The organism is Shewanella sp. 10N.286.52.C2, from assembly GCF_002874545.1.
Taxonomy (GTDB): Bacteria; Pseudomonadota; Gammaproteobacteria; order Enterobacterales; family Shewanellaceae; genus Shewanella.
The window spans coordinates 1-57671 of sequence record NZ_MCTV01000003.1; the positions used below are offsets into that span (position 1 = coordinate 1).

44 protein-coding genes and 1 pseudogene (1 of these 45 running past the window's edge) are annotated in these 57671 nt (G+C 42.0%); 29 read left to right on the forward strand and 16 right to left on the reverse strand.

What is annotated here, in order from left to right:
• Nucleotides 1-674: 674 nt before the first annotated feature.
• The 7 genes from mutT to pilB all read right to left on the reverse strand — a co-directional run bounded on the left by mutT (nt 675) and on the right by pilB (nt 6745).
• A complete protein-coding gene (gene mutT, locus BCU94_RS01545) occupies nt 675-1061 on the reverse strand; it encodes an 8-oxo-dGTP diphosphatase MutT (protein ID WP_102440042.1) in 387 nt (128 codons plus the stop codon).
• A gap of 29 nt (nt 1062-1090) precedes the next feature.
• Nucleotides 1091-1300, reverse strand: coding sequence for a DNA gyrase inhibitor YacG (gene yacG, locus BCU94_RS01550; RefSeq protein ID WP_102440041.1), 210 nt, complete (start codon nt 1298-1300; stop codon nt 1091-1093).
• A gap of 40 nt (nt 1301-1340) precedes the next feature.
• Nucleotides 1341-2078, reverse strand: coding sequence for a cell division protein ZapD (gene zapD, locus BCU94_RS01555; RefSeq protein WP_102475434.1), 738 nt, complete (start codon nt 2076-2078; stop codon nt 1341-1343).
• Entirely contained in the window at nt 2071-2688 is a 618-nt protein-coding gene (gene coaE, locus BCU94_RS01560) for a dephospho-CoA kinase (protein ID WP_102475435.1), read from the reverse strand. The genes zapD and coaE overlap by 8 nt, the downstream gene beginning before the upstream one ends.
• A gap of 31 nt (nt 2689-2719) precedes the next feature.
• Nucleotides 2720-3646 carry an A24 family peptidase gene (locus BCU94_RS01565; RefSeq protein ID WP_102475436.1) on the reverse strand — a complete coding sequence of 309 codons (927 nt, stop codon included), beginning with the start codon at nt 3644-3646 and terminating at the stop codon, nt 2720-2722.
• Nucleotides 3647-3697: 51 nt separating this feature from the next.
• Nucleotides 3698-4960, reverse strand: coding sequence for a type II secretion system F family protein (locus BCU94_RS01570; RefSeq protein ID WP_102475437.1), 1263 nt, complete (start codon nt 4958-4960; stop codon nt 3698-3700).
• Between the two features lie 72 nt (nt 4961-5032).
• On the reverse strand, nt 5033-6745 hold the full coding sequence (pilB, locus tag BCU94_RS01575; RefSeq protein ID WP_102475438.1) for a type IV-A pilus assembly ATPase PilB: 1713 nt from the start codon (nt 6743-6745) through the stop codon (nt 5033-5035).
• Nucleotides 6746-7148: 403 nt separating this feature from the next.
• On the opposite strand from pilB, the gene BCU94_RS01580 reads away from it, so the two are divergent.
• Both BCU94_RS01580 and BCU94_RS01585 read left to right on the forward strand, forming a co-directional pair.
• A complete protein-coding gene (locus tag BCU94_RS01580; protein ID WP_241904941.1) occupies nt 7149-8513 on the forward strand; it encodes an O-antigen ligase family protein in 1365 nt (454 codons plus the stop codon).
• 74 nt (nt 8514-8587) lie between these two features.
• A pseudogene (locus tag BCU94_RS01585) lies at nt 8588-9769 on the forward strand (IS3 family transposase).
• A gap of 159 nt (nt 9770-9928) precedes the next feature.
• Here the strand turns inward: BCU94_RS01585 and BCU94_RS01590 are convergent.
• Nucleotides 9929-10378: a pilin gene (locus BCU94_RS01590; RefSeq protein WP_102475439.1), complete on the reverse strand. Its 450-nt coding sequence runs from the start codon at nt 10376-10378 to the stop codon at nt 9929-9931.
• Between the two features lie 1057 nt (nt 10379-11435).
• Entirely contained in the window at nt 11436-12314 is an 879-nt protein-coding gene (gene nadC / locus BCU94_RS01595) for a carboxylating nicotinate-nucleotide diphosphorylase (protein WP_102475440.1), read from the reverse strand.
• A gap of 321 nt (nt 12315-12635) precedes the next feature.
• Between nadC and ampD the strand changes: the two genes are divergently transcribed.
• The 8 genes from ampD to BCU94_RS01635 all read left to right on the forward strand — a co-directional run bounded on the left by ampD (nt 12636) and on the right by BCU94_RS01635 (nt 28484).
• Nucleotides 12636-13190, forward strand: a complete 555-nt coding sequence (gene ampD / locus BCU94_RS01600; RefSeq protein WP_102440050.1) for a 1,6-anhydro-N-acetylmuramyl-L-alanine amidase AmpD — start codon at nt 12636-12638, stop codon at nt 13188-13190.
• Between the two features lie 50 nt (nt 13191-13240).
• Entirely contained in the window at nt 13241-14092 is an 852-nt protein-coding gene (gene ampE, locus BCU94_RS01605) for a beta-lactamase regulator AmpE (protein ID WP_102475441.1), read from the forward strand.
• A gap of 360 nt (nt 14093-14452) precedes the next feature.
• On the forward strand, nt 14453-15205 hold the full coding sequence (gene pdhR, locus BCU94_RS01610) for a pyruvate dehydrogenase complex transcriptional repressor PdhR (protein WP_076538482.1): 753 nt from the start codon (nt 14453-14455) through the stop codon (nt 15203-15205).
• Nucleotides 15206-15281: 76 nt separating this feature from the next.
• Nucleotides 15282-17945 carry a pyruvate dehydrogenase (acetyl-transferring), homodimeric type gene (gene aceE, locus BCU94_RS01615; RefSeq protein ID WP_102440031.1) on the forward strand — a complete coding sequence of 888 codons (2664 nt, stop codon included), beginning with the start codon at nt 15282-15284 and terminating at the stop codon, nt 17943-17945.
• An 11-nt stretch (nt 17946-17956) separates the two neighbouring features.
• Nucleotides 17957-19939: a dihydrolipoyllysine-residue acetyltransferase gene (aceF, locus tag BCU94_RS01620; protein ID WP_102475442.1), complete on the forward strand. Its 1983-nt coding sequence runs from the start codon at nt 17957-17959 to the stop codon at nt 19937-19939.
• Nucleotides 19940-20097: 158 nt separating this feature from the next.
• Complete coding sequence (lpdA, locus tag BCU94_RS01625) at nt 20098-21528, forward strand: dihydrolipoyl dehydrogenase (RefSeq protein WP_102475443.1); 1431 nt, start codon at nt 20098-20100, stop codon at nt 21526-21528.
• Nucleotides 21529-21721: 193 nt separating this feature from the next.
• Entirely contained in the window at nt 21722-26164 is a 4443-nt protein-coding gene (locus BCU94_RS01630) for an EAL domain-containing protein (RefSeq protein ID WP_102475444.1), read from the forward strand.
• Nucleotides 26165-26270: 106 nt separating this feature from the next.
• Nucleotides 26271-28484 (forward strand): patatin-like phospholipase family protein, encoded by a 2214-nt coding sequence (locus tag BCU94_RS01635; protein ID WP_102440027.1) that lies wholly within the window; start codon nt 26271-26273, stop codon nt 28482-28484.
• Between the two features lie 82 nt (nt 28485-28566).
• Here the strand turns inward: BCU94_RS01635 and hxpB are convergent, their stop codons facing one another.
• The gene (gene hxpB / locus BCU94_RS01640) at nt 28567-29229 is read right to left on the reverse strand and encodes a hexitol phosphatase HxpB (RefSeq protein ID WP_102440026.1); all 663 of its coding nucleotides are present in this window, start codon (nt 29227-29229) and stop codon (nt 28567-28569) included.
• A gap of 436 nt (nt 29230-29665) precedes the next feature.
• Here hxpB and acnB point away from each other — a divergent pair, with 436 nt between their 5' ends.
• A complete protein-coding gene (gene acnB / locus BCU94_RS01645) occupies nt 29666-32263 on the forward strand; it encodes a bifunctional aconitate hydratase 2/2-methylisocitrate dehydratase (RefSeq protein WP_102475445.1) in 2598 nt (865 codons plus the stop codon).
• Between the two features lie 138 nt (nt 32264-32401).
• Here acnB and BCU94_RS01650 read toward each other — a convergent pair whose 3' ends face one another.
• From BCU94_RS01650 to priA, 6 genes are all read right to left on the reverse strand, one after another.
• Nucleotides 32402-32794, reverse strand: a complete 393-nt coding sequence (locus BCU94_RS01650; RefSeq protein ID WP_076538497.1) for a gamma-butyrobetaine hydroxylase-like domain-containing protein — start codon at nt 32792-32794, stop codon at nt 32402-32404.
• A 174-nt stretch (nt 32795-32968) separates the two neighbouring features.
• Nucleotides 32969-34294 carry an ATP-dependent protease ATPase subunit HslU gene (hslU, locus tag BCU94_RS01655; RefSeq protein ID WP_102440020.1) on the reverse strand — a complete coding sequence of 442 codons (1326 nt, stop codon included), beginning with the start codon at nt 34292-34294 and terminating at the stop codon, nt 32969-32971.
• A gap of 22 nt (nt 34295-34316) precedes the next feature.
• A complete protein-coding gene (hslV, locus tag BCU94_RS01660) occupies nt 34317-34841 on the reverse strand; it encodes an ATP-dependent protease subunit HslV (protein ID WP_076538501.1) in 525 nt (174 codons plus the stop codon).
• Between the two features lie 175 nt (nt 34842-35016).
• Nucleotides 35017-35601: an SPOR domain-containing protein gene (locus BCU94_RS01665; protein WP_102475446.1), complete on the reverse strand. Its 585-nt coding sequence runs from the start codon at nt 35599-35601 to the stop codon at nt 35017-35019.
• Complete coding sequence (argS, locus tag BCU94_RS01670) at nt 35602-37347, reverse strand: arginine--tRNA ligase (RefSeq protein WP_102440018.1); 1746 nt, start codon at nt 37345-37347, stop codon at nt 35602-35604.
• Nucleotides 37348-37501: 154 nt separating this feature from the next.
• A complete protein-coding gene (gene priA, locus BCU94_RS01675; protein ID WP_102475447.1) occupies nt 37502-39697 on the reverse strand; it encodes a primosomal protein N' in 2196 nt (731 codons plus the stop codon).
• A 77-nt stretch (nt 39698-39774) separates the two neighbouring features.
• Between priA and BCU94_RS01680 the strand changes: the two genes are divergently transcribed.
• From BCU94_RS01680 to BCU94_RS01765, 18 genes are all read left to right on the forward strand, one after another.
• Complete coding sequence (locus tag BCU94_RS01680) at nt 39775-40539, forward strand: FimV/HubP family polar landmark protein (RefSeq protein WP_102475448.1); 765 nt, start codon at nt 39775-39777, stop codon at nt 40537-40539.
• A 126-nt stretch (nt 40540-40665) separates the two neighbouring features.
• Entirely contained in the window at nt 40666-40878 is a 213-nt protein-coding gene (rpmE, locus tag BCU94_RS01685) for a 50S ribosomal protein L31 (RefSeq protein WP_076538513.1), read from the forward strand.
• A gap of 438 nt (nt 40879-41316) precedes the next feature.
• Nucleotides 41317-42558: a malic enzyme-like NAD(P)-binding protein gene (locus BCU94_RS01690; RefSeq protein ID WP_102440015.1), complete on the forward strand. Its 1242-nt coding sequence runs from the start codon at nt 41317-41319 to the stop codon at nt 42556-42558.
• Nucleotides 42559-42970: 412 nt separating this feature from the next.
• Nucleotides 42971-44893 carry an RNase E specificity factor CsrD gene (gene csrD / locus BCU94_RS01695; RefSeq protein WP_102440014.1) on the forward strand — a complete coding sequence of 641 codons (1923 nt, stop codon included), beginning with the start codon at nt 42971-42973 and terminating at the stop codon, nt 44891-44893.
• A gap of 454 nt (nt 44894-45347) precedes the next feature.
• Complete coding sequence (locus tag BCU94_RS01700; protein WP_102440013.1) at nt 45348-46277, forward strand: MSHA biogenesis protein MshI; 930 nt, start codon at nt 45348-45350, stop codon at nt 46275-46277.
• Nucleotides 46274-46876 carry a fimbrial assembly protein gene (locus BCU94_RS01705; protein WP_102475449.1) on the forward strand — a complete coding sequence of 201 codons (603 nt, stop codon included), beginning with the start codon at nt 46274-46276 and terminating at the stop codon, nt 46874-46876. Before BCU94_RS01700 ends, BCU94_RS01705 begins: the two co-directional genes overlap by 4 nt.
• The gene (locus tag BCU94_RS01710) at nt 46873-47523 is read left to right on the forward strand and encodes an MSHA biogenesis protein MshJ (protein WP_102440011.1); all 651 of its coding nucleotides are present in this window, start codon (nt 46873-46875) and stop codon (nt 47521-47523) included. Before BCU94_RS01705 ends, BCU94_RS01710 begins: the two co-directional genes overlap by 4 nt.
• A gap of 4 nt (nt 47524-47527) precedes the next feature.
• Nucleotides 47528-47839: an MSHA biogenesis protein MshK gene (locus tag BCU94_RS01715; RefSeq protein ID WP_102440049.1), complete on the forward strand. Its 312-nt coding sequence runs from the start codon at nt 47528-47530 to the stop codon at nt 47837-47839.
• A 13-nt stretch (nt 47840-47852) separates the two neighbouring features.
• A complete protein-coding gene (mshL, locus tag BCU94_RS01720) occupies nt 47853-49529 on the forward strand; it encodes a pilus (MSHA type) biogenesis protein MshL (RefSeq protein ID WP_102440010.1) in 1677 nt (558 codons plus the stop codon).
• 23 nt (nt 49530-49552) lie between these two features.
• Entirely contained in the window at nt 49553-50485 is a 933-nt protein-coding gene (locus BCU94_RS01725; RefSeq protein ID WP_102440009.1) for an AAA family ATPase, read from the forward strand.
• Nucleotides 50482-51777, forward strand: a complete 1296-nt coding sequence (locus BCU94_RS01730; RefSeq protein ID WP_102475450.1) for a tetratricopeptide repeat protein — start codon at nt 50482-50484, stop codon at nt 51775-51777. The genes BCU94_RS01725 and BCU94_RS01730 overlap by 4 nt, the downstream gene beginning before the upstream one ends.
• Nucleotides 51774-53528, forward strand: coding sequence for a GspE/PulE family protein (locus BCU94_RS01735; RefSeq protein ID WP_102440007.1), 1755 nt, complete (start codon nt 51774-51776; stop codon nt 53526-53528). Before BCU94_RS01730 ends, BCU94_RS01735 begins: the two co-directional genes overlap by 4 nt.
• Before the next feature lie 2 nt (nt 53529-53530).
• A complete protein-coding gene (locus BCU94_RS01740) occupies nt 53531-54748 on the forward strand; it encodes a type II secretion system F family protein (protein WP_102475451.1) in 1218 nt (405 codons plus the stop codon).
• Nucleotides 54749-54785: 37 nt separating this feature from the next.
• The gene (locus BCU94_RS01745) at nt 54786-55304 is read left to right on the forward strand and encodes an MSHA biogenesis protein MshF (RefSeq protein ID WP_102475452.1); all 519 of its coding nucleotides are present in this window, start codon (nt 54786-54788) and stop codon (nt 55302-55304) included.
• Nucleotides 55305-55434: 130 nt separating this feature from the next.
• Complete coding sequence (locus BCU94_RS01750; RefSeq protein WP_102475453.1) at nt 55435-56040, forward strand: prepilin-type N-terminal cleavage/methylation domain-containing protein; 606 nt, start codon at nt 55435-55437, stop codon at nt 56038-56040.
• Between the two features lie 121 nt (nt 56041-56161).
• A complete protein-coding gene (locus BCU94_RS01755; protein WP_102475454.1) occupies nt 56162-56689 on the forward strand; it encodes a type II secretion system protein in 528 nt (175 codons plus the stop codon).
• An 11-nt stretch (nt 56690-56700) separates the two neighbouring features.
• On the forward strand, nt 56701-57189 hold the full coding sequence (locus BCU94_RS19860; protein WP_102475455.1) for a type II secretion system protein: 489 nt from the start codon (nt 56701-56703) through the stop codon (nt 57187-57189).
• 186 nt (nt 57190-57375) lie between these two features.
• Nucleotides 57376-57671: the 5' portion of a type II secretion system protein gene (locus BCU94_RS01765; protein ID WP_102475456.1), read on the forward strand. It continues 178 nt past the right edge of the window; the window shows 296 of its 474 coding nt (coding positions 1-296); the start codon lies at nt 57376-57378; its stop codon lies off the right edge, out of view.

Consider the following 57671-nt stretch of genomic DNA (forward strand, 5'->3'; position numbering starts at 1 on the left):
GGCTTTTTTCGTATTGGGGGAAAAGCAACAATACCTAATGCTGATAATTTGAGTTATTAGCTGCAACATATCAGCGTGAGCGATGAGTGTGGACGAATGCCCATATGAAAGTAGATCATCGCCAAGCGCCTAATATCTCTCGTAAGTGAGTCGTTAAAGCCCTGACTTAACAGTCAGGGCTTTTTTCGTATTGGGGCAAAAAGAATAAATCCTAACGCTGATAACTTGAGTTATTAGCTGCTAGATAATATCGTAAGTGGTAAGTGGTAAGTGGTAAGTGGTAAGTGGTGAGTGGTGAGTGGTGAGTGGTAAGTGGTGAGTGGTGAGTGTGGACGAATACCCATGTAAAAGTAGGGGGGTAATGTCTATGGTTATAAAGCAACACTTTATACAAACATGAAACGCGAAATACTTATCCGCAGCTAAATAGCGCCAAGCGCTTAATCTGGATTAAGAAGGCTATTGTTGTTCGCTTTTAGGATAATAGTGAACATGAGTTAGTGGCTGATATCTATTATGATTTTTTTGCTATAAACAATTGTTAGTGGTGTCTGTGAATTACATAGCTAGAGCAGCTAAAGGATTGTGGTTTCACTGTTGTTTAGAATAATTGATTAAAGCACTCATTAACATAGTGCTTTATATACTTTCTAATAGCGATGGAACTGTTGCTGTTACGCGAGTAACCTCTTAAGGATGGGGATATTGGCTTCAGGGAAATCAAAACTAGTTAGATTGGTTTTATTAACCCATTCAATTTTTTGGCCTTCAACACCACTGGCAGTGCCTGTAAAGTCTTTCACTAGGTGGATCTGAAGAAGCACTTGCTTATCTGGGTAATCATGTGAAATGACCATAAAAGGCTCAGTTGTATTAACTGTTAGGTTTACTTCTTCTTTTAGCTCTCTAATTAATGCTTGTGAGACCGTTTCATTTACTTCGACCTTACCACCTGGGAATTCCCACTTATCACCTTGGTGCAGGTGTGCGTGCCTCTTAGCTAATAAAACTTGTTGTTGGTCATTGATGATTATGCCGACGGCAACATTGACTCTTTTCATTAGAATGCTCGCTTGAGTGGAGGAGGTGATTAGTGTTTAAAGAAGTCGCCTTCGTCAAAACCTTCAGAATCTAACATTTCATGGTCAAACTCTGGCTTAACGGGAATAGCATGTTTTTCGCTGGCCCAATCGCCGAGGTCGATTAATTTGCAACGTTCACTGCAAAATGGTTTGAATTTAGATTCTTGACTCCACTCTACTTGAGTCTGGCAGATTGGGCATTTAACTGAAATAGACATAAGATTCCTCGCTGTAAAATTCTTGGTGATATTAAAGAATTTAGTTGCAAGTAGCCAGTTTGAATTTTACTTTTTTGTCAGTATGTTTTTGGTTGTCAAAATTGACAAAATGAATGGCATAGCGATTTTTGTGACCACTAATTGTGGGGTAACAACCTTCTTTGCTTTTGATTTTTACTCGAACAAGTGTCAGAGGGTGTGGACTGTTTCCTTGCAAGAAACCTTGTTCAGCTTCAGCGCTTCTAAATTCTGCAGTACTTCTCGTTAAATCGAGGAGTATTTTAATGGGTTCTAAAATTGGCAGGTAATGGGCTATCCATGTTTTTAAATCTTGCTGTCTTTCATCCCATGGTTTTGATAACCAGAAATGCAGTTGCGGTAAGTCGAAATTACAACAAGCACCTGGCATACCAAATCGTTGTTTTAGTGCGGCAATAAATCTGTCTTGCTTTAAATGGCAACCTATTCTTTCGTTGGTTTGTAGCGGTGCTTTTGCTTGAATCAGCTGATCAATAATACGTTGGATTTGAATTTTATTAACATGAGGTAAAGCATGCCACTTTTCTAACAAGATAAGTTGTTTGTCGATATCTTTTAAGATGTCGGAACGATAGTCACAGCGATCTGTTAGTTCTGATAATGAAAATAATGGGTAAAAACAATGATGTTGATGATCTGATTTTAAGTGCAGCTCGAGTTGATCTGCTAAATACTCAAGGCGTAAGTAGCTTCTAGTTTTTTCGTTTAATGGTTGCTCATAAATCAGGTCATCATTCATTATTATTATCTTGAGATGCTTTATCTAAATATTGCTGATGTAATAACTGAACAGTGTGACGAAGTGCTTCAGGTGTCTGGGTATTATCAATGATAGCGTCAGCTTTTTGTAATCTTTGCTCTCTATCTATCTGACTATTAATTATTTGTTCAACTTGGGTTGAATCAACACCATCTCGCTTAGCTGTTCTTGCTATTTGTTCGTGTGGTGGAATATCCACCACTAAAGTTGTATTGACTAACCTATCTAACCCATTCTCAAATAGCAAGGGTACAACCATAATTACATATATTGATTTAGCATCTGCTACTGCCTGAAGCATTTGCTGGCGTATCATGGGATGTAACAGATTATTGAGCCATAATCTCTGTTCGGGCTGATTGAATACCTTTTCACGCAGCGCAGGGCGATTAAGTTCGCCAGTGTCGAGTAATACACTGGCGCCAAAATGCTGCTGTATTTGTTGTAAGCCTGCTGAGCCTTTGGCGACCACTTGCCGGGCAATGATATCGGCATCAACGAGTTCGATACCTAAATCTGCAAATAAGTTGGCTACGGTAGTTTTACCTGAACCAATACCACCCGTTAGGCCCACAATGAAGTTACTCATAATTTTTTCTCACACAGGATTTTTTGGTGGTCTATAAAGTACTGAGGTACCAATTTATGATGTCTTGTCCCCAGATTAATGCTACCCAGCCAGCAATGGCAATATAAGGCCCAAATGGAATTGGTTTGTCTTTGGCTAACTTTTTAAAAATGATTAGGGTGATACCCACAATAGCACCGACTAATGATGATAGTAAGATGATAAGGGGTAAATACTGCCAGCCAAGCCAAGCGCCAAATACGGCTAATAATTTGAAGTCACCATATCCCATGCCTTCTTTGCCTGTTGCCAGCTTAAATAACCAAAAAACTGACCACAAACTTAAATAACCTGCCGCAGCGCCAATAATGGCATCGGTAGGGCTGGTAAATACGCCATTGAGGTTAATGATTAAGCCTAACCACAAAATAGGTAGTGTGAGTTGATCTGGCAGCAGCATTTCATCTAAGTCGATACCAGTAAGGGCAACTAGCACAAAGGTTAATATGGAGGCGAATAAAAACTGCCATGTTGGGCCAAAATGCCAAGCTAAGGTGGCAATGAGGGCTCCGGTAATAAATTCAACGATGGGATAGCGGGGGCTAATTGCCGTGTTACAACTGGCGCACTTGCCTTTAAGTAGTATCCAACCCAAAACCGGTAAATTATGCCAAGCCTTAATGTTAGTTTTACATTTGGGGCAGGCAGAATTTGGCACCACTAAATTGTATTTTTTAGGGAAGTGGTCAATGGGCTTAGTGAATCTTTTTTCACCTATCTCTTTTACTATGTCAGGGTGATATTCAGATAAGTAATAATTACATTCAGACTGCCATTCGCGCTTCATCATTACCGGAAAACGATGAATGACAACATTTAAAAAGCTGCCAATGGTGGCAGCAAAAATAAAGCTAATCAGCATAAACAGCCAAGGATATTGGCTCATGCTAGCGGTAAAGGTTTCGATAAATTCGGTCATTTTATTCTTATTTTAATTTTAATTTTAATTTTACATTATTACATTGTGGTATTAACCAACAACATTACCCATTTCAAATATTGGCAAGTACATACCGATAATTAAGCCGCCGACGATAGTACCAATAACTACCATCATCATGGGCTCAATCAGGCTTGATAAACCATCAACAGCATCATCAACTTGCATTTCATAGATGTTGGCGACTTTATTGAGCATTTCATCTAGGCCGCCAGACTCTTCACCGATCATCACCATTTGAATGAGCATGTCAGGGAATAAACCTGTGGTGCGCATAGCCACATTCATTTGCATGCCTGCCATCACTTCTTGGCGGACTTTTAATAAGGCTTTTTTATAAACTGCATTGCCGGAGGCGCCTGCAGCAGATTCTAAGCCATCAATAAGCGGTACACCGGCGGCAAACGTGGTGGCTAAGGTGCGGGCAAAACGTGACATGGCCGCTTTATGTAAAATGTCACCAATAACGGGAATTTTTAGCAGCAATTCATCCACTCGGTCACGGAATGCTTGTGAGTTTCGATGGGCTCGTTTAAACAAGTAAATCCCAACGATTATGGCAATGGCAAAATAATACCAAGAACTTTGCAACCACTCTGAGATGTTAATAATCAATTGAGTGAATGCAGGTAATTCAGCGCCAAAACCATTAAAAATCTCTTCGAACTGTGGCACTACAAATAATAATAATAAAACCGTTACTGCAATTGCAACAATGACTACTGCCGCAGGGTAGAACATGGCTTTTTTAATTTTTGATTTTAATTGTTCAGCTTTTTCTCGATAGGTGGCAATCCTGTCAAACACCGCATCTAGTGAACCTGAGTGTTCTCCTGCAGCGACTAAATCCACATAAAGGTCATCAAAATACTGTCGGTGTGGTCTTAATGCATCGGATAATGGTATGCCTGATTGAACGTCAGTAACAATTGTGCCAAGTAGCTCTCGCACTTTGGCCTTTTCATGGCCACGGCCAAGTAGTTCAATGGTAGTCACTAGCGGTACACCTGCTGACAGCATAGTGGCAATCTGGCGGGTGATCATGGCAATATCCATTGCAGTGATCTTTTTCTCAGACTTAAATAAAGAGGCTGACTTTTTTCTGACCCCTTTGGGGGTGACGCCTTGGGCTTTTAAAACACTGCGAATTTCAGCAATACTACTGCCACGTAATTCTCCTGAAGTACGTTGACCATCACGATTGACACCTTTCCATTCAAAAGTGAACACCTTAGGTTGGTGCTTGATATCTTTTTTGCTCTTTTGCTTTCTTCTTAGGGTTGCAGTTGCCATCAAGCAAATCCTTTTTGTTTTTATTTGACAATTCTGTTGTTAAGCAATTTTTTATAAAACTGCTTGGTTGCTTTAGTTAAAACTGGTAACACGATTCACTTCGGCAATGCTAGTAATGCCTTGGGTGACTTTAAGTAAGCCTGAGAGTCTTAAATCACGCATACCATTGGCCTTGGCCTGTTTGGCTATTTGCAGTGAGTTGCCGCCTTCCATAATGGTTCTGGCAATCTCATCGGTCATTTTCATCACTTCATATATACCCACACGGCCTTTATAACCGCCAGAGCAATGCTCACAGCCGACAGGTTTATAAACCGTAAAGTTAGAACTTATATTTTCGTCAGTAAAGCCTAGGCGTTTTAATTCTGCCTCGGGCACATCTTCAGGTGCTTTGCACTCTGGGCATAGGCGTCTGGCAAGGCGCTGAGCAATAATTAGGTTCACCGAACTGGCAATGTTGTAACCGGGCACGCCCATGTTAATCAGACGAGTCAAGGTTTCAGCGGCAGAGTTAGTATGCAAGGTGGATAACACCAAGTGACCGGTTTGGGCGGCTTTAATGGCAATTTCGGCGGTTTCTAAATCACGGATTTCACCCACCATGACCACATCAGGATCTTGACGTAAAAATGAGCGTAATGCAGATGCGAAGGTTAAGCCAGCTTTTAAATTAATATGAACCTGATTAACGCCTTCTAAGTTAATTTCAACAGGATCTTCAGCGGTGGAGATATTACGTTCTTCAGTATTGAGGATATTAAGGCCAGTATATAGGGATACGGTTTTACCAGAACCCGTTGGGCCTGTTACTAATATCATTCCCTGAGGTTTGGCGAGCATTTGCTCATAAAGCTCACGTTGGTCATCGTCATAACCGAGCTTTTCAATGCCTAATTGCGCTGAAGATGAGTCCAAAATACGCATTACAATTTTTTCGCCCCAAATAGTGGGCAGGGTGCTGACACGAAAATCGATTGATTTGGTGCGTGACAGTTTCATTTTTATGCGGCCATCTTGGGGCACGCGGCGCTCGGCAATATCAAGCTTTGACATCACCTTTAAGCGAGCGGATAGCCTGTTAGAAAGATTAACCGGTGGTTCAGATACTTCGTGCAAAATACCGTCGATGCGAAAACGAATGCGATAGCGCTTTTCATAGGGCTCAAAATGTAAATCAGAGGCGCCTTTACGAATAGCATCAGTAAGGATTTTATTAATATAAATGACTATTGGGGCATCATCACTGCTTTCAGCTTCTGGTTCTTCATTGCGTTTATCATTGTCAGAGACTTCAATGCCTGCTAGTGCTTGTTCATCCATACCATCTAGGCTTAAGCCTGATATATCATCTTCAAGGACTTTTTCTAGGGCTATATGTAATTTGTCGTCTTCAACAATAATGGCTTCAGCGTGTAAACCGAGACTGAATTGAAAGTCTTCTAGGGCGGCAATGTTAGTTGGATCAGAAGTGGCGATATATATGCGATTACTGCGCTTAAATAACGGCAGGCAGCGATGATTAGCGATGAGTTTTTTATTGATTATGTCTTCGGGGATATTGGCTAAATCAAACTCAGCTAAATCTAATAGTGGCGAGCCATACTCTTCATAACACAATTCAGCAATTGCTCTGGCGGATATGACTTTTGAATCAACTAAGGTTGTTACCAATGAATGTTTAGATTTACGGGATTGAGTAATAGCAGAAGATACCTGCTCATCAGATAATATCCCTTTACGGATAAACAAGGTTGATAAACCAAGATGTAAGCCGTTAGATGGCATGGAGGCTCCAGTTGAAACTAAGTATTAAATGATAACGTCTTTTTCAGAATTTGTCATAAATTAGAAGATTAAAAATATATCAATTTCAACAATAAATAGATATCTGTAAGAATAATATTTTTATTCCTATTTTAAGTGAATATTTCATTTGTGAATGACTTGCGTTAACAACCTGTTTAAACTGCGTTACCGGTCGATTGGGGCTACCTGTTGTGAAGTGTCTGTATTTTATAGATAATTCAATTTGTATTTACTTATGGGTGTTTATAAATTGAAATTTTTACAATGGATAATGTTGCTCAAGTAATGCTGGGCAGGATATTAATTTTGGCAAAACATGTGAGTCAACAATGGATAATGAATTGAACTTCCAAAGTTTGAATGTTCAAGGGGTGGTTAGCTGATGTACATTCAATTAAAAACTTATTCTAAATTGGTATTCATTAGCTTTGTATGCGTATTACTTCTTGGAACTGTATTTGCGGGTGATTTTACACCTTTTGTTGGTGTCGATAGTCAATACGATATAAAACGCATGCTGGTAGTGTTTTTTATATGTTTGTCCTCTCTTGGTTTGTGTTTCGTTAAAGAAGTCGAATTCATCAGAGTATCTAAAGTAACAGCATCTTTTTTGGGGATATTTCTTTCATTAGCTATTTTATCTGCTTTGTACAGTAAGCATCCATTTTGGGGGATGCTTGAAATTGCCAATATGGGATTATTGTTGTGTGCATTCTTAATTTTTACTACCAGCATTAAAGCCCTTAATAGAGAAAAGTTTTTTTTAGGTCTTTACCTTTGTGCTTTACTATTCTCTATATTTACATTTATTAAATATATTTTATTTTTACTGTTTTCGTATGCTGATGCGCAAAGTTTTGACATTCATGGCCTAATTTCTGGCTATGCTAATGTTCGTTTTTTTAACCAATTACAAGTGATGGTTATACCACTGCTTTTTTTACCGTATTTTTGTCAAAATTTAACTAAGTTCAAGCGGTTTTTATTCATTGTTTTATCGTTACATTGGCTAGTATTGCTACAGACGCAAGCGCGCGGTGGCATGCTATCCCTAATCCTTGCATCTAGTTTGATCGCATTTTTTTTATCGCAACATACTCGTCAACAATTTATCTCAATTGTACTTAAAACAATCATGGCTGGAGTAGTTTTATGGCTAGTATTTATCATTGCTATCCCTCATTGGTTAATGGAGAGTTCAAATTTTCAATTAAGAACGACTAGTTCAGGGCGGGTAGATTTATGGCTTTATATTCTAACTCATATTCCTGAAAGCCTTTGGCTTGGGTTTGGGCCTATGAGCTTTACGTGGGCAGAAGCAAAACCACTACCGCATGCACATCCACATAATCTTATTATGCAAATATTATATGAGTACGGTGCTATATCATGTGTAGCATTTACGGCTTGGTGTGTTAATCGGTTATACAGCAGATTAGATTCTATACAGCAACAGACAATTCCAGGGATTACCCCTATAGTATTTGCCGTATTATCCGGTCTTATATGTTCGTTATTTAGCGGTGTAGCTGTGATGCCATTTGCACAGTTAGCTTTAGTCTTTCTAGTTGCAATACTGGCACAGTTTGATTCATGTCATGTTTATAAGGCTGCATTACATACTAGAGTTGTGTTGTTTGTTTCAGTTGTTCTTATGGGCAGTTTACTTTTTATGACGTATAAAAGTGATGAATTATTGTCAGCGTTATTTCCTAGGATATGGGTCAACGGGTTGATTAGTTACTAACTAAGGTTGTTCTGGTCTAATTCCATCGGACACTTAATTTTGAGACAGTATGGTCAATAAATTAAGAGGTCTATATGAGTCAAAAAAAATCACATAAGAGTTATCCGCAAGCATATAAAGATGAAGCCGTCTTGATGGTGCTAGAGCAAGGTTATAGCGTTGCTGATGCAGCAAAGTCTCTTGGGGTTAGCACCAGTTTGCTTTACAACTGGAAGGAAAAATATCAAGCCCTACAACAAGGTATCGCTTTAGAAGAGTCAGAACGTGATGAGTTGAAGAGATTGCGTAGAGAAAACAAAGAATTACGCATGGAGAAAGAAATCCTAAAAATACCCAAGGGGCACACCGAGGCAAGTGCCTTCTTTGCGAGAGAAATGAAGTAAAATTTCGCTTCATCAAACAGCAATCAAACCTGTTTCCTGTAGCACTGTTATGTCGAGTAATGAGTGTGAGTAAGTCAGTCAGGCTATTACGATTGGCATAAACGCCCTGCACACGTGATAAGCCTTGAAACACTGAAGCTTTATCGCCTTGTTCGACAGCTATTTAAGCAAAGTAGAGGCAGCTTAGGGAATCGTGAAAAGGTGAAGAAATTGCGCAAGGAAGGCTACCAGGTTGGTCGCTATCTCGTTCGTAAAATTATGCATCGCCTTCGACTCAAAGCTACCCAGCGACGAGCTTACAAGGTGACGACACAGCGAAAACACTCTGATGCCGTGGCTGATAATCTGTTAAACATGAACTTTAACCCAGTATCCGCAAATCAGGTTTGGGCAGGTGACGTGACCTATTTAAAGACAGGTGAAGGCTGGATGTATTTGGCAGTTGTAATGGATTTATATTCACGCCGGATCGTTGGATGGCACATAGACAAGCGTATGACCACGGATTTGATATCTAAGGCATTAATGAAAGCTTACAATCTGCGCCAACCGGCCAGAGGGCTGGTATTTCACAGTGACCGAGGATCACAGTATACCAGCAAGCAATTCGGCAAGCTGCTTTCTAGTTATGGTATTCGAGCTAGTATGGGGGATGTCGGTGCGTGTTGGGATAATGCAGTCGTTGAACGTTTCTTTGGTAGTTTGAAACACGATTGGTTTTTTAAAGTTTCTCAACCAACAAGGGAGTTTATGAAGCAAGATGTGACTGCTTACATGAAATATTACAACTTGGAGCGACTTCATTCTGCTAATGGTGATCTGTCACCTGTAGAGTTTGAACATTCTCAACTAAAAGTGTCCAATTTGAGTTGACCAGTACAGTCGCAGTTATTATCTGAATTTAGGGCTTTATAATTGAGAAATAAAAAATCCAATAACCATGGTTATTGGATTTTTTAACATAGATTGGCCCGCTAATTCATTTTTGTAGATGAGAAGTTAAAATGAATTAAAGCTTTCGATGAAAACTTATTAAGAACCAGTACATTTACCTGGAGCATAGCTTGGGTCTAAAGATGTTGCGCAAGACCAAGCGCCTTCAGTCGATCGAGTGAGGGTAATTGTTTTTGAATTAAATTTAGCAGCATTACCCCCTTGAGTGTCACATTTTATAGAACCACCAGCAGTAGTTGTTGGCGCAACAATAGTTACAGCTGAGCAATATGTTGTACTTGTTCCAACACCAATGAAACCTGCAGTGCCAGACGCAGTATTTGGGGTGCGGCCTTCAACAGCAGCTTGCTCAAAACCAACCTTACCTGCAGATATTTCACTTAAAGCTGATGCTGCTTGTGAACGTACTGTGTAATCTTGATAAGCAGGCAATGCGATTGCTGCCAGAATACCGATAATCGCAACGACGATCATTAATTCAATAAGAGTAAAACCCTTAGCGTTTTTGATTTGGTTAATGCTTTTCATTTTTATCTCTCTCTTATGATGCTTAAGTGTTGCGTCGGGTTTGTTGTCATCCTTGAATCCCATAACAGTTAAAGGCCCTTAATTGTTATGAGTGGTGTCCTAGTCACCACAACCTGTCGGCATTAATTTACTAGTGTTGTTTTGCATTACAGTCTACTGGGCAGAACTTACGGTTTAACTAGCTTGGCTCAATTGACTGTGATAACTGTTAAAAACTACAAAGGGTTTTAAATGAATGATTTCATCAAGAACAATCAAGCCGTTCTTGTAAAACGGATCAGTAAAACCAATATGTCCAACTAAATACCTCGAAAGCAGAATAGGCTAGTCATTAACAAATTGCTATCTAATCTGTAACTAGGGTCAACAAAGTGCTGCAAGGTCAGTTTGTTAACAAAATGTTTGATTTATCATTGTTCTTTTAAAAATCATTTTTCGCTCACTCAATGTTACATTTGTAACATGTTGAAAAGCTGATTATTAAAAGTTAAATCTGATACTTCATTCATCCAAGCTAAACGTTAGTATAAAGTTGCTGAAAATGGAATAGCTTGTGGCGAGTTTTTTAACTAAAAAGATAAAAAGGTTGTTTTAAGCTGCTGTTTGTAATGATTTTGCAGCACATTATTGACACTTTTAGTCGGTTATTTAGTCAATTTGACTTTAGTTGTTGTTTGTCAAAAAAATGACACCATAGAGAATGTAAGGTTATAGCGCTTGGTTTATGTAGGTATTTAAGCCCTGGTGGTAAGGTTATTTGAGCTTTTAAGGGAGGTTATTTAAGCCCTTAGGGGGAGATAGTTGTCAAAGGTCAAAAGGTCAAAAGTGGGTATCAGTTTAATCTTTGTGGCTATTGATTCAAGCTACAGGGCTTATAGTAAGGCTACAATTGTTGTAAGGCTGCCATTGCGCTATCTATTTAGTCAGCCTTATTTAGCTAAGCTTTTAGTGCGAGCAAAAAAACCAGCTATAAATAGCTGGTTTTGATTGTTATTAGCGATTACTGACTTATCTTGCTATTTAACCGGGCTAATGATTTATCAAGCTCAGCTTAACATTAGTTTTTAAAGCGTAAGGATAAATCCAAGGCTTTAACGTGCTTAGTGAGTGCGCCAACTGAGATGTAGTCAACACCGGTTCTGGCAAAGTCTGCAATGGTGTCGATGGTGACATTACCGGATACTTCCAGCTTTGCGCCTTTACCTTGATCTAAATAGCTGGAATTAAGCGCTACTGCTTCTACCATCATGGTGACATCAAAATTATCGAGCATGATGATGTCAGAACCTGCTTCTAACGCTTGGGTTAGCTCGGCGATTGATTCTACTTCCACTTCAACTGGTTTGTCAGCGGCTACTTGTCGGGCTGTTTGTACTGCTAATTCAATATTGCCGCAGGCCATAATGTGGTTTTCTTTGATTAAGAAGGCATCAAACAAACCAATACGATGGTTTTTACCGCCACCACAAGCGACGGCATATTTTTGCGCGGTGCGCAGGCCGGGAATGGTTTTGCGGGTATCGAGCAGTTTAGTGTGGGTATCAGCTAACTTGTTAACATAAAGCTTAGTGAGACTGGCAACACCAGATAGGGTTTGGATGAAGTTCATCGCGGTGCGTTCACCGGTTAAGATGGCTCTTGCTGGGCCTGATAATTCACATAACACCTGGTTGGGAACCAATAAGTCGCCATCATCCACATGCCAATGCAAGGCTACATCACCGCCGAGCTGATTAAATACTTGTTCTGCCCATGCTTTTCCGCAAAAAACGCCTTCTTCACGGGTGATTAACACCGCTTCAGCATGTTTATCTGCTGGAATAAGTTGCGCGGTAATATCGGCATTAAGCATATCTTGCGGGGTTTGGGCTGGCGTATGGCCTAGGTCTTCATCAAGTGCAGCTTTAACGGCATGACGGATGTCATTTTCAATCATGTGAATGTCCTTGAAATTACAACTAAATTGAGTTGCTTGGGCCAACTCAATGTTTAAAAAATGAGAAACAATATGCCTATTACTTTATCACAGTTGTTAATTTAAAATATAGCAGTCAAACTGTTACTGTGTTGGCTGCTAGGGCAATATTATTTTAAGGTTTTACAGCGACGAACCTTGGTGCTTTTTTATCTTGTATCGCAGGTATTTGTTGCTTGCTTTTTGGGCACTGATAATGGTGACTTACTGATGGTTCGTTGAGATGCAAACTGCAGCCACGCTGGCATGGTTAATTCATTACTTGAGATTTTATTATTAATTATGGATACACAATTGAAATCAGGCTGGCATCAAGGTGCACGGCTATGCCCATCACCGCATTTTAACCCGCGCCCTAATAATGAGGTTAGCGGCTTAGTTATTCATAATATTAGTTTGCCTGCAGGTTGTTATGGCTTGCCGCACATTGATGGTTTATTTCAGGGCTGTTTAGCGGTGGATGCAGATCCAAGTTTTGCTGATATTGCCGGGCTTGAAGTGTCGGCACACTTTTTAATTCGCCGCGATGGTGAATTAGTGCAGTATGTTAGCTGTGATGACCGAGCGTGGCATGCTGGGGTTTCGTGTTTTAATGGCCGAGAAGGTTGTAATGATTTTACCATTGGCATTGAAATGGAAGGCACAGATAGCGACCCTTATACCGATGCGCAATATCGCGAATTAGTGCAATTAACCTTGGTGTTGTTTGCGCAATATCCTATGCTTAATCAAGCAAATATCGTCGGACATTGTGATATTGCTCCTGGACGCAAAACCGATCCTGGTGATAGTTTTGATTGGCAAAGATATTTAACTGCATTAACGGCTAAGTCATGATGTTAGTGTTACTTTAATCCAATATTTTTTAGATTGTTTGCAGAGGTCCCATGGCACTATTTTCATTGTTAATTGCAATTATGGTTGAGCGCTTAAAGCTGTTACCCGCACATTGGCAATTTGATGATTTACTTTCTAAATACCAGCAGCTATTTTGGAAAGATAAAGCATTAGATTCTGCTGGCTGGGTTGCCTTTGTGGTGCTGCTGCCGGCAATAACGCTGTTTTTGGTACTGCTGTTATTAGAAGGTGTTTTTTTCGATGTGATCACCTTATTAATCTGGATGCTGGTTTCGATAGTGTGCTTCAGTCATCAAAGCTTACGGGCGGCATTTAAAAAATATATGCTGGCGGCTTGTCGCGGCGATGTTCAAGCCTGTTACCACCATGCTGAAAAGCTCGATTGCAGTGAATGTTTAGATGCGGTTGATGAAAAAGATTTAGGTCAGCAGATTGGTAAAACCGTGGCTTGGGTTAATTATCGCTATTATGGCGCGGTGGCATTATATCTGATTTGTTTTGGCCCTGTTGGCGCAGTGCTTTATTGTTCGGTGCGTTTTTATCAGCAATACAATCAGCAGCAGCAATTGGATATGCCATTTATTGATCAATTATTATTTTTATTCGATTGGTTACCGAGCCGAGTATTTAGCTTTGGGTTTGTATTAAGTGGTCACTTTGCTGCAGGTATTTCACAGTGGCGGAAGCAGGTTTTTAACCCTAATAATAGCGCCAAAAATATTGTTACCTATACCGCTTTAGCCGCTGAAGTGATGCCTGAGCAAAGCGATGCCCCTGTTTGCGCACAGCCCACATTGGCACTGCTTGCATTGAGCAAAAGAAACTTTATTTTACTGGTTACGGTATTATCGGTGCTGACTATATTTGGTTTGGTTAGCTAATAAGTTTTAATTGCGGTGATGGGCGGCCTGAGCCGCCGAAATAATGATCATAAGTTAAAACAGTGTTTTTATAAATTGTGCTGTGTAAAACGGATTTTTATAGCTACAATCTAAGCTTAAAATGAGTTTGTTATAGCGATAATAAGGCAATCAATGCTTTAGCGCGATAACACCGAGATGGTCAAACCTCTTAGACGTTTTTTTTCGTTATGCTCTTGCTCAAAGTGCGTAGCGATGTTTGAAACCTTCAATTAACACCCATTCAACGCTCGTCTAACTAGACATCAATTGTTTGATTTGATAAAGTGCGCTATATCATATAAATTGGTAAGACCAATTGACAACGGAGCCGAGCCCCAAATGGCTTATAGCAAAATAACTCAGCCTAAAATTTCAGATGTGATCATGGAGCAATTAGAGCGCATGATCCTCGAAGGAAGTTTACAGCCTGGGCAAAAATTACCGCCTGAGCGCGAGCTTGCTTTGCAATTTGAAGTGTCACGCCCTTCATTACGTGAAGCGATTCAAAAGTTAGAAGCCAAAGGCTTACTAATGCGCCGCCAAGGTGGCGGAACCTACGTTAAAGAACAACTTTGGCAAAGTCTTGCCGATCCTATCGTTGAATTAATGCATAACGACTCAGAAAGTCAGTACGACTTACTGGAGTTTCGTCATGCCACTGAAGGCATGATGGCTTATTTTGCTGCGCTGCGTGGTAATGATGCCGATATGCAAAGCATTAAACGTTCAATTAACGAAGTTGAAGCGGCTGTTGATGTAGAAGCGCAGGCTGATGCCATTGTGCGTTTTTACCGTGCGGTAGCCGAAGCGTCACACAATGTGGCGATGTTACACCTTGTACTCAGTTTAACCCCTGTGCTGCACAAAAACGTGGCACAAAATTTAGAGCTTTTAAGCCGTCGCGAAGAAGCATCTACCATGGCGAATGAACATAGGCGAGCACTGCTTGCTGCCATTATTCGTCGTGATCCTGAAGCGGCACGTGAAGCCTCGAACGAACATTTAAGTTATATCGAGGAAGTCATGTTGTCAGTGAGGGAAGAAGACAGTCGGTTACAGCGTAGCTTGCGCCGCTTAAAAAGTGGTGTTTGATACCGATTTATAATCAAACGCATTATAAATTTACCGAAACACATTAATTATCTGTATCTAGAGAAAGGACAGCGACATGTCTGAAGGTATTCTACAAGACTTAGATCCATTAGAAACTCAAGAATGGGTTGATTCACTGCAAGCCGTATTAGAGCAAGAAGGCCCTGAACGTGCACATTATCTACTTGAACAATTAATCGATAAAGCGCGCCGCAATGGTACACATTTACCATATAAAGCGACCACTGCTTATTTGAATACGATTCCATCTGGCCAAGAGCCACATATGCCTGGTAATCAGGAAATGGAACGCCGCATTCGTGCTATCGTTCGTTGGAATGCACTTGCAATGGTATTACGTGGTTCTAAGAAAGATTTAGAGCTAGGTGGTCACATTTCAAGTTTTGCTTCTAGTGCGACTATTTATGATGTGTGTTTTAACCACTTCTTCCGCGCTCCAAATGAAAAAGACGGCGGCGATTTAGTTTATTATCAAGGGCATATTGCACCGGGTATTTATTCTCGCTCTTTCCTTGAAGGCCGCATCACTGAAGACCAAATGAACAATTTCCGTCAAGAAGTTGATGGTAAAGGTTTGTCTTCATACCCGCATCCCAAGTTAATGCCTGATTACTGGCAGTTCCCGACAGTATCTATGGGCTTAGGTCCTATTCAAGCGATTTATCAAGCACGTTTCCTTAAGTATTTGACTGACCGTGGTATTAAAGATTGCTCTGAGCAAACGGTTTACTGTTTCTTAGGTGATGGTGAGTGTGATGAGCCTGAAACATTAGGTGCAATCGGGCTTGCAGCTCGTGAAGAATTAGATAATTTATGTTTTATTGTTAACTGTAACTTACAGCGTCTTGATGGCCCTGTACGTGGTAACGGTAAGATTATCCAAGAGCTTGAAGGCGAGTTCCGCGGCGCAGGATGGGAAGCTGTTAAAGTGATTTGGGGTCGCTACTGGGATCCATTACTTGCACGTGATACTAGCGGCAAGTTATTACAGTTAATGGAAGAAACCGTAGATGGTGAGTACCAGAACTGTAAAGCTAAAGGTGGCGCGTACACTCGTGAGCATTTCTTTGGCAAATACCCTGAAACCGCTGAAATGGTGGCTAACATGTCAGATGATGACATTTGGCGTTTAAACCGTGGTGGCCATGATCCAGTTAAGATTTATGCTGCGCTGCAACATGCTAAAAACACTAAAGGCCGTCCTACAGTAATCCTTGCTAAAACAGTTAAAGGTTACGGAATGGGCGATGCGGGCGAAGGTAAAAATATTGCCCACAACGTGAAGAAAATGGGCATTGAATCGCTTAAATACTTCCGTGATCGTTTTAATATCCCGATTAGCGATGATCAGTTAGAAGATATTCCTTACTATCATCCTGGTGCTGATTCTGAAGAAGTTAAATACTTAAAAGAGCGCCGTGCTGCCCTTCATGGTGCTATGCCAAAGCGTCTTGAAAAGTTCTCTAAAGATATTGAAGTGCCGCCATTAAAGATCTTTGATTCAGTACTTAAAGGCTCAAATGGTCGTGAAATCTCAAGCACTATGTCATTTGTGCGTATTTTAACGGCATTGCTTAAAGACAAGAAAATCGGCAAGCAAATCGTACCGATCATTCCTGATGAAGCGCGTACCTTTGGTATGGAAGGTTTATTCCGTCAAGTGGGTATTTACGCTCATGAAGGGCAAAAATACGAGCCACAAGATTCTGATCAAGTTGCTTACTACCGTGAAGATAAAACCGGTCAAGTATTGCAAGAAGGGATTAACGAGTTAGGTGCAATGTCATCTTGGGTTGCTGCGGCAACCAGTTACTCAGTTAACGATACCCCAATGATCCCGTTCTACATCTACTACTCAATGTTTGGTTTCCAACGTATTGGTGACATGGCATGGGCTGCAGGTGATATGCGTGCTCGCGGCTTTATGGTCGGTGGTACTTCAGGTCGCACAACCCTAAACGGTGAAGGCTTGCAGCATCAAGATGGTCATAGCCATGTATTAGCTAACACGATTCCTAACTGTATTTCTTATGACCCGACTTATGGTTATGAAATCGCAGTGATTGTACAAGACGGTATTCGCCGCATGTATGGCGAGCAAGAAGACGTGTTCTACTACTTGACTACCATGAACGAAAACTATGAGCAGCTTGCGATGCCAGAAGGCAGCGAAGAAGGTATCGTTAAAGGTATTTATAAGCTTGAAACTCTTAAAGGTTCAGGTAAAGGCTCTGTACAGTTAATGGGTAGCGGCACGATTTTAGAGCAAGTACGCAAAGCGGCTGTGGCATTATCGAAAGACTTCGGTATTACTGCTGACGTTTACAGCGTGACTAGCTTCAATGAGCTAACCCGTGATGGTCAGGCTGCAGAGCGTTACAACATGCTGCACCCAACTGAAACGCCTAAAGTGCCTTATATTTCTGAAGTGTTATCAAGTGATGCGCCAGCTATTGTAGCAACGGATTACATGAAGATTTATGGTGAGCAATTACGTGCTTACATTCCAACTGATTATAAAGTACTAGGTACTGACGGCTTTGGCCGCAGTGATAGCCGTGAAAACTTACGTCACCATTTTGAAGTTGACGCTAAGTTCATTGTCATCGCGTCATTAAAAGCCCTTGTTGACCGTAAAGAGTTACCTGTAGAAGTGCTAACGAAAGCTATCACTGAATACGGTATCGACGTTGATAAGATCAATCCACAGTTCGCATAGGGAGAAACAAAATGGCTGAATTAAAAGAAGTTTTGGTTCCTAACCTTGATACTGATGCTGTGCAGGTTATTGATATCTGTGCTGAGATTGGTGAAGTGCTTGAAAAAGAAGCATCAATCATCACAGTTGAAACGGATAAAGCGACTATGGATATTCCAGCACCCTTTGCTGGGAAATTAGTTGAACTGAAAGTGGCTGTGGGCGATAGCGTTTCTGAAGGCTCGCTAATTGCGGTACTTTCTGTAGAAGCGGCTGGCGATGCGCCAGCGCCTGCAGCTGAAGTGGCTGCACCGGTAGCGGCGCCTGTTCAAGCCGCTGCTGCTCAAACCGCGGCTCCAGTAGCAGAAGCGCCAGCAACCGTTGCGGGTGGCACTGAAGTTATTGAAGTGCATGTGCCTGATATTGGTGATGCTGATAATGTTGATATTATCGAAGTGTTAGTGAGTGTGGGTGAAACCATTGAAGCTGACACAGGGCTTATTACCTTAGAAACTGATAAAGCAACCATGGAAGTGCCTGCGCCAACCGCAGGTGTGGTGAAAGAACTTAAAGTGAACGTTGGCGACAAGGTTTCACAAGGCTCTTTAGTGCTGATGCTTGAAGTAGGCACTAGTGCTAGTGCGCCTGTTGCTGAAGCAGTATCAGCGCCTGCAGCAAGCTCTGCTCCTGCAACATCGGTTGTTGAAGTTAAAGAAGTTGCAGTACCAGATATTGGTGATGCCTCTGATGTAGATGTGATTGAAGTGCTAGTTGCTGTTGGCGATATGCTTGACGTGGATACAGGTTTAATTACCTTAGAAACCGATAAAGCCACCATGGAAGTACCAGCGCCATTTGCCGGAAAACTGGTTGGTTTAACGGTTAATGTTGGCGATAAAGTATCTCAAGGTAGCATTATTGCTACGGTTGAGACGCAATCAACCGCACCTGCAGCTCCATTGCAAGCCGCTCCGGCAGCTAGTGCTCCTGCAGTTACTGCAGCAACACCAGCACCAGTTACCGCTGCGCCAGCAAGTAAGCCGCCTGTGCCGCATCATCCAAGTGCTGGTAGCCAACCTAAAACCGGTGCTGTACATGCATCACCTGCAGTTCGCCGCTTAGCGCGCGAATTTGGCGCTGATTTAACCCAAGTGAAAGGCTCTGGCCGTAAAGGACGTATTCTGAAAGAAGACGTTCAAGCCTTCATTAAATATGAACTTAGCCGACCTAAAGCGAGTGCTGCCACAGCGGTTGCTGGTGGCGCGGGTGGTTTGAATGTGATTGCAGCGCCTAAAGTTGATTTCAGTAAGTTTGGTGAAGTGGAAGAAGTGCCATTAAGCCGTATCCAGAAAATTTCTGGACCTAACTTGCATCGTAACTGGGTGACGATTCCACATGTGACCCAATTTGATGAAGCTGATATCACTGAATTAGAAGCATTCCGTAAAGAACAAAATACACTTGCAGCTAAGAAGAAAGCGGATTACAAAATTACTCCGTTAGTATTTATGATGAAAGCCGTGGCGAAAACACTGGCTGAATTCCCTGTATTTAACTCAAGTTTAAGCCCTGATGGCGAGTCGTTAATCCAGAAGAAATATTTCCATATTGGTGTAGCGGTTGATACGCCAAACGGATTAATGGTGCCAGTGGTTCGTGATGTCGATAAGAAAGGCATTGTAGAGCTTTCTCGTGAGTTAACGGATATTTCAATTCGTGCCCGTGATGGAAAGCTGAAGTCAGCAGACATGCAAGGTAGCTGTTTTACTATCTCTAGTTTAGGTGGCATTGGTGGTACAGCATTTACCCCAATCGTTAACTATCCTGATGTGGCTATTCTTGGGGTGTCAAAATCAGAAATGAAGCCGAAGTGGAATGGCACTGATTTTGAACCTAAGTTGATGTTGCCACTATCGTTATCATACGACCACCGTGTGATTGATGGGGCAATGGCTGCCAGATTTAGCGTGACATTATCAAGCATTCTTAGCGATATTCGTACGCTAATTTTGTAAACAAAAAGGCTGCTCATATTGAGCGGCCTTTTTATTCTTATCACTAGGATTGTGATCAGTATCAAACAAAGGGTAAAATGCGGCCACCTTACAAGATTTGACCACATTTTGCAGTTTGGACGGTTTTTCCGCCAACGATAGATAAAATAGAGGAAAACATGAGTAACGAAATCAAAACTCAGGTAGTAGTACTAGGTGCCGGCCCAGCAGGTTATTCAGCAGCTTTCCGCGCTGCAGATTTAGGTCTAGAGACTGTGATTGTAGAACGTTTTAGCACCCTTGGTGGTGTATGTTTGAACGTGGGTTGTATCCCATCAAAAGCACTTTTACACGTCTCTAAAGTCATTGAAGAAGCTAAAGCCGTTGCCGATCACGGTGTTGTTTTTGGTGAGCCTAAAATTGATTTAGACAAGTTACGCGGCTTTAAAGAAAAAGTAGTAGGTCAACTGACTGGCGGTTTAGGCGGAATGTCTAAAATGCGTAAAGTTGATGTGGTAAATGGTTTAGGTAAATTCACTAGCCCAAATACAATGGAAGTGACAGCTGAAGATGGCACTGTAACAGTGGTTAACTTTGATAATGCCATTATTGCAGCGGGTTCTCGTCCAATTAAACTGCCATTTATCCCACATGAAGACCCACGTATTTGGGATTCAACTGATGCTTTAGAACTGAAAGAAGTTCCTGAAAAGTTATTAGTGATGGGCGGCGGTATTATCGGCCTAGAAATGGGTACGGTTTACTCGTCTTTAGGTAGCCAAATTGACGTAGTTGAAATGTTCGACCAAGTTATTCCTGCTGCTGATAAAGATATCGTTCGAATTTATACTAAAAAGATTAAGAAGAAGTTTAACTTAATCTTAGAAACCAAAGTAACTGCAGTTGAAGCGAAAGAAGACGGCATTTATGTTTCTATGGAAGGTAAGAAAGCCCCATCTGAGCCAGTTCGTTACGACGCAGTATTAGTTGCTATTGGTCGTACACCAAACGGAAAAGGCCTAGACGCTGAAAAAGCTGGCGTAAATGTAGATGAGCGTGGCTTTATCAATGTTGATAAGCAAATGCGTACTAACGTTGCGAATATCTTCGCTATCGGTGATATCGTTGGCCAACCAATGCTTGCGCACAAAGGTGTGCATGAAGGTCATGTTGCTGCTGAAGTTATTTCTGGTCTTAAGCACTTCTTTGACCCTAAAGTTATTCCTTCAATTGCATACACAGACCCTGAAGTCGCGTGGGTTGGTCTTACTGAGAAAGAAGCCAAAGAGCAGGGCGTAGCCTATGAAACTGCATCATTCCCATGGGCTGCAAGTGGCCGCGCAATTGCTTCTGATGCAAGTGACGGTATGACCAAGCTCATCTTCGATAAAGAAACTCATCGCGTTATCGGTGGTGCTATCGTTGGTGTTAATGGCGGTGAATTACTTGGCGAAATCGGCCTAGCAATTGAAATGGGTTGTGATGCTGAAGATTTAGCCTTAACCATCCATGCTCACCCAACGTTACATGAATCTGTAGGTCTTGCGGCTGAAGTTTATGAAGGTTCAATTACTGATTTGCCAAACCCGAAGGCAAAAAAGAAAAAGTAACATGTGGCTATTTGTAGCAATTTGTATCAAAGCACCTTTCGAGGTGCTTTTTTTGCTCTAAATTTACTTTTAGGTGATATATTCAAATATTGTATTAAATTTAATTGTTTTTGTTGTTGCAGGCATAAAGCCATATAGGTTCACATAGAAGCGCTTAGCATAATAAAATCAATAAAAGAGTAACCCAGTCATAATGATAAAAGGAATTAAATCGTTTCTCACCTTGGTCGTTCTTACCCTTAGTTGCAGCTTTCCAAGCGTGGCTGACGATCTTGTCCAACGTTTATTTAATATCAAAGATGGCCTGGTTAATTACACTATCAATGACATTGCATTTGATGATTATGGCTATGTTTGGCTGGCAACTGAGCAGGGAGTATTTCGTGTTAGCGATACTGTTACCCGCCGCATTGATCAACCTGATAGTGATAATGCATTAGCTGCAGAAAACATTCATCTTATCGCTAAGGTGACTTCTCAGCGCCTTCTAGTCGCTTCTGGCACATCGCTTTACCTCTACGATATTAAACTCAATCGTTTTTCAGATGACATTATTGCCGGCCTCATAACTAGTGATGATTCTATTGTTGACGAAACACGTCTAGATAATGGTAACTTAATTCTGCTTACCCGTTTAGGTCAGGTGCTTGAGTTTGATGTGAATTCATTGTCAATCTCAGCGCTAACAGCCCAAGAATTGGATAAGACATTGCAATGGAATAGTGTTAATCAGCTAAGTGATGGCCGCTATATTTACTCATCCGCCTATGAAGTTGTGATAAAAAATGCCTGGGGCGAATTGATAAAACAAGTTAAGCGACCTATAGATAATATGTTGATTAAAAAGCTATTTGTAGATGCTGAACAGCGTATTTGGATCTTAAGTAACAAAGGCTTATATGAGCTAACCCTTCAAAGCTATCGGATGACTGCTACCACTGCGCTTCCTTTTGATATTCGTGGCGCGGTTGAAGGTAGTCGTGGTCATTTGTGGCTTTATACCAGAAGTGGGCTATTTTCATGGGATAAGCAATCATCGAAGGCAATTTCATATAAAGAGGAATTAAAAAATGATGCTGACGTTGATTATATCGACGATATGGCTGTTGATGACGATGGTTTAATTTGGCTTGGCGGCGCAGGCGAAGGTTTAGCGTTACTGGCAATAGCTCCTGAATTTTTATTGGAAAGTTTCACTCGTTCATCAACTTATCAAATTGAAGATGACATGATTTGGAGTATTTATGCCGAGCAAGATAAAGTTTGGCTCGGCGGTGATGGTGGCTTGACCATTGTTGATAAATCAACCAAGACTTCAAAATATCTTATCCCTGCAGGCTTTGAAGCGAGAGATTCAATTTACGGCGTTAATGAGCTTGATAATCAGCATATTGTGGTAACAACAACCAGTGGACTGTTTGTCATTAATAAACAAACTGATCAGCAAGTTGATTTTAGCCATTTTGCTGCATCAAGTGACTCGCTAAAAGGTAAATTGTTATTTAACTCCTATGCAGACCCACTGTTTAGCGGCAGGGTTTGGTGGGGAGCAGATAATGATGTTTATTATTGGCAGCCAGGGTTAGACAATATCGTCACTGTGTCACCGACAGAGCATATTCTTCTATCCCACTCAGTGAACATTCGAAGTTTTTTCCGTGAAAATCATGATCGTCTGTGGATCGGTGGCGCAGGTCTATTTGGCTATATAGATAGCAATAATAATGTCACTTCATTAAACGCAGCGTTAGGCATTAACCACAAGGATATTATGATTACTAATATCCACCAAGTTGATAATACAACCCTGTGGTTAGGGACTCGCCAAAATGGGGTCATTGTTTTTGACACCCAAACCCATGAGATTTCATCCATGAGTGACTATTGGCATGTTGATTGCCCGACGATTTACTTTATCGAGCAAACTGAAAAAGATCATTTGGTTGGCTGCAGCTCTTCGGTCATTAGACAAAATAAACAGACAAAAGCCATTGATGTATTTTTTACTAGCGATGGATTTATTGGTAATGAGTTTAATGAGTCAGCAGCTTATTATGACCCTAATGCAGGCTTATATATTGGCGGCCCTAATGGGGCGATGTTAGTTGATATTGATAAGCTTGCACCTCGAGTAAGTAATGATGCTATCGCCCTTGAGTCCATTGCGATTTACTATGAGGACAATACAGAGTATCACTTGATACCTGAATCCTTTAACTTAGTGCGCCCTGGGGCTAACTTAATCAGTTTTCAAATAACCACTTTCGACTACGTGAATGAAACGCCAATCAGCTTAAAGTACCGTTTGCTTCATGAGCATAATAGCTTAGATAGCCAGTATATTTATCTGCAAGGCCAAACTCAGATTAATATTGCTGACTTAAAAGCGGGTGAATATACCCTAGAGCTATTGCATAAACAGCATGGGGTGTGGGCAAGCAGTCCGTTTCAATTTAGTTTTAAGGTTGAACAATTTTGGTGGGCGTCACAGTGGTTTAAAGCCTTAGTGCTTTTTGCCATTCTTTTTGGGGTATTTACCTCTTTATGGCTTCGTAAAAAACAAATAAACCGTGTTATTGGTATTAATCAGGCATTAAGGGAAAGTGAAGACAAATTACGTCAATCACTGCGCGGTAGCGATTCAGATTTATGGGAGTGGCAAGCTAGCACTAACCAAATCCAATTTGATAATAAATCGGGTCTGTTGGGTGAGAGAAGAAAGTTATCTTATCTCGTGCCTGATATACCGATTGTTGCCGCCGATAAAGATAACCTCCAGCAGCAATGGCGAGCTTTGTTAAAGGGCGATAAAGAAACCATTGATGTAGAATTTAGGTATCACCGTGGTGAAGAGGCTATTGGTTGGCTGCGCATCAGAGGCCGCGCAGTTACCCGCAATCAGACTACAGGGCAATTAGAGCAAGTTGCCGGTATTTATACTGAGGTGTCTGAGCAACGTGAGCTTCAAAATGAAATTGATTTGTTTGCCAAGGCATTTGAAAACACCTCAGAAGGCATGTTAATTCTTGATAGTCGCAAGCGGGTGAAATTACTAAATACCGCAGCTGCAACTATCTTTACCAGCAAGCATGAAGCACTTGATGGAAGGGGGTTTGAGTCATTATTGTATGTGGATCATGGCTCCAAAAATATCGATGATTTATTGCAAAATAGCCGCTCATGGAATGGCGAGTTAAGCTTTAAACGGGGGAATAATGAACATTTTCCTGTTTGGGCTAATATCTCTAAAATGTCTGATAAACGCGATATCTCACAGCACTATGTGGTGGTGTTTTCAGATATTACCCAGCGAAAACAATACGAGTCTAATTTACGGCACTTAGCCAATAATGACGTGCTTACAGGCCTTGCTAATCGAGCGATGTTTACTCGTCAGTTACAACAGATTATTGAGCAAGCTAGCCACACTAATGAAAAGTTAGCATTATTGTTTTTGGATTTAGATCGCTTTAAGCACGTCAATGACTCTTATGGTCATAGCATGGGGGATGCTTTACTCGTTGAAGCGGCTAAACGCTTAAAAAATAGTGTTGGTGATGATCATCTGGTTTGCCGTTTTGGTGGTGATGAGTTTGTCATATTGGTTCGAAATGCTGATTCTATTGATCAGATAAATTTGATTGCTGAGCAAATTTTACAAAGGTTTGCTACGCCGTTTAAATTATTTGGCCGTGAGTTTTTTGTTTCAACCAGTATTGGTATCAGCATGTGGCCTGAAGATAGCCAAGATTCTGAAACCTTAATTAAAAATGCTGATTTAGCCATGTATCACGCCAAAGAAGAAGGCCGAGGTAACTTTCAATATTACTCTGCTGAGCGCAATGCTGAAGCGCAATATCATTTGAAAATTGAAGCTGACTTACGTAGCGCCATCGAAAATAACGACTTTGAGCTTTATTACCAACCTCAGGTAGACATACTCCAAGGTGATAAATTTGTAGGGATGGAAGCGCTGCTCCGCTGGCGTCACCCTATCGAGGGCTTTATTCGGCCAGATATCTTTATCAAGGTGGCTGAATCTTGTGGATTAATTATTGATATAGATCGCTGGGTGCTGCGCCAAGCCTGTATCGATGGTGCAAGATGGCATGCCCTTTACGACCAGCCTTTTCAGCTGTCAGTCAATGTGTCTGCAGTGCAGTTTAGACAAGTTGATTTTATTGAGAATTTAAAAGCGACCTTAGCCGATACTGGTATGCCGGCAAAGTGCCTTGCTATGGAAATTACCGAAGGGGTGTTGATGAAAGAGCTGCAGGTGGCAAGATCGCATTTAACCCAGCTTAAGCAGCTTGGTATTGAGGTGGCCATCGATGATTTTGGCACCGGTTATTCATCACTGGCGTATTTAAGAAGCTTTGAGGTGAATACCTTAAAAATCGATCGCTCCTTCTTAATTGATATTGCTACTAATGAAGCTGATCAAGCCATTGTGAGCAGTATTATTGAACTGGCAAGAAACCTAAAATTACAGGTGGTCGCAGAAGGGATAGAGTCTCACGCACAAATGGAGCAAGTTTTTAGCCGAGGTTGTTATATCATCCAAGGGTATTTCTTTGCCAAACCTATGCCAAAGGCTGAGCTGGATAAGTTTATCGGGATTGGGAAAAAGCTGTAAAAAGCGAAGTTCGCATGGTTAACAGTAAGTTATAAAGGTTTTATTCATGTGAGTTTTCTCTGTTAGAATGACGCGGTAGATCATGATTAAAGATAGGATGCTTTATATGGGCCGTAAGATTGCACTGCTGTTACTACTCAGTTTATTTTCACACAACTTAATGGCTAAAGAACGCCAGTCAGTGGGATTAGTATTAAGTGGTGGCGGCGCAAAAGGCGCGGCGCATATTGGGGTGCTTAAGGTGTTAGAGCAGCATCGCATTCCGGTTGATTATATTACTGGTACCAGTATCGGCTCCTACGTCGGCGGCATGTATGCCTTAGGTTATAGCGCCGCAGAAATCGAACACATTATGCTTAACTCCCCTTGGGCTGATGGCTACTCAGATACCATTCCTCGAGAAGTACTTACTTACCGCGATAAACAACACCGCGACAAATTTAATATCCCCATTAACGTAGGTTATAAAGATGGCGGCTTAGCCGTCCCCAGTGGCTTATTACTTGGCCAAACCATGTCGCAACTATTACGTTCATCAACTGATGTGGTAGAGCAATTTGGCGATTTTGATGATCTAGCTATTCCTTATCGCGCTGTGGCAACTGATCTAGTTACTAGTCATGCAGTGGTATTAGCTCAAGGCAGTATCGTTAAAGCCATGCAAGCCTCTGCAACGGTACCCGGGGCATTACAACCGGCTGAAATAGACGGCAAGCTACTGGTTGATGGTGGCATCTCAAATAACATGCCTGTCGATGTCATTAAAGCCATGGGCGCAGATGTGGTCATTGCCATTGATATTGGCTCACCATTGGCCAGCAAAGAGCAACTTAATGGCACGATTGCGGTGTTGGAGCAGCTTTCAACCATTTTGACCAAAGCCACCACAGAGCATCAAAAAACATTATTAACCGATGATGATGTGCTGATCCGTCCTGCGATTGATGACATGAGCACCACTGACTTTGATATCATGCCTGACGCATTAGCTGCCGGCACAGTGGCGGGCGAAGCAGCGCTGCCAATGTTGACACATTTAAGTGTCAGCGCTGAAGAATATCAGGCCTATCAAGACAATAAACAACGCGCCAAATTACTACTAGTTAATCAAGTTAACCGCCCAGTGATTAAGATTGTATTTGATAATCAATCTAGAGTGAGTGAAAGCCTGTTAGATGAAGAGTTAGCTCTTAAAAAAGGCACAGTGATCACCAAAGAAGCCTTAGACGAGGGCATAAAACGGCTTTATTCCCTTAATAAGTTTCAGCGTGTTGATGCCGAGTTTGAAGACACAGAAGCTGGACGCATATTAACAGTGACCACCCATGCCAAATCCTGGGGACCAAATTATTTTGACGCCGGTTTTAACTGGGAAGATGACTTTACCTTAGATTCAGCCATTACCCTTAGTCTGGCTTATACCATGGGTGAGCTGACTGATAATGGCGGTGAGTGGCGTAACGAAGTTCAGTTAGGTTACGACAAGCGAGTTAGCTCAGAATTTTATCAGCCATTAGACAGAGACCAAGACTTCTACATTCGTTCTAAATACGAATTTGAGATCAAAAACTGGGATTATTATGATGATAACAACCGAGTCTTTGAGCTTAAAAACACCCTAAATCAATTGGCATTTGGAGTGGGTTATAACTATTCCCACGCTGGATTAATTGAGATTGGCGCAGTGGGTGAAATTGGTGATTTAAGTAATAAAGCCGTTTCTGCCCAAGATCTTGAATATGGCTCTTATGGCGGCTATTTTTCCTTTAGTTTTGACACCTTAAATAGCATTAGTTTCCCTACAGAAGGGCAGCGGTTAACGTTTACGGCCTCGGTAAGAAATGAAGATTATAAAGGCGCGGTTATTAATGACTCTGATGAACTATCTTGGCAGTTTGAAGCGGATTGGAAAGGGGCGCTTAAGCTAGGTAACCATGCCATTGTAGGTAAAGTCGCTTTAGCCACCGTTGATGTGGACCGTGATTTTACTTTACATGTTGCAGAGCTCGGTGGCTTTTTAAATCTGTCAGGTTTTCATAAAGGCGCATTGGCAGGTGCCCATAAAGCCTTTGGCGCCTTGATTTATCAATATGATTTAGGCCGAGATGTGTTACTCAGTGATGTGCCGTTATACATAGGTACTAGCTTTGAAGCGGGTAATGTGTGGACTAATCGTGATGCAGTGGACTTTGATGACCTTATCTATGCAGGTAGCTTATATTTAGGCACTGATACCAGCTGGGGTCCTGCCGCACTTGGCTTTGGTTTGACAGATACTGGCGAGCAATCGTTTTACTTATTTTTAGGTAAAAACTTTTAATTGTTCAGTTTGAATATAAAAAGCTGCCGTATCTTTAGATAAGGCAGCTTTTTTTATGGCAGATGTTAGCAAGACACTACTACTAGATATTTTCAATCAATGATTTAAGCTGACCTAAATGTGCTAGCTGGTGGTGAGCCACTTGCCAGCGAGACTGACCGGCGAATTCAGTCGCAGGGATTGCCACCGTTTGCATGCTTGCCGCTCTTGCTGCGATCAGGCCATTAAATGAGTCTTCAATAGCTAAGCACGTTGCAGGCTCAACGCCTAAGGCCGTGGCACAATTTACATAAACCTCAGGGTGGGGTTTGCCATATTGCAGCTTTTCGGCAGAGGCTATGGCCTCAAAATAATCCCTAATAGCCAGTTTATTCATTACTGCAGCAATTAAGTCACTGGACGATGAGGTAGCTAAGCCAATTTTTAGCCCTTGCTGCTGACAAGCTTGTAATGCTGCCACTACCCCCTGCATCGGCTTGCCTTCAGTTTCAATAAAGTGAATAACCCCATCAATAATTTGTTGGGAAACCGCTTGATTATCATACTCAGGCCAAGGGTATTTTTGATACCAATAGTGGACCAGAAGATCAATTCTCATGCCGGTGGTTTTTTCGGCATCAGCAAGAGTGATAGGCACACCCAATTGACTTAATACTGCCACCTCGACTCGTTGCCAAGCGGGCTCGGTATCAATAATGACCCCATCCATATCAAAAATAACCGCGTTAATTTTTATCAATGTCATAATAGTCCTGTTTACTGTTTTGAATATCTAAGCAATAGGGTTGAATAAGTATGTTGGTGGGTGCAAGTGATTAATATTAGCCAAATAACTATGCCTAACAGTCAAAATAATTGCAAAAAAATAGCGACAATTTGCTGAAGTAGACTCGGTTAAGTTTAAATTGTATGTATTACTTAATACATTGAATTAAATCATTTTTTATAATGTTTTAAACTATCGTCTAATTTTATTTGTTTAAAGTGAGCTGTAAATTAGCCATCGAACTCAAAATTCAGATAGATTTCGCCTCCGATAGAGTGTGATCTAATTCATACTTTTGCAAACCTGTAGTATACTACGGGTCGGATTTCAAGCCCGAACCTGTGGAATGGTCATTCTCTATATTGAATGACGTTCAGTTTCGCTGTTAGGCGCAATAACAAAGAGGAATGTTGCCGTGCTAGAAGCATATCGTAAACACGTCGCAGAACGTGCTGCAGAGGGTGTTGTCCCTAAGCCATTAGATGCACAACAAGTGGCTGAATTAGTGAAGTTAGTTGAGACGCCGCCTGCTGGTGAAGAGGCCGTGATTCTTGACTTATTAGAGAATCGTATTCCCCCAGGTGTTGATGAAGCTGCCTACGTAAAAGCAGCATTCTTAGATGCAGTGGCTCAAGGCACTGTATCGTCACCCATCCTTTCAGCTGAGCGTGCTACCGAGCTATTAGGTACCATGCAGGGCGGTTACAACATTGAACCGCTTATCGCTCAATTAGATAATGATGCACTTGCGCCAATCGCGGTTACTGCGTTATCAAACACCTTGTTGATGTTTGATGCCTACCACGACGTGGTAGAAAAAATGCAAAAAGGTAATGCTTTTGCTAAGCAAGTTGTTGAGTCTTGGGCCGAAGCAGAATGGTTCTTAAACCGTCCTAAATTAGCTGAAAAGATCACCTTGACCGTATTTAAAGTATCAGGCGAGACAAACACAGATGACTTGTCTCCGGCTCCTGATGCATGGTCTCGTCCAGACATCCCATTACATGCTTTAGCGATGCTGAAAAATGCCCGTGACGGTATTGTACCTGATGTTGCTGGCACTGTTGGTCCAGTTAAAGAAATCGAAGCCCTTAAAGGCAAAGGTTACCCGCTTGTTTATGTGGGTGATGTTGTTGGTACCGGTTCTTCACGTAAATCAGCGACTAACTCAGTACTATGGTTCATGGGCGATGATATCCCTTATGCGCCAAACAAGCGTGCTGGTGGTTTCTGCTTAGGTGGTAAAATTGCCCCTATCTTTTTCAACACCATGGAAGATGCAGGCGCGCTACCAATCGAGCTTAACGTAGACAAGATGAACATGGGCGATGTTATCGACATCTATCCATACGAAGGCGTCGTTAAGCGTAACGGTAGCGATGAAGTTATCTCTACGTTCGAGCTAAAAACCGAGGTACTGCTTGATGAAGTACGTGCTGGTGGCCGTATTCCATTGATCATTGGCCGCGGGTTAACTGACCGTGCCCGTGAAACATTAGGCCTTGCGGCTTCTGAAGTGTTTGTTCGCCCACAAGATGTGGTTGCAACCAATAAAGGCTTTACGCTGGCACAAAAAATGGTTGGTAAAGCATGTGGTGTTAAAGGTATTCGCCCAGGTCAATACTGCGAACCTAAAATGACTTCAGTTGGTTCACAAGACACCACAGGCCCAATGACCCGTGACGAACTGAAAGATTTAGCATGTTTAGGCTTTAGCGCCGATTTAACCATGCAGTCTTTCTGCCACACTGCGGCTTATCCTAAACCTATCGATGTGAACACTCACCACACCTTACCTGATTTCATCATGAATCGTGGCGGTGTTGCACTGCGTCCAGGTGACGGGGTTATTCACTCTTGGTTAAACCGTATGTTACTACCTGATACCGTTGGTACTGGTGGTGATTCACATACCCGTTTCCCAATCGGTATTTCATTCCCAGCCGGTTCTGGCCTAGTAGCATTTGCTGCTGCAACAGGTGTTATGCCTCTTGATATGCCTGAATCAATTTTGGTGCGCTTTAAAGGTGAAATGCAACCAGGTATCACCTTACGTGACCTAGTTCATTCTATCCCGCTTAAAGCCATTGAAATGGGTCTGTTAACGGTAGAGAAGAAAGGCAAAATTAACGCTTTCTCTGGCCGCGTATTAGAAATTGAAGGTCTTGAGCAACTTAAAGTTGAACAAGCATTCGAATTATCTGATGCATCAGCAGAACGAAGTGCTGCAGGTTGTACGATTAAGCTAGATAAAGAGCCAATCATTGAATACCTAAACTCTAACATCGTGATGTTGAAGTGGATGATTTCTGAAGGTTATGGTGATCGCCGTACCATCGAGCGTCGTATTACAGCGATGCAAGAGTGGTTAGCAAACCCAGAGCTAATGGAAGCAGATGCAGATGCTGAATATGCTGAAATTATTGAAATCGATTTGAACGATATCAAAGAGCCAATTCTTTGTGCGCCAAACGATCCAGATGATGCGGTATTACTATCATCAGTTGCAGAAACAAAAATTGACGAAGTGTTCGTTGGTTCTTGTATGACTAACATTGGTCATTTCCGCGCAACCGGTAAAATGCTAGAGAAGTTTGCCACGACCTTGCCGACTCGCTTATGGATTGCACCGCCAACTAAGATGGATAAAGACCAGTTAACTGAAGAAGGTTACTACGCGATCTTTGGCCGTGTTGGTGCGCGTATCGAAATCCCAGGTTGTTCACTGTGTATGGGTAACCAAGCACGTGTTGCTGAAGGTGCGACCGTTGTTTCAACGTCAACGCGTAACTTCCCTAACCGTTTAGGTACAGGTGCAAATGTGTACTTAGCTTCAGCTGAGTTAGCAGCAGTAGCGGCATTGTTAGGCCGTTTACCGTCTCCTGCTGAGTACCAAGAATACGCGAAAGAGTTAGATGCAACTGCAGCTGATACTTACCGTTACTTGAACTTTGATCAAATTGATTCTTACACTAAGAAAGCTGACAGCGTGATTTTTCAAGCTGCAGTGTAATCTTTAAAAAGTAACAATCGATATAAAAAATGCCAGCGATTAAGCTGGCATTTTTGTGTCTTGGAATTGGGATTTTGAGCGGATAGCCATTACTTTTTGATGACTAAAAATGCCCAAACCAAGTTTGGAAATACCAAACTAAGAGTATTTGATATTCATATCAATCAAGGGTTCACGTGAACCTTTTTCGGCACGAAGTCGTGCTAAATACCGTTCCCAGATTTCCACTTGTTGATTACCCAGTTCAAATAAAATCTTCCACGAAAACAAGCCGGTATCATGACCATCATCAAAAATGATTTTTACTGCATAATTGCCTACAGGCTCAATGGCAGTGATATTGACGTTTTTCTTGTGGGTGACCAAAATTGGATTGCCGTGGCGCTGCACTTCAGCTGAAGGGGAGTGAACACGTAGCATTTCGCAGCTGATATTAAACACTTCACCGCTTTCAAAGCTCACTTCAAGTAACTTAGATTTACGCTTTAATTTAAGATTGGTTACAACGGGGCTATTGGCTTGCTGGTTCATGGCATTGCTCTCTTTAAAATACTGTCAGCAACGTTAAGATACTCTTGGCTGGCAATGATAGACAATAAAAAAGGTGATAGTCCATTGTGGCACTATTCACCTTTAATTTCCTAATATCTGTGAGGCTAAATTAGTAATAGATCACAGCTAGGTTGAGATAAGCTTAAGTAATCACTACAAAATGAAGCGGCTTAAGTCTTCATCTTCTACTAGGGCATCTAAGTGATCATTGACATAGTCGGCATCAATTACAAAGGTGCTACCTGATTTTTCTGAAGCGTCATATGAAATCTCTTCCATCAGCTTTTCCATCACAGTATGCAGGCGACGAGCACCGATGTTTTCAGTGGTCTCGTTCACTTGCCAAGCCGCTTTAGCAATGCGTTCAATACCACATTCACTAAATTCAACTTTAACGCCTTCAGTCCCCATTAACGCCACATATTGCTCGGTTAATGATGCATGTGGCTCAGTTAGAATACGTTTAAAGTCATCAGCGGTGAGTGCACTTAGCTCAACACGGATTGGTAAACGACCTTGAAGCTCAGGGATTAAATCCGATGGCTTAGACATCTGGAATGCACCTGAGGCGATAAACAAGATGTGGTCGGTTTTGACCATGCCGTGTTTAGTGGTCACAGTACAACCTTCGATTAATGGCAGTAAGTCACGTTGAACCCCTTCACGTGATACGTCAGGGCCTGAGCTTTCGCCGCGCTTACAAATCTTGTCGATTTCATCTAAAAATACGATACCGTTTTGCTCTACCAAGTCGATAGCTTGCTCTTTCATGTCTTCTTGATTGACAAGTTTTGCAGCTTCTTCTTCGATAAGCAGCTTGAAGGCTTCTTTAATTTTAACCTTTTTACGGTTTTCTTTAGTTTGCCCCATGTTTTGGAACATACTTTGAAGCTGATTAGTCATCTCTTCCATGCCTGGAGGTGACATGATCTCAACACCCACTTGCGGCGCGGCTAAGTCGATATCAATTTCTTTATCGTCTAGCTGGCCTTCACGTAATTTCTTACGGAAGATTTGACGGGTATTTGAATCATCTTTCTTTTCAGTATCCCAGTCTTCTTTTGGCTTAGGCAATAGGGCATCAAGGATGCGCTCTTCTGCAAGCTCTTCAGCGCGATGACGGCCTTTTTTCATTTGCTGTTCGCGGGTCATTTTCACGGCTGAGTCAGTTAAATCACGGATGATTTGCTCAACTTCTTTACCGACATAACCCACTTCAGTGAATTTAGTGGCTTCTACTTTAATGAAAGGCGCATTAGCTAGTTTTGCTAAGCGGCGGGCAATTTCAGTTTTACCGACACCGGTTGGGCCAATCATTAAAATATTCTTTGGCGTCACTTCTTGGCGAAATGAGGCTTCAAGCTGCATGCGTCTCCAACGGTTACGAAGCGCAACGGCTACAGAACGTTTAGCATTTTTTTGACCAATGATGTGCGAGTCTAGCTCATGGACAATCTCGCGTGGGGTCATTTCAGACATAGATAATTCCTTACGTGCTAATTTAGTAGTCGATTTGCTCAACGGTTTTATGTTGGTTGGTGAATACACATATATCACCGGCAATCGTTAATGATTTTTCTGCAATGTCACGGGCACTTAAATCGGTATTTTGTAATAAGGCTAGCGCAGAAGCGTGGGCATAGTTGCCACCAGAACCAATTGCAATTAGGTCATGCTCAGGCTGAACCACATCGCCGTTACCGGTAATGATTAATGATTCTTTGGTGTCGGCGACAATAAGCATGGCTTCAAGGTTGCGGAGCATTTTGTCGGTGCGCCAATCTTTGGCGAGTTCAACGGCTGATTTTAATAAATGGCCTTGATGCATTTCGAGCTTGGTTTCAAAACGCTCAAAAAGAGTAAATGCATCGGCTGTGCCGCCAGCAAAACCTGCGATAACTTTATTTTGGTATAAGCGACGCACCTTACGTGCATTGCCTTTCATGACGGTATTGCCAAGGGATACTTGGCCATCACCTGCGATGACAACTTGATTATTGCGGCGAACGGAAACGATAGTAGTCACGGTAAATCCTCTTAACGACTGCAGCGTAAAATAGTCTGCTGCTGGTTGATAAACTAGATATGGGGGTGGTTAATAGAAATTCAAGGGAATAAAAAAGACGCTAACAATGTTAGCGTCTTTTTTGAGTTGTTTATAAGTTCTTGGCTACTGAGGCTGAACTCTCACTTCGCTAAGTTTAGTATTCCCATAGCCAAATTTGGCAGCCATTAATGCCAGCACGCTGCAATTTATGTCTGGCACGCTCTGCGGCACGTTTTGACTCAAATGGCCCTAAGATCACTTTATGCCACACGCCAGTCGTGCCTTGGGTCGCTCTCACTTGGGCTTCTAGACCTTGAAAGGCAATCACGGCTTTCATTTCTTCAGCCTGAGCAAGCTTTCTAAATGAGGCGCATTGCATTTGGTAAGGGCCTTGAGACTTCATCGCACCTTCTGGCACTTCAATATCAATACTTTTATTTTCTAGCTCTTCCAAATAAGTCCACTGCTCCGTTGGCTTTGGCGGCAGGGCATTAGGGTCTTTTTTCGCAGGTTTTGGCGTTGGCTTTTCAACCACTTGGCTTGCTGGTGCTGACTCAGGCGTAGCATCATCAGAACTACCACTGATAAACCACAAGAAATAACCAAAACCGCCTAACAGTAAAATGACCACCAAGGTCGGCAAATAAGGAATAGAGCGCTTTTGCTGAGCTGCGCCTCTCTTTTTAGATGCCGAACGTTTTTTGGGACTAGGCTTTTTATTAGCGTAATCTCGGCTCATTTACATACGCTCTAAGGTTTCGATGCCTAACAGCGACAAACCGGTTTTTAAGGTTTTTGAAGTTAACTGCGCCAATAATAAACGGCTTTGTTTTTGCGCTTCAGTTTCAGCGGCAAGCACAGGGCAAGCTTCATAAAAACTTGAGAATTCACTGGCTAGCTCATAAACATAGGCACACATAACATGTGGCAAGCCTTTTTCTGTCATGCGAGTTAATACTTCGCCAAACTGAGCAAGCTTAGTGCCGAGTTGCTTTTCTTTATCGTGTTCAAGCACGATTTTAGCCTGACTTAAGTCAACATCTGCTGCACGTTTAAAGATGCCTGCAACACGGGTGTAAGCATAAAGTAGGTACGGAGCGGTATTACCTTCAAAGCTGAGCATTTGCTCAAAGCTAAAGATATAATCGCTGGCACGGTTTTTTGAAAGGTCAGCATATTTAACTGAGCTAATACCCACAACGCGAGCCACTTCAAGGAGTGTCTCTTCGTCCATATCAGGGTTTTTGCTACGCACTAATTCAACGGCGCGAGTGTTTGCTTCATCGAGTAAATCGACTAACTTAACAACGCCACCACTACGGGTTTTAAATGGACGACCATCAGGGCCATTCATGGTGCCGAAACCTGTGTGCTCTAGCGATAAACCTTCACGGACGAAACCGGCAGTTTTAGCCAGTTTGAATACTTGTTGGAAATGCAGTGCTTGGCGCAAGTCGACAAAGTACAGGGCGCGATCGGCTTTTAATACATTTGAGCGGTAACGCATTGCCGCTAAATCAGAGGTGGCATATAAATAACCGCCATCTGCTTTTTGAATAATAACCGGTAGAGGCTCGCCTTCTTTGGTGCGAAACTCTTCTTGGAATACCACTTTAGCGCCATTACTTTCGCTTAATAATCCTTTAGCTGCTAAGTCTGTAACCACTTGGGCTAAATCATCGTTGTAAGCACTTTCGCCATGAACATCTTCACGGGTTAAGGTCACCCCAAGACGTTTGTATACCTCATGACAATGGGCTAACGAAATATCATTAAATTCACGCCACAGTTTGTTGCAGTATTCATCACCTGATTGCAGTGATACGACTAAGTTACGGGCGCGGGTAGCAAAGTCGCTTGATTCATCAAAACGTACTTTTGCTTCACGGTAGAAGGTTTCTAAATCAGATAGCTCAAGATCAGCTTGTTCGCCATGAGCTGCGCGAAGCTCTTCCATATATGCCAGTAACATGCCGAACTGAGTGCCCCAGTCACCCACATGGTTTTGACGAATGACCTTATGGCCTAAAAATTCTAGTGCGCGTACTACACTGTCACCAATAATGGTTGAACGTAGATGACCTACGTGCATTTCTTTGGCAAGGTTTGGTGATGAGTAATCAACTACAATGGTTTGTGATTCAGGTAAGGTGATCCCTAAATGCTCACTGTTTAATGCATCTTGCAGTTGATTCGCTAAGGCATTTTCATCAATAAAGAAGTTGATGAAACCAGGGCCTGCAATTTCAACTTTAGCCACATGGCTAGATGCCGGTAGGTTGTCGATGATTAGCTGAGCGATATCGCGCGGGTTCTTTTTAGCAACTTTGGTTAGCATCATCGCTAAGTTAGTGGCTAAATCACCATGAGTTTTATCTTTAGTGCGCTCAACTTGAATGCGAGCCTGAAAATCAGCTGGGACAATGCCTTGTTGCTTAAAAGAGTCGACGGTTTGTTCTAGTAAAGATGCAATATGTGATTTCATGGGCGTTTATCAGCACTAACTTAAAGTAAAAGACAGGAGTAACCGACTATTTTAGCCGCTTTTGATACTCGAATGCTATCTCGATAGTGTTTTTATTCGAGATTTTTTTTAAATTTCAGCAAAGCGAATTTTATCGCAGAATAAGACAAGCTGATTACATTAAATCTTGCGGGTCGCGGTCAATGCTCCAACGGCATTTTTTACTTTCAGGCAATGCCTCAATGGTTGGCAATACTTGCTCAAAAACCTGTTGTAATCGTTGTCTATTTTTAGCTTGGAATAATAACTGGCGGCGGTATTTGCCCGCTTTACGATCCAATGGAGCAGGCATTGGGCCAATGACTTCAAACTCTTTATCTTGGGGTAATAAGCTGGCCACCTGATTGAGAAAGCTATCGGCATCTTCTGCTAAATGGGCATCGGCTCTAAGCAGCACCATGTGCCAAGCGGGTGGTAACAGGGCTTGTTGGCGCTCAAGTAATTGCCCGCGGGCAAACTTACCATAACCGTGCTGCAGTAAATCCCTTAATATGGGGTTATCACTTTGATGGGTTTGTAGTAATACTTTACCGGGCTTATCAGCACGGCCGGCGCGGCCTGAAACCTGGGTATAAAGCTGCGCAAAGCGCTCTGGGGCTCGAAAGTCAGCGCTGAATAAAGCGCCATCGACATCCATTAATCCCACTAAAGTCACATCTGGAAAATGATGCCCTTTAGCTAGCATTTGGGTGCCCACTAAAATTTTATATTCACCTTTTAAAATGCCGTTGAGCTGTTTTTCTAATGAGCCTTTTCTGCGGGTGGTGTCACGATCGATCCTCACTACCGGATATTGGGGAAACTCTTGTTCTAAGGCTTGTGCCAATTGCTCTGTGCCGGTGCCATGGCCCATTAACATGGTGCTGCCACACTCATGGCATTGATGAGGAATAGCATATTGATTGCCACAATGGTGACAGCAGATTTCATTTAAACCTTGATGAACAGTAAAAAAGGCATCGCAGCGATCGCATTCATGCAAATGTCCGCACTCATGACAAAGTAGGGCTGGCGAAAAGCCACGGCGGTTTAGAAATAGTAATACTTGGTTGCCCGCATCTAGGTGCATACGCATTTCATTGATCATTGAGGCGCTCATGCCGGCCTTAAGCGGATGGGAGCGAATATCGATAATTCCTTGCTTCACTTTTTGGGCTGCACCTGCGCGTTCGCCGAGTTCTAAGTGGGCATAACGGCCTGAAATGGCATTCTGTAGCGATTCTAGCGATGGCGTTGCCGAACCTAAAATCACTTGAATATCTTCTAAGTGACCGCGCATAACAGCTAAATCGCGGGCGTGATAACGCACCCCTTCTTGCTGCTTAAAGCTGCTGTCATGTTCTTCATCAAGAATGATAAGCCCCGGATATGCCATTGGGGTAAATAATGCCGAGCGAGTGCCGATAATAATCGCGGCTTCACCGCTACGGGCCTGACGCCAAGCCTCTAAACGCTGGTTGTCAGTTAATGCGGAGTGAATAACGGCAATATTGACATCAAATCGGCGCTTAAAGCGGTTAATGGTTTGCGGTGTTAAGCCTATTTCAGGCACCAAAATCAGCGCTTGTTTACCTTGCTTTAGGATAGTTTCTAATACTGACAAATAGACTTCGGTTTTACCAGATCCAGTAATGCCCTCTAATAAACTGCAATGAAACCCTTGCTGCTGATTAAGGATAGATACTGCCACTGCTTGCTGTTTATTAAGTTTAAGTGGGGTTTCTGTCATGACCAATTGTTGACGCCAGCTTAAGTCGGCGGCATTGGTGATGTGTTGGCGCTCAACCCAGCCTTTATCTTCAAGGGCTTTTAAGGCCACTTTACTGAGCTCTTGGGTGGTAAATTCATCTTGGCTGATGGCCGACTGCTGCAGTAATTCGAATAATTTCTTTTGTGCTGGCGCTCTTTTGAGCACGCTGATATCGACTTGCTTGCCTTGCTCGTTTAACGCAAATACAGTCACAGTCTGCGGTTGAGCACTTGACCCTTTACGCAGGGCAACCGGTAAGGCTTGGCTGAGCATTTGCCCTTGGCTGGCAAAGTAATATCTTGCCGCCCAAAGTGTTAATTTGTACAAACTTTCAGGCAGTAACGGTTTATCATCCAGCAGTTCAGTGATAGCTTTAATCTTGTTTGCTGGCACGTCGCAGTCATCTTTAATGGCAGTAATAAGCCCAATTAGTTGCTGTCGACCAAAAGGCACTTTTACCCGCAGTCCAAGCTTTATTTGTGCTACGTTGGCTTCAGGGATTTGGTAACTAAAGGTTTGCCGCATGGGAACGGGCAATGCAACCTCAACAAACACAGGCATAAGTCATCATCATTCAGAATTGTGAAGCTCTAGTTTACTCCAGCTAGACCGTAAATAAATAGGATAAGAGAAAATTGATGTTAAAAGGATTATTTAGCAAACATACCCTAGCACTGTCTGTGTTTTTATTTTCGTTTAGTGCCCAAGCAGCGCTGAGTCATATCAGTATCAATAGCCGCCATTTTAAGCTAGATCAGCATCCGCAATTAAAGCTTAATATTGTGGCCGCTAACGATGATCTTTCACGGCTGAGTTTTCACTTACGTCAAACCGTTGGAGCAAATGAGGTTGTTGAGGAGTTAATGCTGCAACCTGTGAATCGCTTTATGCTCTATGCCATAGGTCTTGATGATGTCAGTGACCCTAATGCTAAGCTGATTGTCAGTGAATATAAGGGCAATAGCTGGCAGCAGTATGCGGTATTGTCGGTATTTGATGCCCCTTACATAAAGCCAAATGGTCGCAGTGATATTAAAATCGATGCCGCTAAAGCACTCAAAAAAGTCCCGTTAGCTGCAACACCAGCCGAAAAGGATCCTATTATTGTAACGGCGAGTAATAACAGCAATAACAGTCAAGCTTGTATGGTTGAGCGTAATAACACTGAGACCTTATGGGGGATTGCGTCACGTTATGCTACATCGTGGAATACCCATGTTTATGGGGCGATGTTAGCGCTTTATGAGGCCAATCCTCAGGCGTTTTCTCAGCAGAAAATTCACTTAATCAAACAAGATGTGCCATTGCGATGCCCGACAAAAGTTCAGTTGAATCAATATATAACAAAGGCTGATGCGAAGCTTGAATTTGAGTCGATAGAAGCTAAACACCGTAGCCAATAAATAGCACTTGTTTGGTCTGGACACATACTGTACTATTGCGCGCCTAAAACACTATTGTTATTAACGCATGTGGTGCTCAACTTCGGGTTGGGAGAGCGACGTGGCCTCTATTAAAAGGTAATCCAAATGAAAACAGGTATCCACCCAGACTACGCTGAAATTACTGCAACTTGTACTTGTGGTAACATCATTAAAGTAAATTCAACTGCTGGTAAAAACTTGCACTTGGACGTATGTGGCGCATGTCACCCATTCTACACTGGTACTCAGAAAGTTGTAGACACTGGTGGTCGTATCGACAAATTCAACAAGCGCTTTGGTGCACTTGGTAAAAAATAATTGCTCTTGCAATTATTTTAAGAAAAAGACGCTTCGGCGTCTTTTTTTGTAGCTGTCACTTTTTACACAAATTTATTTTCAGCTGAATAAAGTTTTTGGTTATAAATTATATAAACTCAACTGAGACAATAATATTGTTATTTAGACAAACTTTTGACAAGTTTAAGTAGCATTTTACGGTTTTTATTAGCAAATCTTGTTATTTTTCTACATTTTTAAGTCCTTGATTCTTAATGTGATGGTTAATTTTTTGATTAAAAAATATAACTTGACCAAATTCTAATTATTAAAGGTAACTTTTGTTATTTTTTGATTTATAATCCCAGCAGAAAGCGATCGCTGACGGATTAGTTTGATCTCAAGTTATTTTTAACTGGCCTCGTTTTCGCAGAATTACTTTTACTTCGCCGTATCACTTGCCTCACTCAGGAAAATACAATGCCAGATTTTCGCCAACAAGCTCTCGATTACCATGAATTCCCAGTTGCAGGTAAAACTGCTGTAACCCTCACTAAACCAGCGCAAACCAGTCATGATCTGTCGCTGGCATACAGTCCTGGTGTGGCAGAGCCGGTAAGAGAAATTGCGGCAAACCCTGATGACGCATATCGTTATACTAATAAAGGTAATACCGTTGCGGTGATTTCTAACGGTACGGCAATTTTAGGCTTAGGTAACTTAGGCCCATTAGCATCAAAACCTGTAATGGAAGGTAAGGCATTACTGTTTAAGCGTTTCGCCAATATTGATTCAGTTGATATTGAAGTGAAGCACAGAACTACGGCAGATTTTATTAATACGGTTGAGTCGATTGCAGATACCTTTGGCGGCATTAATTTAGAAGATATCAAAGCGCCTGAGTGTTTTGAAATTGAAAGAGAGCTTATTGCCCGTTGTAATGTGCCTGTGTTTCATGATGATCAACATGGTACGGCTATCGTAACTGCAGCAGGCATGTTGAACGCACTTGAAATTCAAGGCAAAAAAATTGAAGACGCAGTATTTGTTTGTTTAGGTGCAGGTGCTGCGGCCATTGCTTGTATGACCATGATTGTTAAGTGTGGCGCTCAGCGTGAAAATGTTTACATGCTCGACAGACAAGGCGTGATCCATACTCGCCGTGAAGACATTAACGAATACAAAGCCTTGTTTGCTAACAACACAGACAAGCGTACCTTACAAGATGTGATTAAGGATGCCGACGTATTCTTGGGGCTTTCTGGCGCTGATTTATTAACTGCTGATGACATTGCGCTAATGGCACCAAAACCGGTTATTTTTGCTTGTTCAAACCCAGATCCTGAAATTAAACCTGAGTTGGCTCACTCAATCCGTCAAGATTTGATTATGGGTACCGGCCGTAGTGATTACCCAAACCAAGTGAATAACGTATTGTGTTTTCCTTTCATTTTCAGGGGCGCATTAGACGTTCGAGCCAGTGTCATTAATGATGAAATGAAAATTGCTGCAGTTAAAGCGTTAGCGGCAATTGCTAAAGAACCGGTTCCCGCAGAAGTATTAGCAGCCTACCCACATGTTAATTCATTAAGCTTTGGCCCAGAGTACGTGCTGCCTAAGCCAATGGATCCTCGTTTATTGAAAAATATCGCCAGTGCGGTATCTCAGGCGGCCATTGATTCAGGTGTCGCGGTATTAGATAAGGTACCCACTGACTATTAATCTATTAATGGTTAGATATTCACCTTAGTTAGAAGGGGCATTAGCCCCTTTTTTATTGGCTGAAAATGGCGTTAATAATAAACGAGTTTGACTGCTATAATTAAATGATGCTGAGTAAATGTCACTATTATTTTTGCAAGATTGCAGCAGATAATATAGCTAAATAAGATTATTAAGCCTAAGCTCACTTTTTTAAAACTGCGACAGCATTTTTTTATTAAACAAGTGATAGTATGACGCGTTCAATATAAGGCGAGACTATTAGTATAAAGTAAACGCGTTTAGCATAAACTGAACATGTGATTTTAATATTATTTTTCTAAACTATTTCTCTAATAATAAAAATGTACTCGCAATAAAATAACAATAACTAATTCCCCTTGAGTGCTGTGTTTAAGCAGGATGCTGATAAATGAAATTAACGAAAATGCTAACCAAAAAGCTGATCAGTTTTTGGCTGTTATCGCTCACGGCTGTGGGCTTTATTTTTTTGGTGGGTGCTATGGTCAGTTTCACGCAACTGACCTATAAATTTCAGCAGCAAAAAGTCGATAAGTTAGGGTTGATGTTAGTTGAACACTATCAATCTAAGAGCCAATCCGCAAACCAATCCAAGAGCCAACCCAAGTATCAGTGGGATTTACATGCATGGCTACCGCCTATGCTGATGGCTTTTAACGCCAATTCATTTAAGTTGACCCGTGGTGATGATATTTTATTTGAGTATTACTCCCCTACGGCAGATCAATATCCCACTCTATATAAGCATACGCTTGATAAGTCGTCTAATTTAGCGATGGAGCTAAATTTGCCTCAGCCTTATCTAGTACAACAATTGGGGTGGTATGAATATATCAGCTTGTTTATTGCTTTAAGCGCCATTGGACTGTTTGTCCGTTTTGGATTGCGCTGGTTTACTGAAGAGTTAGACGGCATTGAACATATTGCTCAGCGTAGTCATTTGATTTTGGATGGAGAGCATCAACAAGCATTGCAATATGCGGCTAAGGCCAGACCACGACTGATTAACCGTGCCATGACAAAGTTACTTGTGCAACTGCAAGATGCCCAAAAAGAGCGTGGCCGTTTTGATCAGTTTATTCGCTCGAATACCTTTTTGGATCCCAGCACCCGCATTGGTAACCGCATATTTTTTGAAAACCGTTTGGAGGCGTTAACACACCAAGAAACCATGATTGCTCATGGAGTAGTGGTGCTGATGAACTTTGACGACTTAGATTTATTGCAGCAACAACATGGTGTTGAAGAAGTGAATGAGCAGCTTAATGACTTAGTGCAAGCTGTACAAAGGTTGCTGGTGAGATTTGAAGAGTCCATTTTTGCTCGCTACAGTTTTAATCAATTTGTCGTGGTAGCGCCGCAACTTTCCCTTGCTGAAGCGGACAGTTTAGCCGGCAAACTGCTTAAAATTGGCATTAGCCAATTACAAAATCAGTCTGACTCTCAAGATAACTATATTCATTTGGGAGCGGCCTTTTATAAGGCTGGCGATCAGCAGCAGCAGATCGTTGAAGAAGTTGAAATGGCCTTGAAAGCAGCGCAATTGCAACGAAATAATAACTGGTTTATGTATGACAAAGGCGCTGTGGATAAAGAGATCGCCAAAGGATCGGTGCGTTGGCGCAGTTTCTTAGAAAGCACCTTAGTTAACCGCCGCTTTGTGACTGTTACTAAAAAAGTGATTGATAGCGATGGCGCAACTTGTCATCAGGAAGTCTTTAGCCGGGCTATTGATAATCAAGGTAATGAGGTTAGGGCGACGTTATTTATACCTATGGCCAACAAATGTGGCTTGATGCCGCAAATTGAGCGGCAATTAATTGAAACTGTATTGTTCGAGCTAATGGCTAATAACCAACAGCATTTTAGTGTTAATTTAAGCCTCGATTCGCTAACCAGTCGCGCTTTTACGCGCTGGCTACAAACCACATTACTTGAGCATCGCCCTTTAGCATCAAGGCTTACTTTTGAAGTGGCTGAAAATATTGTGGTCAAACATCAACAAGACTTGGTAGCCACGCTCGAAATGCTTCGCAAAATAGGAGCCAGGTTGTGTGTTGACCATGTGGGCTTGCAAGTTGTGGGCACTCACTATATTCAAGAGTGTCATTTTGACTTAGTAAAATTGCATCGCTCTATTATTCACCAAATCCATTTAAAGTCAGAAAACCAATTGTTTATTCGTAGCTTAATTGGTGGCTTATATCGCGCTGAAGTGCAGGTATTTGCTGAAGGTGTCAGCAGTTTTGAAGAGTGGCAAACTTTAAAAATTCTCGGTGTTAGTGCCGCCCAAGGTGACTTTTTTAACCATTAGTATTGACCTTGTTTGGGCTAGCTTAAAAGCGTTTTGCTATAAATTGGTACAATAATTGTATCTTACAGTATCAGTAACGACTCATAGTGGGTCGTTATCGGTAGCCGTTCTGGGAGCAATGATAGATTTTGGCCATTTACTCAGCAGATTTTAGCACATTTAACAGTGATAGCATGTTTGATGAACAAGTGTGAAACTTGTATATCTTCGTTTAACAACCTATCTTATGTATAATGGAAAATTAGCCAAATATTACCCCATAAAATTAAGGGACTAGAGGTTAAAATGACACTCGTTATTTTTTTGACACTTTTTTAGTCTTAGTTGGCTATAGTCGTTATGACATCTCGGTAAGTGCGCTATTTTGATGTTGTATAATTGGTTTGATTTTGGCTGCGTAGAGTTGCTTTTCTATGTCATTACATTTGCGAGTCATTGAAGCACAGGGTTTTGAATGAAAAATGGTTTTTTGAACACATTAGCTTTTTGGCGCAAGCCTCAGCCTACTACAGAGTTAGGCTTATACCTTGGCGCGGATACGATTTCAGTTTTTCAGACTAATATTGTCAGCAATGCTGAACAACAAACTGATTCAAAAACAAAATCCTTTGCAAACTCGGCTAAAAACAGTGTTATTCATCAAATCGCTTTTAATGGCGATAATTACTCAAAAGCCTTTGAAATGCTACAGCAAGAATTTGGTGCAGCTAAGCTTCAAATTGTTTTGAGTGAAGCCTTTTATCAGTTAGTCACTGCCGACAAACCCAATGTACAAGCACAAGAGTTAACTCAGGCGCTATTGTGGTCGGTTAAAGATTTAGTTTCAGAGCCTGTTGGCAACATTCAATTAGATTACTTTGAGTCTTCGTTAAATACATCCGGAAAAATTAATGTGGTGGTAGCCAATAAAGCGCAGCTGTCACAATTGGCACAAGCTTGTGAGCATCATGGTTTTGTCATTAGCGGCATCAGCATTGAAGAACTTGCCATGACCCACTTATTTGACGATGAGTCAGCCCACATGATTGTTAGTCATGTATCAGGGCAAGAGTTGCTATTAACCGTGGTTAAGCAAGGCGAGCTATTAATGCAGCGCCGAGTGCGCGGTTTCAGTCAAATAGATAGCGCCAGTGCCCAAGACTTACAATATGGATTAGCCGATAATTTGAGTTTAGAAATCCAACGCTCAATGGATTACTTCGAGAGCCAATTACGCCAAGCGCCAGTTCATTCGATTAATTTACTTATCAGTGGTGAATCCCAAGCCTTGGTGCCTTTGGTTGCACAAAACTTTAATCAAACGGTCAGTGTGATCTCACACGACTCAGTAAATGGTCATTTTGCCGCCATGGCATATGCGCAACTCGCTGGAGGTGTTAAGTGATCAAAACCACGGTTAACCTGTTTAGCGTAGACTTATTGCCCGCCAAGTTAAGGCTATCTTTTGAGCGCATGATGCTGGCGGTTGCCGCCGTAGTTGTGCTCAGCCTTATCGCCTGGGGTGTTGGTTTTTGGTTGGAGTCGACTCTTGCCAGTCAGCACGGCGCATTATCAAAGCAAAAGTTGCAATTAGACAACCAAAAAGCGGCGTTAGAGCTGCAATTATCCACCCGTCAACCGGATGCGGATTTAGTTGCTAAAGTCGAGCTTGAGCAGCAACGTCTAGAGTTAAAGCAATTATTATCAGATGAAATAAAACAACGAGATAACATGATAAGTCATGGCTACGCAGGCCTGCTCACCGATCTTGCCTCTGTATCTGATAGTTCTGTGTGGCTAAACCGTATCGTGATTAATCAGCAATATTTTGAATTTGAAGGTTTTGGCTCTCACCCCCAGAGCATTCCGCTATGGGTTGAGCGATTAAAAACCACTGAAACCCTTAAAGGTTATGCCTTTGCCACCATGACAATGGATAGAGGCGAAAACCAGCCTTTGGCGTTTAAGTTGGCGAGCACTGCTGAACAGGGGGCGAAGCAATGAAGCAAACATGGCAAAAACTCGCCACTCAGTTTAATGAGCTTAGTCAGCGCGAAAGAGTATTGATTGCCCTTGCCAGCATAATTGTTGTCGCAATGCTGCTTTATATTCCGGTTGAAACTATCTGGAAAGAAAGATTAAAGCTGTCACATCAAGTCACGCAAATTGAATCTGAAAATGATATTTCAGAGCAACAAATTGCGCTTTATCAGCAGCGATTAGCCATGGATCCTAATAGCGATTATCGCAATAGATTGACCATGATTGAGCAGCAAAATCAGCAGATGGATGCCAATTTAGAAAGCCAGATGATCTCCATGGTGCCAGCCAATTATATGCCGACAGTATTAACCACTTTGCTGGGTAATATTAACGATGTGAAGTTAGTGTCATTTTCCTCTATCGCCCCGCAGCCACTTATTGAGGTGGGCGAAGAAGACAAAATGAACTTATATAGCCATGGTATTCGCTTGACCCTAGAAGGGCGCTATTTTGCTATTTTAAAATTTATTCAGTCCATTGAAGCGATGCCAGACAAATTATATTGGAAGCGTCTCGATTACCATGTTGAGCAACACCCCAATGCCACAGTAGAAATAGAGCTTTATACCTTAAGTATTAATAAGGAGTTTATTAGTGTTGCACAATAAGCAGATACTCATAATCACCTGTGCTATCAGCCTAAGCTTTTTGCTATTCAGTAGCTTAAGTTTTGCAAAAGCATTGAGAGATCCGACACTACCAGGCAAAGGCTACGCAGTGTCATCGACTCAAGTTAATCGTCCGGGCTCATTAGTACTTAATAGCATAATGCATAGTAATAAACCCCATGCGGTGATTAACAACAAAATATTTTTTGTTGGTGATCGCGTCGAAGGGGTACGAATTGAATATATTGGAAAGCAATACGTTAATTTAGCTGATGGCAGAAAATTAACGCTATTTCAATCGATAACAGAGCGATAGGAAATCAATAACAATGAATGTAATTAAGTATATAACCCCTCTGCTATCCCTGTGCTTGTTGGGCTGTCAAACGACAGACAGACCCGATCCAACCACGTCTAAAAGTGAGCTGAGTCAATCTCTTGAGCAAGCACAAGCGGCGCAAAATATTGTCCCGCCGCCAGCGCAAATGCCTGAAGATGTGCAGCGTGAATTAAATGGTTCAAGTTCCCTTGGCAGAACCAGTGCATCTTTACCGACTGAGCGCCGCTTTGATGTGTCTGCTAACGATGTTGATGCAAAAGTGTTTTTCCCAAGTTTAGTCCAAGGCACCCCTTTAAGTGTGGCGGTGCACCCTGATGTGACGGGCTCTATTTCTGTATCGCTCAATGGCGTGACGCTTTCTGAAGTGATTAAAGTGATTGAGGACATTTATGGTTATGAAGTTAGCCAAGATGGCCGTATTTTACGGATCTTCCCAGCGGGCATGCGCACTGAAACCTATCCGTTAAATTATATTTATATGGAACGTGAAGGCTTATCACTAACCTCTGTCAGTTCTGGCCGTATCTCAGATAGTAATGACAACTCAAACTCTAATTCAAACAGCAATAGTTCAAATAACAGTAATAGCAATAGCTCAAATAACAGCAGTAATAATAGCAATAACGATGGTAACGATAATACCAACGGCACCTTTATTCGCTCGACCACCAAGTCAAATTTTTGGGGTGAGCTAGAAAAAACCTTAGTATCAATTATTGGCGATACCGGTGGTGGACGCCAAGTGGTGATTACCCCTCAAGCTGGCTTAGTAACTGTGAGGGCTTTTCCAAACGAGCTACGCCAAGTCAGCACCTTTTTAAATATTGCAGAAACCCACTTACAGCGTCAGGTTATTCTGGAAGCCAAGATTTTAGAAGTGACCTTATCTGATGGTTATCAGCAAGGTATTCAATGGGATAACGTATTAGGCCATGCAGGTAGCACAGACATTAGTTTTGGCACTTCACCGGGTAATGGCTTAAGCGATCAAATTACTAATGTGATAGGTGGGGTGACCTCTGTCAGCTTAACCGGTACCGACTTTAGCACCATGATAAGCCTGCTGGATACCCAAGGGGATGTAGATGTACTTTCAAGCCCTCGGGTGACCGCATCTAACAACCAAAAAGCAGTGATCAAAGTGGGTAATGATGAGTACTTTGTTACTGACGTATCATCAACCACGGTTGCAGGAACAACGCCAGTGACCACGCCGCAAGTTGAACTCACGCCATTCTTTTCGGGGATAGCCTTAGATGTGACCCCGCAAATTGATGGTGAAGGCAATGTCTTGTTGCATGTTCATCCATCAGTGATTGATGTGTCTGAGCAAATCAAAGAAATTAAAGTGAGTGGCTCATCATTAGAGCTGCCATTAGCGCAAAGTGAAATCCGTGAATCTGACACTGTGATAAAAGCGTCATCAGGTGATGTGGTGGTGATCGGTGGCCTAATGAAGAGCGAGAATATTGAAATCGTCTCTAGAGTGCCGCTACTGGGTGATATTCCTTTCTTAGGGGAAGCATTTACCAACCGCAGTAAATCAACCAAAAAAACCGAGCTTATCATTATGCTTAAGCCTACGGTTGTTGGCGCAGACACCTGGACCAATGAGCTAAAACGTTCAAAAGACCTGTTAGATCGTTGGTACCCAGAGCAAGAATAGCGATGTAAGCACGAGCAAACATTATGTATCAGCAGCACTTTGGCCTGAGTCAGTTACCGTTTACGCTTACGCCAAATACACAGTTTTTCTTTGGTTTGACGCCCCATGTGGAGGCGTTACAAGTGCTGCAAACTGCCATCGCTAATGGTGAAGGCTTTATTAAAGTAACTGGTGAGGTAGGGACAGGTAAAACGCTGATTTGTCGTAAGCTGATGAACGATTTACCGACTAATTATCACTGCGCATATGTACCGAACCCTTATTTAACCCCTGACGAGCTTCGTTGGGCGTTAGCGGCGGAGCTCGGGGTTTTATTAACTGAAAACCTCAATCAGCAGCAACTTACCAGCTTAATTCAAAGCCGTTTACTTGAGCTCAACAGCCAAGGCTTTAAAGTGATTCTGGTGCTCGATGAAGCTCAAGCCTTACCTAATAACAGTTTAGAAACGCTGCGGCTATTTACCAATTTAGAAACTGAAAGCGCCAAGTTAATTCAAGTGGTGTTGTTTGGTCAGCCAGAACTAGATAAGCGCTTACAAGACCCAGCAATACGGCAGCTAAAACAGCGGATCACCTTTAGTTATAGCCTTAGGCCATTAGTATGGGATGAAATTAAAGCGTACCTTAATTATCGCTTAAGTGTTGCAGGCTACCAAGGCAAAGGTTTGTTTAGTGATAAAGACATTAAATTAATCGCCCAAGCGGCAAGAGGCATACCACGGTTAGTTAATGTAATTGCTAATAAAGCCATGTTGCTGTGTTATGCAGAAGGGCGAGCGCAAATAAGCACATCACATTGCCGCGCAGCCATTGCCGATACTGAAGATGCCACACATCTATCACCCAGCAATACCATAAATGCTTGGGTATTTTTTATATTAATTATTAGCGCATCACTGACATGTTTATATATTGTCGATGTTGACTGGTTAGCTGTTTTAAGTGAGTCAATATGAGCGTAATAAATAAAGTTTTAAAAGATTTAGATAAGCGCCAGCAAACCGCAGTAGATGAAAATGGCGCTGCCAATACGACTGAGGCTTTTGTTACTCCCAAAGTGCAATTCCACAGTCAGTTGCAACCAGAATCAACATCTGGCTCAGCAATGGGGGCGAACCGAGGCTTATTCATCGCGCTGGTGATGATAATTACCATGTTGATATTAGGCTTCATGCTTTATCAACAAGGTAAGCAATTACAAAACCTGCAGCCTTTGGCTGAGCATAATCTTCAGTCTAAGGCTGATACTAGCAATGCCAGTGCGAAGGTAACCATAGCGCAGCAAGAGACTGAGAATAATATTACTGAGGCTGAGATTAAAGCCTCGGATCAGCTTGCAGGCGCTGAGCTAAAAGAAAGTGATCTAAATAAAAGTAAGCTAAATGAAACTGATGCTAACCAGCAATCAAAGCTAGCAAATGTAGAGCTAGTAAATGTAGCGTTAGCTGAGCAACAAGACATAGTCGTTAGTGAGCCAGCAAGCCTCAGCGCAGAAGCTAAGGCAGTAACACAACACCAAACGCTGGTTGAGCCTGAAGCCGTCAAAGTGGCTGATAAAACGGCGGATGTAAAAGTGCATTTTGCCCAACATCGCCGTTCAAGCAGCAGTGCAACCGTGGCCAATGTAAATCAAAAAGGTCACATGGCGGTTAAAGAAGTGACCTTAACTAATGAACAATTAGCGAAGAAAAAATTCGACGCAGCAGAAGTGGCTGAGCAGCAGCAAAAAATTGATCAAGCGATTAAAAATTATTATGAAGCTTTAGTACTGCAGCCTTCTATGCATCAAGCAAGAAAGCAACTCGCCGCGCTGTATTACTCAGTCAATAACTTAGGCAGAGCCGAGCAAATTTTAGCCCAAGGGGTGAGCCTTTTTCCTGAAGAGGTTGAATTAGCCATCTTAAAGGCAAAAGTGCAAATCGCCGCGTTTAGTCCCAATAAAGCGCTCAATACCTTGAGTGAGATAGACGATAACAGCGAATGGGCCAGAGACAAGTGGATGTTACAAAGTGATATTGCACAACAAGAAGGTCAATTTGCACTGGCAGAAGCGGCTTATCGCTCATTACTTTCCATTGAACCCTCGCAAGCGCGCTGGTGGATGGGATTAGCCTATGCGTTAGATTCACAACAACAATACCCTCAGGCGGCAGATGCTTATCGAAAAGCGATGTCATATCGAGGTTTATCAACGGGTGCTATGACTTATATAGAGCAGCGTTTAATTCAACTAGGAGGTAGCCAATGAAACCTAAATTGAAAATGCGTTTGGGCGATCTACTAGTTCAAGAACACATTATTTCAAACGATCAGTTAATGCAGGCTTTAGCGGAGCAGCGTAATTCCGGTAAAAAACTCGGTCGTACCTTAATTGATCTTAACTGTATTACTGAAGATCAATTACTGAAGTTTTTATCCCAGCAGCTTAATCTGCCTTATTTAGATATCAGTCGTCTTTCTATTCCTGCTGAAGTGGTCAGTTTGATCCCTGAAGTACAGGCGCGCCGGTATCGCGCCTTAGTCGTTGAAGCCACCGCTGACAGCGTGACCTTGGCGATGAGCGATCCTGCTGATTTACAAGCAATCGATCACCTTGAAGTGTTTGTAGCACCGAAAAAATTGACCATTGCGGTGACGCCAGAGCGACAGTTACTGGATGCCTTCGATAACCTCTATCGACGCACCGATGAAATTGCAAAAATCGCGGGTGAATTAGAAGAAGAATATGCCGCAGATGACATGTTCGACTTGGCCAGTATCACCAACAGTGACAGTGATAATGAAACCACAGTGGTTAAATTATTACAGTCGATTTTTGAAGATGCTGTGCAAATGCGTGCCTCGGATATTCATATTGAACCCGGTGAAAAAGTACTGCGTATTCGTCAGCGTATCGATGGTCAGTTACATGAAAACACCTTAGATGAAGTCAATATTGCCTCAGCATTAGTACTGCGTTTAAAGCTAATGGCTGGACTTGATATCTCTGAAAAGCGTATGCCACAAGATGGCCGTTTTAATATTGAGGTAAAAGGCCACAAAATTGATATACGTATGTCTACCATGCCGATTTATCATGGTGAGTCGGTGGTAATGCGTTTATTGGATCAATCAGCAGGCTTACTGACGTTGAATGAAACCGGTATGCCGGATCATATTCTGCAGCGCATTCGTAAACAGATTAAGCGACCTCACGGCATGCTGTTAGTGACAGGGCCAACTGGTAGCGGTAAAACCACCACCTTGTATGGCATTTTAAGTGAGTTGAACAAAGCTGATACTAAGATCATTACCGTTGAAGATCCGGTGGAATACCAATTGCCGCGGATTAACCAAGTACAGGTAAATCATAAGATAGGCTTAGATTTTTCCAATGTACTACGTACCACCTTACGTCAAGATCCCGATATCATCATGGTGGGTGAGATGCGTGATCAAGAAACCGTCGAAATTGGCCTTCGAGGCGCATTAACCGGTCACTTTGTGTTATCGACCTTGCATACCAATGATGCCATTACCAGTGCGCTACGTTTACTCGATATGGGCGCAGCCAGTTACCTAGTTGCCAGTGCGCTAAGGGTGATTATTGCCCAGCGGTTAGTGCGCCGCGTATGTGCGAACTGTGCGACTGATTACCAAGCTACAGCAGGCGAATTAGCTTGGATTAACGCCGTAAGCAAAAAAGATCCTAGCCAAGCCAACTTTAAAGTAGGTACAGGTTGTCAAAGCTGTAATGGCTCCGGCTACCGTGGTCGTATAGGTATTTTTGAAATTCTTGAGCTTGATGATGCCATGGTGGATGCGATGCGCACCGGTAACCCGCAAGACTTTGCCCATGCCGCCAAGCAAAGCCCAAGTTTTGTGCCGCTGGCAGACTCAGCATTTGAATATCTATTTAATGGCATGACAACCATAGAAGAGGTAGCCAAACTGGTTGAAGATGTCAGTGAGCTGCGAATGGAGCCCCCCGCTCTGCATAATATTGCTTCAGGGGTCTAATTATGCCGACATTCCAGTATCGAGGACGAAACTCCCAAGGCGCTGCCGTTACTGCCTTAATTGAGTCAGCTAACGAGAATAGCGCCGCAGATGCGTTAATGTCTCGTGGCATTATTCCCCTTGAGCTGCGTGAAGTAAAACCGACCAAGCCTTTTAATCTTGGCGGTATTTTTACTCAAAAAGTGTCATTAGAAGAGCTACAAATTTTTACTCGGCAAATGTATTCGTTAACTCGCTCTGGCATTCCAATTTTGCGTGCTATTGCAGGTTTGGCTGAAACTACGCATTCCCAACGAATGAAAGATGCCCTTAATGATATTTCAGAGCAATTAACCTCAGGTCGCCCTTTATCTGCCGCCATGAATCAGCATCAAGATATTTTTGATTCGCTGTTTATCTCTATGGTTCATGTGGGTGAAAACACCGGTAAATTGGAAGATGCTTTTATTCAGTTATCTGGCTATATCGAACGAGAGCAAGAGACTCGCCGCCGAATAAAGTCAGCTATGCGTTATCCGATATTCGTACTGATAGCCATCGGTATTGCCATGGTGGTGTTGAACATCATGGTTATTCCAAAGTTTGCTGATATGTTTTCCCGTTTTGGCGCCGAACTGCCGTGGGCAACTAAAATTTTAATTAACACCTCTAATTTATTTGTTAATTATTGGCATGTAATGACAGTGGTTTTAGTGGCCATTATTGTCAGCATTCGATATTGGCATCACACCGAAAAAGGTGAGCGACAATGGGACAAATGGAAATTACATATTCCTGCGGTGGGCTCAATCATTGAACGCTCAACCTTATCGCGCTACTGCCGCAGTTTCTCGATGATGTTGGGAGCGGGTGTGCCTATGACTCAAGCGCTCAGTTTAGTGGCAGATGCCGTAGATAATAGTTATATGCATGACCGTATTGTTGCCATGCGCCGCGGAATTGAATCTGGTGAATCAATGCTAAGGGTGTCAAACCACAGTGGTTTATTTACACCATTAGTGCTGCAGATGGTGGCAGTAGGCGAAGAAACCGGTCAAATCGATAAATTACTTAATGATGCTGCTGATTTTTATGAAGGTGAAGTGGATTACGATTTAAAGAATTTAACCGCCAAATTAGAGCCGATTTTAATTGGCTTTGTAGCAGGCATTGTATTAATTTTGGCCTTGGGTATTTATCTGCCAATGTGGGATATGCTCAATGTGGTCAAAGGTGGCTAACAATGCATAACGCCACAATGTTTGAGTTAATTGCATAATGCAAAAACAACAGCAATCAGAAAATAATTTGGTTAAGAGCTATATCCGTATTATCAGCATCACCTTAGTGCTCGTGATTATGGTTGTTATCGGAGCGAAACATTTTGCAAGCGTCGAGAGTATCGGCGCTCAAAGTATCCACCGAGAACATAATCGGCTGCTGTATGTGCTGGCGATGGTAAAAAGCCAGTGGCTTAGTCAGGGCAAGCCTCAGCGCTTGAAGTTAAGTTGGGAAAACCTAGCTTCAGGTTCAGCTAAACAACTTAAAAATGATAAGTTGGCTGGGGAGGATAATATTATTTTGATGTCGACTTTTGGCTGGCCAATGCTAAAATCCGCCTCCGCACAGGGTTGTGTTGAGTTATGGCAACAATTGATGGCAAGCAACTTGCTAGATATGGGAGTTAAGGTAAATTACCAAACCGAATTAGAGATTTGTCATTTCGCAACAGCGCAAAGTGGTAGCATTAGTTATCAGGTTTCATCGGGGCGGGTTATTTTCACCGGGTTAGATTAAATTTTAATCGATACAGGTGTTTAATCTACATTAAGTGCTAAAATTTATTTACATATAAGCTTTAGCTCGTTAACAATAGGCAATATGACTGCAGCTCAAATAGGTGTCAGTCTCAATAGAGGTATTTTATATGAAAATGAAGCAACAAGGCTTTTCTTTAATCGAATTGGTTATTGTTATTGTCATTCTAGGCTTGTTAGCGGCAACCGCAATACCACGTTTTTTAAATGTCACTGAAGATGCGCAAAACGCCAGTGTCGAAGGTGTTGCTGGTGGTTTGGCGACTGCGGTGGGTTTTGTTCGCGCCCAGTGGGAAGTGGACGGTCGTCGTAATACCTCTGTGATTTTAGATGGTACGGTTGTTTCTTTAGATACTCGCTTTGGTTTTCCGACAGGTCGTACAAATACTGACGTTACAGCAATGACTGACCTAACGTGTCAGGAAGTGTTTAATAGCGTGCTGCAAAGTGCCCCTCGTAACGACATCTATACTGAAGACGCGCGTGATTTACGCTACACAGTAAAAGTTGAAAAGGGTATTGGCGGAACGGCTACCGGTATCGATGGCTCAGTGGTTCAAAGTATTGATGTTTGTGTCTATCATCAAATTGCTTCATTAACCTTGAATACCAATACAGGTGTTCCGGCGCCAACACCGAGCTTAAATACCGCTGGAGCAAAAGGTGTGACTTATAATCCTGGTACTGGCCAAGTATTCAGTTTTAGTAACGATTAATTTATTGATTAAGGTAACTAAAGCCTTAATCACGCTGAAAGTAATAGTTAATTACTGAATAAGGATTATTAAGTAATGTTGTAAATGCCATAAATTTTATTTTTTAAAGAGGGTCGACATTATGCAAATCAAACGTAAGCAACAAGGTTTTACATTAATTGAGCTAGTAGTAGTTATTATCATTCTTGGTATTTTAGCGGTAACCGCAGCGCCTAAATTTATTAATTTGCAGTCAGATGCACGTCAAGCATCACTGCAAGGTGTTAAAGGTGCTATTCAAGGCGCTAACGGGTTAGTGTTTGCTAGAGCGGCGATTGATGGTCATGAGAAGAAAGCAACTGGTGATTGGGCTGCTGCTCCAGAAAATGGTGTTGATATTGGTGCTGGCACAGGTAATGAAGTTATTACTAACTATGGTTATATTCAAGCTGACATAACCGAGTTTAATAAAGCTATAGATGCAGAGTTTGGTGCAGCAGATACTGAGTGGATTGTAGTTGCTGGTACATCTGGAACTACACCGACTCTAACCATCACTCAAAATGGTTCACCAGCAGAAGTGGGTGCTACAGCTTGTAAGTTGGTTTATACCGAAGCTGCTGATGCTAATACAATCCCTACTTATGTGATTACTGATAACGGTTGTTAATAGGAGTCTTTATGAAACAGCAAAATGGTTTTACATTAATTGAACTAGTTGTCGTGATTATTATTTTAGGTATTTTAGCGGTAACCGCAGCACCTAAATTTATTAATCTGCAGGGTGATGCGAGAGTTTCTGCTTTAGCTGGCATGAAAGCTGCTATCCAAGGTGGTAATACATTAGTCTATTCTAAAGCAGCTTTGGCTGGTAAAGAATCTGAGGATGAAGATACTCTAGATATTGGCTCCGGCGCAGAAGATTTAAATATTGTATATGGTTACATAAAAGCAAAACAAGACGATTTGGAAGAAGCTTTAGATGTGACCTTCGATGCTTTAGCTGATATTGATACAGGTTCAAATGATTGGATTATCGATGATACTACTGATGGGGAAGCTACTATTTATCAAAGAGGCGCTCCTGATACTTGTGATTTAGTTTATGAGGAAGCTGGAGACGGTGTATTGCCCGTTTATACAGCAGTAACAGATCCCGATCTTTGTTAAATTAGATTTTTGGATATTAAAAGCCTGCTTATGCAGGCTTTTTTGTTTTTAAAGGGAATATTTTTTCTGCTGTGTAACCTCGGTAACACATGATACTCATAAAGGAGTGATAAAATTGTTGCCATAAAGGGGTAAGCTCGTAATTTTTGAGCTGAAGTTATTCATTTTTATTCAAGGTTTTTATATATGCAAAAGCAACAAGGTTTTACCTTAATTGAGTTAGTGGTAGTCATTATTATTTTAGGTATTTTAGCGGTTACTGCAGCACCAAAATTTATCAATTTACAAGGTGATGCCCGCGTATCAACTTTACAAGGTGTTAAAGCGGCGATTCAAGGTGCTAATAGCCTTGTATATTCAAAGGCGGCACTTGCGGGTGAAGAGAAAAAATCTCCAGGTTCGGTGGATATTGGTGCAGCAACAGATGCTGTCACAGTATTTGGCTATATTTCAGCAACAAAAGCTGAATTATTAAAAGCGGT

What these genes read in the sequence shown, in the direction of transcription:
- BCU94_RS01580 (WP_241904941.1), top strand. Translation starts at nt 7,149, where the DNA reads ATGTACATTCAATTAAAAACTTATTCTAAATTGGTATTCATTAGCTTT.
- priA (WP_102475447.1), bottom strand. Translation starts at nt 39,697, where the DNA reads ATGCCTGTGTTTGTTGAGGTTGCATTGCCCGTTCCCATGCGGCAAACC.
- BCU94_RS19860 (WP_102475455.1), top strand. Translation starts at nt 56,701, where the DNA reads ATGAAACAGCAAAATGGTTTTACATTAATTGAACTAGTTGTCGTGATT.
- BCU94_RS01750 (WP_102475453.1), top strand. Translation starts at nt 55,435, where the DNA reads ATGAAAATGAAGCAACAAGGCTTTTCTTTAATCGAATTGGTTATTGTT.
- rpmE (WP_076538513.1), top strand. Translation starts at nt 40,666, where the DNA reads ATGAAAACAGGTATCCACCCAGACTACGCTGAAATTACTGCAACTTGT.
- BCU94_RS01690 (WP_102440015.1), top strand. Translation starts at nt 41,317, where the DNA reads ATGCCAGATTTTCGCCAACAAGCTCTCGATTACCATGAATTCCCAGTT.
- BCU94_RS01565 (WP_102475436.1), bottom strand. Translation starts at nt 3,646, where the DNA reads ATGACCGAATTTATCGAAACCTTTACCGCTAGCATGAGCCAATATCCT.
- BCU94_RS01725 (WP_102440009.1), top strand. Translation starts at nt 49,553, where the DNA reads ATGTATCAGCAGCACTTTGGCCTGAGTCAGTTACCGTTTACGCTTACG.
- BCU94_RS01710 (WP_102440011.1), top strand. Translation starts at nt 46,873, where the DNA reads ATGAAGCAAACATGGCAAAAACTCGCCACTCAGTTTAATGAGCTTAGT.
- hslU (WP_102440020.1), bottom strand. Translation starts at nt 34,294, where the DNA reads ATGTCTGAAATGACCCCACGCGAGATTGTCCATGAGCTAGACTCGCAC.
- csrD (WP_102440014.1), top strand. Translation starts at nt 42,971, where the DNA reads ATGAAATTAACGAAAATGCTAACCAAAAAGCTGATCAGTTTTTGGCTG.
- mutT (WP_102440042.1), bottom strand. Translation starts at nt 1,061, where the DNA reads ATGAAAAGAGTCAATGTTGCCGTCGGCATAATCATCAATGACCAACAA.
- mshL (WP_102440010.1), top strand. Translation starts at nt 47,853, where the DNA reads ATGAATGTAATTAAGTATATAACCCCTCTGCTATCCCTGTGCTTGTTG.
- pilB (WP_102475438.1), bottom strand. Translation starts at nt 6,745, where the DNA reads ATGCCATCTAACGGCTTACATCTTGGTTTATCAACCTTGTTTATCCGT.
- lpdA (WP_102475443.1), top strand. Translation starts at nt 20,098, where the DNA reads ATGAGTAACGAAATCAAAACTCAGGTAGTAGTACTAGGTGCCGGCCCA.
- pdhR (WP_076538482.1), top strand. Translation starts at nt 14,453, where the DNA reads ATGGCTTATAGCAAAATAACTCAGCCTAAAATTTCAGATGTGATCATG.
- argS (WP_102440018.1), bottom strand. Translation starts at nt 37,347, where the DNA reads ATGAAATCACATATTGCATCTTTACTAGAACAAACCGTCGACTCTTTT.
- BCU94_RS01745 (WP_102475452.1), top strand. Translation starts at nt 54,786, where the DNA reads ATGCAAAAACAACAGCAATCAGAAAATAATTTGGTTAAGAGCTATATC.
- aceE (WP_102440031.1), top strand. Translation starts at nt 15,282, where the DNA reads ATGTCTGAAGGTATTCTACAAGACTTAGATCCATTAGAAACTCAAGAA.
- ampE (WP_102475441.1), top strand. Translation starts at nt 13,241, where the DNA reads ATGGCACTATTTTCATTGTTAATTGCAATTATGGTTGAGCGCTTAAAG.
- BCU94_RS01635 (WP_102440027.1), top strand. Translation starts at nt 26,271, where the DNA reads ATGGGCCGTAAGATTGCACTGCTGTTACTACTCAGTTTATTTTCACAC.
- yacG (WP_102440041.1), bottom strand. Translation starts at nt 1,300, where the DNA reads ATGTCTATTTCAGTTAAATGCCCAATCTGCCAGACTCAAGTAGAGTGG.
- ampD (WP_102440050.1), top strand. Translation starts at nt 12,636, where the DNA reads ATGGATACACAATTGAAATCAGGCTGGCATCAAGGTGCACGGCTATGC.
- BCU94_RS01730 (WP_102475450.1), top strand. Translation starts at nt 50,482, where the DNA reads ATGAGCGTAATAAATAAAGTTTTAAAAGATTTAGATAAGCGCCAGCAA.
- BCU94_RS01650 (WP_076538497.1), bottom strand. Translation starts at nt 32,794, where the DNA reads ATGAACCAGCAAGCCAATAGCCCCGTTGTAACCAATCTTAAATTAAAG.
- nadC (WP_102475440.1), bottom strand. Translation starts at nt 12,314, where the DNA reads ATGATTGAAAATGACATCCGTCATGCCGTTAAAGCTGCACTTGATGAA.
- BCU94_RS01735 (WP_102440007.1), top strand. Translation starts at nt 51,774, where the DNA reads ATGAAACCTAAATTGAAAATGCGTTTGGGCGATCTACTAGTTCAAGAA.
- aceF (WP_102475442.1), top strand. Translation starts at nt 17,957, where the DNA reads ATGGCTGAATTAAAAGAAGTTTTGGTTCCTAACCTTGATACTGATGCT.
- hxpB (WP_102440026.1), bottom strand. Translation starts at nt 29,229, where the DNA reads ATGACATTGATAAAAATTAACGCGGTTATTTTTGATATGGATGGGGTC.
- BCU94_RS01590 (WP_102475439.1), bottom strand. Translation starts at nt 10,378, where the DNA reads ATGAAAAGCATTAACCAAATCAAAAACGCTAAGGGTTTTACTCTTATT.
- coaE (WP_102475435.1), bottom strand. Translation starts at nt 2,688, where the DNA reads ATGAGTAACTTCATTGTGGGCCTAACGGGTGGTATTGGTTCAGGTAAA.
- zapD (WP_102475434.1), bottom strand. Translation starts at nt 2,078, where the DNA reads ATGAATGATGACCTGATTTATGAGCAACCATTAAACGAAAAAACTAGA.
- BCU94_RS01700 (WP_102440013.1), top strand. Translation starts at nt 45,348, where the DNA reads ATGAAAAATGGTTTTTTGAACACATTAGCTTTTTGGCGCAAGCCTCAG.
- BCU94_RS01665 (WP_102475446.1), bottom strand. Translation starts at nt 35,601, where the DNA reads ATGAGCCGAGATTACGCTAATAAAAAGCCTAGTCCCAAAAAACGTTCG.
- BCU94_RS01755 (WP_102475454.1), top strand. Translation starts at nt 56,162, where the DNA reads ATGCAAATCAAACGTAAGCAACAAGGTTTTACATTAATTGAGCTAGTA.
- BCU94_RS01630 (WP_102475444.1), top strand. Translation starts at nt 21,722, where the DNA reads ATGATAAAAGGAATTAAATCGTTTCTCACCTTGGTCGTTCTTACCCTT.
- BCU94_RS01740 (WP_102475451.1), top strand. Translation starts at nt 53,531, where the DNA reads ATGCCGACATTCCAGTATCGAGGACGAAACTCCCAAGGCGCTGCCGTT.
- BCU94_RS01570 (WP_102475437.1), bottom strand. Translation starts at nt 4,960, where the DNA reads ATGGCAACTGCAACCCTAAGAAGAAAGCAAAAGAGCAAAAAAGATATC.
- BCU94_RS01680 (WP_102475448.1), top strand. Translation starts at nt 39,775, where the DNA reads ATGTTAAAAGGATTATTTAGCAAACATACCCTAGCACTGTCTGTGTTT.